The sequence below is a fragment of the Thalassotalea ponticola genome, assembly GCF_041379045.1.
GTDB lineage: Bacteria > Pseudomonadota > Gammaproteobacteria > Enterobacterales > Alteromonadaceae > Thalassotalea_A > Thalassotalea_A ponticola.
Genome location: NZ_CP166871.1, coordinates 634,386 through 692,056 on the forward strand (window position 1 = coordinate 634,386; position 57,671 = coordinate 692,056).

The following is a 57,671-nucleotide window of genomic DNA, read 5'->3' on the forward strand; positions in this document are numbered from 1 at the left end:
ATCGTAACTTGCCAAACCATCGTTATTGAGATCTTGTCCCATAAATAACAAGGCATTGGTAACGTTGTCGCCAACCACGCGTGACGATAACATTTTGCTACCTTCAATAACCTGTGTCATCACCACGTGATTGACGTTCTCAAGTTGCTCTGAACCCGGCTCTACTGGGGTTAGGTCAAATGGGTCACCGCTGGTCTGATCGTAGTATAGGTGGGCGCTTTGAGTTTGCCCCTTCACTAAACCAAAACTGCGGGCGGTAAAGTCATTGACCTCACGCGTATTAAATGGTCCGATTGCCGTTGTGGCCGAAGTTCGGTGTGCTTTAATCATAACGTGCTCAGGCAAGCCTGAGTCGCCATCGTAAGTCCACACGGGTAATTCCAGTACCGGCGAGTCGGGATCTCGTGGTGTTAAGATCACTTGCCCTTGATTACCTGTCATATCGATATAGTTATTGGCACCTGCAGAGTGACGCTGTTTGGCGGTAACAACGATATTTTGTGTTTCACCGGCTTTAATATCGAAAGCCAGAGGCTCGACTTCAATATCGAATTCGCCGAAGAAAATTTCACTGCTAACAGTGTAACTACCGTCTTTGGTTGCCTTGAATGAGCGCACAAACGAGCACTCGTCAACACATTCTGTATCGACCATGTACGCCGTATTTAAGCGCTTTTCATGACCGCCGAGGTTGGGATTTGCAGCTTGCATATTGGCAATCGACTCGTCCATAACCAAACCGGCTTTATCGGCAAGATCAACATTCATACGGCCTGCGCCCATGTCTTGTAGTGCCGAATTCCAGCCCGAATCCGAGTAGTTATTTAAAATGGTGGCATTTTTTAAGGTGTTACTGGCGGTCAACAACAAAGCCGATTGCACTTCCATTGGCGACCAGTCAGGGTGTGATTGGCGCAATAGTGCGGCAGCACCTGCAACATGAGGACTAGCCATCGACGTACCAGACATAGTTTGCCAGTTTGAGGTGCGCGGGTTGTTGGTAAACGGTTGATCGTCCGAGCTAGGTGCGTAAATATCGACACCAGGTGCCGCGATGTCGACAAACAAAGTGTCTAAGCCAAAATACGATGGTCCACGACCGGAAAATCCGGCGATAAACTCATCTTCCACGTCTTGCTCATAGGCTTGTGTGGCGGTAATGGTACCCATATGACCAGCACCAGAAGCTAACCAGTCAACGACCTTTTTGCCGTCGGCATTGGTGATGTGAATGGTCGGCAGAGGGTGAGCAACGGCAGGAATTGGCGATCTGTCTTGCCAACTCGAGTAGTTGTAAATAATCAAGCCCTCAGCACCACCAGCTCCAACATTGGAAGCCTTGAAGTAGAGTGGATTGGAGCTGCGCTTACAAACGACAATAACGTCTTGTTGGCTTTCATCGATATCGAGCGTTGCTGGATCGTCTTCGAGATCGAACGTGCCTTCTGGATAAGGCTTGTCACAGTTGGCCATATTCCACGAATAGTTTTCATTCGGGTTAGGGTAGTCTGCAGCATTGACAATTAAGCCGGTAATTTCATCGAAGGTCACTGATACACCGTTGATTTCAACCGGCGCTGGCGTGTCACCACCCGATAAATTGGTCAGGGTTTTATCGGTAAACTCAACCGTTTTAGCCGGTGTGTGTGCAGCAACCGTGGTTAACCAAGGCGATGAGTGATCGGCCGTAGATAACCGATCACCACTGTTACCAGCGGCGGCAGCGATAAACACGCCACTTTGTGCGGTATTGGCAAACGCTTGTTCAATGGGGTCTTCCCATGGATTTTGCTCTAGGCCACCAATAGAGAAGTTAATGACGTCAACGTTATCGATTGCTGCTTGCTCAATAGCGGCTAACAGTGCGGTTGACGGACAGCCCGCATACGGGTCACCACGACCGCCAGGCCAACACACTTGATACGATACGATGTTCGCATGAGGTGCCATACCCGATACTTGCGGAAAGATTAAATTGGTGTCTTTACCACTGCCTTGTGGCGTACCTTCAATCAACTTGAAGGGCACATCGTAAAGTACGTTACCAGCGGCTGTTCCCGCCACGTGAGAGCCATGGCTGTTATAATCTTCACCAATGGCCGGACGAGATTCTTCAAACACAGGATCTGAATACGCTGCGGTAATTTCAGGGTACGAGTAGACCCCAATAAGCTTGTCATTACACAGGCTGGGTGAATCGACACAATCACCTAAAAAGTTGCCTTCACCAAGAGGATTGGTGTGTGCGTAACCGTCACCACCGATGGCAGCAAACGATGGGTGGTCGGTGTTGATACCCGTATCTATGATACCGACAACGATGCCTTCACCCATGTTTTCGCCGCGGACGGGGTCTTGCCACACGGCATGGGCGCCAGTTTGCTCTATGGTATTGCTGGTTTGCAGGTCATACACTTTTGAGCGGGTAATGCGTTTTACCCCCGGCACTTTAGCCAAACGCATGGCTTGTTGTTGCGTTAAATCGGTGGTAAAGGCATTGAGGGTAACAGAGAACGTTTGTTTTGCCTGAATATGTACGCCTTGTAGCTGACTTGCTTGGTTCATCACTTGCTGGCGCTTATTGGTTAAGTATTGACGATAGCTAGCAATCTCGGGTTGTGCCAAATCAAGCGGTTGATGCTGGTTTTGACGAGCGCGACTAATATGCGAGACGGTCGCAGGCATGCCGTCGATACCACCGTGATAAGTGGCCACAGGCTCGTCAGTTAACTGGACGATGTACGTGTGTACGCCAGAGATATTTTCTTCAGGGGTAAACACCTTGTGTTGGGTTTTTATTTGCTGGTTGGCAATACCTGGATAATCGGCACGCTCAATTGGCTGTGGCGCTTTATAATCGGCAGGCGCTTGATGCCAACCTGATTGAGGCGCATCGGCAGCTATAGCCCCAACAGCGCCTGCGTACAGGGCTGAGGCAATAACCACAGATACTTTTGTTAAGTTGAACATAACATCCCTTTTAACTTTATTGTTTTTTATTAGTTGTATATTTATCATCGCATTAAAAATGCGCTGAAATTGCTTATTTAGCGACCATAGATTCAAGTGCTTGGACGATATAGTCAATGAAATTAATGTAGGTATTTGTAGCAAAATCCGGCGAAATAAGTGGGGTGCTATGAAATTTAGGATCGAGTATTATTTATTCATTAAATACAGTGTATTAAGTGTCTGAGAAAATCATAATATCGTTGGGGGGGGGAAGTGTTAAGCTTTTATATACAATAGCTTGTGTTAGCGACTGATGAGATTTCGATGCGTTTAAGATTTTCCGCTAGTAGTTTTTGCTTTTGGTCATAGACACCTCTCGACTTCAATTTTAGTGTCCATTACATGATAACGATGCAGCAACTTGAAAAACACCCAATAAGAGCGAAGATATCAAACTTTGCTATCTATAGATATCTAACGACAAATGCCATTGCTAACCCGTTTAGTTTTGCAAAGGAAGCACCTTGCTTGAGTAACTGCTATTACAGGTATAAAGCGTTTTTTTACCTGAGTAACCGTGATAAAGGTTTTCGTGAGCTGAACGCGAGAAGCAGTCTTGTCGGTTATTGTAGCGACTGATCCAGTTGATCAACATCTCAAGGTTTGCGTCTTGTGCTTTTTTTGAGACGTATTTACTCGGTTCCCAAGGGCGGTTTTTGGCGTTGTTAATACACTGCTCGATAGGTAAATCAAGGTAAATAATCTCCGTCGCATAGCTGACGGTAAGTTCGAGTAAGTCGGCATAGCATCCTTCGATTACCCAATTTTGATTTTTTGCCATAAATTGCTTTATCTCGTTGGCCGATTCAACTAGCGGTTTGCGCTCAGGTGGTGTGCTAGGCAACCAAGCTAAACTATCTAAATCGAGATGCGACAAAGCGTGTGCTTCTGCTAATTGTGTCGATAGTGTTGTTTTACCTGAACCCGAGTTACCAAATACCAGAATTTTCATGAATACCTCCGTTGTTAAAAGTCAGTCCTGTGTGGTGTTATTAATGTGTGTCGTTAAATGCAGTAAATAAACGTGGGTCGTTTAACATGCGCTAATGTCGTTGTAGGACATAATGTAAAAATCACAAACCAGCCAGTGACCATTACCGCGACAAATAATAGATAGCACATACTTAAGAGTACGTACGGTAAACCGATAACAGTGGAATTAGATACAATGACTAAGTGTTTTTATTAATGTATTCAATATATTAATAGCGAATGTATATTTTTGCCACTTAGTGCTCACAATAAAAACTTCACCTGCTTTCTTGCCGATTTAGTAGTGTTAGCTGTTAACCGCCTTCGAAGCTATCGCCTGCTAATCTTGTTGAACTACCGACTGAATATGCACTAAAGCTTCATCCATAACGTAGTCAAGGATGCCCAACGCCGCCTTGCGCCCTTCATCTATTGCCGTAACCACTAAATCTGAACCGCGCACCATATCACCACCGGCAAAAATATTTTGTTGACTGGTTTGCATGGCAAAGGCTGAGTGCTCACTCGCTATAACGCGACCGCGTTCATCGATATTTACACCAGCATCTTGTAACCACGTTGGTGGGCTGGGTAAAAAGCCAAAGGCGATAACCACCGCATCTGCCGGCATGACAAACTCACTATCGGCTATTGGTTGTGGGCTTCTGCGTCCTTGCTGGTCCGGTTCGCCGAGTTCGGTGCGCACAAACTTGACTCCACAGGCTTTGCCATTTGCGTCTACGGTGATATCCAGAGGCTGCACATTAAACTCAAATTTGACCCCTTCTTCTTTGGCGTTTTGCACTTCCTTTGGTGAACCTGGCATGTTGTCTTGATCTCGTCGGTAAGCACAGGTTACGTGACTCGCCCCTTGGCGAATCGCCGTGCGCACGCAATCCATCGCCGTATCACCACCACCAAGCACAATAACGCGCTTGATTTTAAATGAGGTGTAAGGTTTGACATTGTCGGTTAAGCCCATGGTTTTTTGGGTGTTGGCAATCAAGTAATCCAAGGCATTGTATACGCCGGGGGCATTTTCATGGGCAAAGTCACCAGTCATATCCTTGTAGGTCCCAAGGGCTAAAAATACCGCATCATATTGTTGACTGATATCGGAAAAACTGATGTCTTCACCAACGTTGGTATTCAGAGCAAAGGTAATTCCCATGCCCTCAAAAATTTTGCGCCGACGGATCACCACATCTTTTTCAAGTTTGAATGACGGGATACCAAAGGTGAGCAATCCGCCAATTTCGGCTTGTTTGTCGTAAACGGTCACCTTTACGCCATGGCGCGTTAATACATCGGCACACGCCAAACCCGCGGGGCCAGCACCAATTACTGCCACCGTTTTGCCGGTATCTTGGACGTGACTCAAATCAGGCGTCCAACCTAGCTCAAACGCCGTATCAGTGATGTATTTTTCGATATTACCGATGGTCACCGCACCAAAATCATCGTTTAGCGTACACGCTGATTCACACAGTCTGTCTTGCGGACAAACTCGGCCACACATTTCAGGTAAAGAGTTGGTTTGATGACACAATTCGGCTGCTTCGATAATTTTTCCATCGGTGACTAATTCAAGCCATTGCGGAATATAGTTGTGTACAGGGCATTTCCATTCACAATAAGGGTTGCCACAGTCTAGGCATCGATCGGCTTGGCCGACACTTTGCTCTTTGCTCAGCGGTTGGTAGATCTCAACAAAATTTGTTTTGCGCACATCAATTGGCTTTTTCGGCGGGTCGATACGCTTTACGTCAATAAATTGGTATACGTTGTTACTCATAACTCACTCCTAGCCTCTTACTGTGCTTGCACACGCAATTCAGCGCTACTGCGACTGCGATGACCAAGTAAGGTTTTAACATCGGTTGCTATTGGTTTGATCAACTTGAAGTTGGCAATAAATTGATGGAAGTTTTCCAAAATAAATGCCGCTCTAGCACTTCCCGTATGCTCTAAGTGATGATTGATCATACCGCGCAGGTGTTCTTGATGAATGGTCAGTTGTGTCAGTTCTAGTGCTTCTATGGATTCGGTGTTAAGGCGTTGTGTAAGATCTTGATGTTCATCGACTACATAGGCAAAACCACCGGTCATACCCGCACCAAAATTCAGTCCTACGCCTCCTAAAAAGGTGACGATCCCTCCAGTCATATATTCACATGCGTGATCGCCGGCGCCTTCAATAACAGCGTGGCAGCCGGAGTTTCTCACGGCGAATCGCTCTCCAGCGCGGCCTGCGGCATATAAATTACCGCCAGTCGCGCCGTATAGGCAGGTATTGCCCATAATTGGCGTTAAATGAGTTTGGTAGGTTACGCCCTTGGGCGGGGCAATAACCACGCGTCCACCGGCCATGCCCTTGCCGACATAATCGTTGGCATCGCCGGTTAGAGTGATATTTAAACCACCGGCATTAAAACAGGCAAACGATTGACCAACGGTGCCGGTAAGATTCAATTGAATTGGCGTTGCAGCCATACCTTGATCGCCGTGATGTCGAGCAATAAATCCAGATAACATGGCGCCGATAGAGCGATCGGTATTGCGCACGTTAAAGTACAGTTCGGTCGACTTTTTCTCCAACACATTCTCTGTGGCTTGTTCTAATATGGCATTGTTTAACACCGCTTTATCAAATGGTTGATTGTCACTTGTTTGATACTGTGTGGTGTGTTTACTAGGTTTTACTGGCGCCAAAATAGCCGTTAAGTCGAGTTTTTGCTGTTTGCTGGTAAGGCCGTTTACTTGCTCAAGCAGATCGGTTCGTCCAATTAACTCTCGCAGCGAGTCGACACCGAGTTGGGCCAAAATTTCACGCACCTCGGTAGCGATAAACTTAAAGTAATTCATTACCTGTTCGGGTAAGCCTTTGAAGTATTCGTCTCTGAGTTGTTGATCCTGCGTCGCTACACCGGTTGCGCAGTTGTTGAGGTGACAAATACGCAAAAACTTACAGCCCAGTGCAACCATAGGTGCGGTACCAAAACCAAAACTCTCAGCACCCAAAATAGCCGCTTTAACTATATCTAGACCGGTCTTTAAACCGCCATCGACTTGCAGACGCACTTTGTGACGCAATTCGTTGGCGACTAACGATTGATGGGCTTCTGCTAAGCCAAGCTCCCATGGGCTGCCGGCGTATTTCACACTAGTCAGCGGACTGGCACCAGTGCCACCATCATAGCCCGATATAGTAATAAAATCAGCGTACGCTTTAGCAACGCCAGAAGCGATTGTGCCAACCCCAGGCTCGGATACTAACTTCACCGAGACAATACAACTCGGGTTGACTTGTTTTAGGTCGAAAATAAGTTGCGCTAAGTCTTCAATCGAATAAATGTCGTGATGCGGCGGCGGCGATATTAAGGTCACCCCGGGTACCGAAAAGCGCAATTTGGCGATCAGTGGCGTTACTTTATCACCGGGTAGTTGCCCACCTTCACCTGGCTTGGCACCTTGGGCTATTTTAATTTGTAGCACGTCAGCATTAACCAAGTAGTGCGGGGTTACACCAAAGCGCCCTGAGGCTATTTGTTTGATCCTTGAATTGCGCACAGTGCCAAAGCGGTTGGCATCCTCACCACCTTCACCCGAGTTGGAATAACCACCAAGGCGGTTCATGGCGATAGCCAACGCTTCATGTGCCTCAGGGCTCAATGCGCCAATACTCATGGCGGCACTATCAAAGCACTTAAATAAGGCCTCTGCTGGTTCAACTTGTTCGACGCCAATACTCGCAGTGTCCTGCTTAAGTGTTAATAGATCGCGCAAGGTAGCGACCGGACGATTATTCACCGCATCGGCAAATACCTTGTAGGCTTGGTAGTCACCACTGCGCACTGCGTGTTGTAAACTCGATACCACATCGGGGTTAAAGCAATGGTATTCTTCACCGTGGACGTATTTGAGTAAGCCTCCGTGCTGAACGGTGCGATGTGGCAACCAGGCCCGCTTAGCAAGGGCTATAATGTCTTGTTCAAAATCTTCAAAGCCACAACCTTGAATGCGACTGGCGATACCGTCGAAGCACAGAGACATTACCTCGTCGTTTACACCGATGACTTCAAACAGACCCGAACAGCGATAGCTGGCGATACTGGAAATCCCCATTTTCGATAATATTTTCAGCAGACCTTTGTTGATCGCATGGCGATAATTTTGTAGGGCCTGGCGTGCAGGTAGCTCTATCTGACCTTTTTCAACCATCGTTTCTATCGTTTCGTAGGCTAAAAATGGGTAAATGGCCGTTGCGCCAAGACCGAGTAGCACGGCAAAGTGGTGTGGATCACGTGCTGAGGCCGTTTCAACGACGATATTTGAATCACAGCGCAAGTTTTCATCAACGAGGCGCTTTTGCACGGCGCCAACGGCCATCGCTGCAGGTATGGGGAGTTGCTCTTTACTGATGTCGCGGTCGCTTAATATGATGATAACAGCCCGTTGATCGCGCACTAATTTAACCGCGTCATTAGCCACTCGGCAAATGGCATTTTGCAATCCTTCTGCAGGTGAGTAGTTCAGTGAAATAGTCTCGCAACGATAGTGCTTATCATCGTATTCACGCAGTTGTTTGATACCGGTATACATCATAATCGGAGTGTCAAACAGCACGCGATCAGCAAGCCCCGTAGTTTCGTTAAACACGTTGTGCTCACGACCAATACACGTTGCAAGACTCATCACATAACGCTCGCGCAGTGGGTCGATAGGTGGATTGGTCACTTGTGCAAATTGTTGACGGAAATAGTCATAGAGGTTACGGGACTTAGTTGATAATACTGCCATTGGCGTGTCATCACCCATCGAGCCCGTTGCTTCTTGGGCATTCTCGGCCATGACTTTAATGACTTGATTAATTTCCTCATAAGAATAATTAAACAACTTGTGATACTGCTGCATGCGTTGGTCGTCAAATGCGCGTTTACCAATCAATTCGGCTTCAAGCTGTTCAAAGGGGATGAGACGACGCGTGTTTTTATCGAGCCATTTCCGATATGGATGGCGCGACTTTAAGTCATTGTCGATATCAGTTGAGTTAAATAGTTTCCCTGTGTAGGTATCAATACTCAACATTTCACCTGGCCCGACGCGGCCTTTTTCGATGACTTCATCCTCGCCATAATCCCAAATACCAACTTCCGAAGCTAGGGTGATAAACCCGTTGCGAGTACGTACAAAACGAGCAGGGCGCAAACCATTGCGATCTAGGTTACAGGCTACGTGTCGGCCGTTGGTCATTACGATGCCCGCCGGGCCATCCCAAGGCTCCATGTGCATCGAGTTAAATTCATAAAATGCCCTTAAATCATCGTCCATCGCGGTATTGTTTTGCCATGCCGGCGGAATTAACAAGCGCATGCTGCGAAACAAATCCATACCGCCCGCTAAAAACAATTCAAGCATATTGTCCAACGACGACGAATCCGAACCGGTTTCATTGACAAACGGTGCGGCGTCTTTTAAATCGGGGATCAGCGGAGTTTTAAACTTATAGGTACGGGCTTTAGCCCACTGGCGGTTGCCGCGAATGGTATTGATCTCACCATTGTGAGCTAAGTAACGAAATGGCTGTGCTAGATGCCATTGTGGCGAAGTGTTGGTAGAAAAGCGTTGATGAAATACACAAATCGCCGATTGCATGCGAATATCAGCGAGGTCTAAGTAAAAATTTGGCAAGTCGATAGGCATCACCAAACCTTTGTATACGGTCACTTTGCACGATAAGCTGGCAACGTAAAACGCGTGGTCTTTAACGCGTTTTTCTGCTCGTCGACGAGCCATAAATAAACGTCGCTCAAAATCATGGCTGCGCCAACCCGACGGACAGTTGACAAAAACTTGCTCAATGCCAGGTAAATTACCTTTGGCGATAGGGCCTAGTACATTGGTGTCGATAGGGACCTTACGCCAGCCCACTACTTCAAGCGTTTCATTGGTTAACTCTTCTTCTAACAGTTGCTTGCTAATCGCTGCTTCATCTGGCCGAGTGTTTAAAAATACTAAACCGACCGCATATTTGGCGCTTAAATGCCAACCGTTGTCTTGCGCAATATGACGAAAAAAACTGTCGGGCTTTTGCATAAGCAAACCGCAGCCATCACCGGTTTTTCCATCTGCGGCTATGCCACCGCGGTGCTGCATCCGATCGAGTGCCGCAATAGCTGTTTTGATGAGTTTGTGACTGGGCTCGCCCTGTTGATGGGCTATAAGTCCAAATCCACAATTGTCTTTTTGCAACTGGTGATCATATAACTGCATGCCTTGCTCTCCTGTTAATGGCCCACCGACGACAAGGCTAACCGAGAATAAATGAGGTGAAAATGTGAATAAGTATTGCGATATTCCTGTCGTGGAACATTTTAAGATATAAGGATGTTAATAAAAGGTCAATAAAAAATAGAGTTATTACTCTTTGCGCTATGCGGCCTTTTTGCCGGTTATATCATCGTTTTGTCTTTTTGGTGTTCGTTTAAGCACGGTTTTTTTGGAGAGGTACTGATATTAGCTTGGCAGATGTTGATGCAAGTAAAGTACTGTAAAGTCATTGCATATGACAGGTGATTGAATAAGTATGCTGTTTTTTCGCTTACATCTTACAGCTTATGTCTTACAGCTTACAGCTTACAGCTTACAGCTTACAGCTTACAGCTTACAGCTTATGTCTTACAGCTTATGTCTTACATCATACAGCTTATGTCTTACAGCTTACAGCTTATGTCTTACAGCTTACAGCTTATGTCTTACAGCTTACAGCTTGCTGCACGGGTAAAAGGCAATAGACGGATACCTCTTTGCAAGGGAGATACGCTAAATAGCCAGGTGGTTACTAACCAGCTGCAACAAAAAAGCCGACGCGAGGTCGGCTTTGATTGACTAGGAGTTGTCGAGGTCAATTACGGCTGATAGCCGTTTTTGATGCCTTTGGTGGTTATTGCTACCGCATCGTGGGCGTGCAGTGACTCTAGGTGATTTATCTTCACCCAAAAATCATCGTAGCCGTCAATTAAGTTAAGCGCGTGTTGAACGCGGCGCGCTGCATCTTCACAAAACATTAAGTTTTGCCCATTTAAACGAGCAAACTCTTGCTCGTCCTCGCGTTTAACCGCCGCTTGAACAGGAGTTTGTAGCGCGGCTTCAACGGTATCGACAATGTCAGTGATCGGGAAACTGTCCACTAATGAATTAAGCTTCACTTTCACTTCAGCAATAGAGCGTTGGCTGTGTGGTGTGGCAACAATACCCTCGGTTGTGCCAAGCCACTGATGTACGTCGGCGTGGTTGACAGAATCTTGACCGGCAAACTTTTCGGTAAACGATTTTTGAATTAACTGGCGAGCCAAAGCCGCAGAGCAAGGACACGTTGATGAGTACGCGATATCGACATTGAGTTCAATATCAAACTCACCCTTTTCTAATTTACCGGTAATAGCAACAGGGTATATACGCCAACCTTTTTTACCACTGATTAGCGCTTCGCGACGCATCGGGTAGTCGAAACTGAATTTAACGTAGGCAGTATCACTGAGGTCTTGATGCGACTCGATAAAGCCGTTTAACAATTCCACCAATGCGCTATAGGTTAATACGCTATTGCTCGCTAAATCGTCTAGTGCTAAGTACAGGCGTGACATGTGAATGCCTTTCGCCTTTGGCTGCATCAAATTTACAAAAGCATCGATATGAGCCGATACCATGCGATCTGCTTCATCTTTTGCCGAAACCATGATCGGCATTTCGATATTTCCCATACCGACTCGGTCGAGCGTTCCTTCCGTTTGGGCCGCGGTCTGGTTAGCGATATCTGGCATTGATGTTGGCATTGTCTATTCGTTTCCTGTTACAACTGGACTGCAAGTTATGCCTTAAACACGACAAATGACGATATGATTAAAGGCAATTAAGGGCGCATATTCTAGCGAAATTTTGCGCATTTTTTTACTGTTTTTTTATTAAAAATTCGCGTCAGCTCATCATTTTTAACAAAACCCTAGTAAAATGGTCGGCTATTCTGCAGTAAAAGCCGGCGAAAATCAATTTTCCCAATAAAATATTGGGAAAATTTTGATGCATAACAAACAACGTTGCTTTAAGGGCTAGGACAAGTGCACATTGTTTGCTAGTCTTACTGTGATTTTTTCCGTATTTGATGTTGTTATCAATGACATTAAATCAATAGGATGTAAGTGATGAATATGGATAATTTAAATACCCAGTTAATAAACGAGTACGTGCAGGCATTGGGACAGGATGTGTTTATACAAACGGTTGAGTTGTATGAGCAGCAGGCACAAGCGTACTTGCATCAACTTGGCGAAGTGGCAAAAATAGCCGATCACGTGCAATGGCAACTGCAATGTCACGCGATGAAATCAGCGGCGGGTAATATGGGGTTACAACAGTTACACGCCATGCTCAGTTCTCTTGAACACAGCCAAGAGACAGCGCTTCAGTTGACGCAGCGGGTTGAGCAATTAACGCAGCTCAATCAGCAATCGCTGCAACAGCTAAAACAGTGGCTAGCACAAGGCTAGCCACTGCGACTGCGATACTAAGTATGCGGTTGGTAACTCGCTGTTAGCGACCAATGTTACCAACGAAGCGATACCCTTCACCGTGAATGGTATTAATGAATTCAGGTGCGCTCTCGTCTGATTCAAAGTGCTTGCGCAAACGGCGAATGGTCACGTCGACGGTGCGGTCATTTTCACGTAAGTCGCGGCCAGTCATTTCTTGAATTAGCGCTTGGCGGGTGACGATTTTACCGCGGTTAGCCATCAGTAAGCGCAAGGCGCGATATTCACCACGAGGGATCGGAAACGTAGCCCCATTTGGTGATTTAATTTGACGCGAGTTTGGATCGAGCTGCCAGTTGTCAAAGTAAATGGTTTCGGTATCTTTGATTGGCTCAGCTTTTTTAACCTGGCTAACGCGCTTTAACAAGTTGCGCACGCGAATAGTTAATTCACGAGGGTTAAACGGCTTGGTTATGTAATCGTCAGCACCGATTTCTAAACCGAGAACGCGGTCTACTTCACTGTCGCGACCACTAATAAAAATCAATCCTTTGTCGTCTTGCTCGACGATTTCGCGCGCAAGTAACAATCCGTTTTTACCAGGCAAGTTAATATCCATTAATACAAGATCAACGCTATTGGTTTGCAGTTGTTGTTCCATTTGTTCGCCATCAACAGCGATAAATGTTTGATAGCCTTCAGCTTCAAGTAGGTTCTGCAAGTTTAAACGAGTGATTTCTTCATCTTCAACAATAAGAATTTTAGCTTGTGCTTGGTTGTTCATATTGGCCTCAGTAAGTATACCCGGTGCGCTAAGCGAGCAACGAATTTACGGGGTTATTAGCTCCTGTTAGCAACAGAGAACTTAGAGATTTTTATCAAGGTGCATATGATAGTGAATATTGACCGTTACACAATGGTGAAATTGTTGTAAAAATGTAAGCGTTACAAGCTAAAAAAACAACAGTGAATCTTGTTAAGTGTTTGATAAATATTGTTTTGCTTTATTTTTGTGCAGTCTGGTTAGGGAAAGTAAATATGCAACAATTTGTAATTTGTACGCAGTTGTAGGTAAGTCACCGATTAATTTTGCTACAAAATCATTGCAATTTGGTAAATGCAGTGTGTGCTAAGTTGCTACGTTGACCAAATATTGATGGGCTGTTGACATATGCAGGGATAATGTTAACAGCCATTAGTTAAGTTGGTGCGTTTAAGCGGTTTGCCGTTAGCGTTTATTGACCTGATAAATGGTAAACCCATGGCGATTAGCGCATTTTTGTACGTTGCCAAATTGCTGCTCTAAAATTGGCGCGTATTTTAAAAAGCTATTGGCGACAATGGTTAATACCCCGTTCGAGGTCATTTTTTGGTTGACCGACTGTAAAAATAATTCGGTGGTTTGGTAGTGGGTTTTTATCCCTTGGTGAAACGGTGGATTTGAGACAACCGCTTGATAACCAGTACCCACATCCGATAGACCGTCTGATGGGTAAACCGTTGCGGTTAAATCATTAACCTCAAGCGTGCGTTTAGCACTGGCAATGGCAAGTGCGTTGACATCGATCATCTCGACATCGGCGTTTGGATACAATAATTTAATGTAGCTGCCAATAACACCTGCACCGCAACCAAAATCAAGAACTTTGCCATCAATTGATGATGGTAAGTGCTCGAGTAATAACTGCGTACCTCGGTCGAGTTCTGCTTGTGAAAATACGCCTGGCAGTGCGCAAACAGTCAGGGTTTTATCGTCCAGTACTATCTCGTATTGCTGGTACCAGCTGGCAAGGTCAAATGGTTCACGTTGATTGTTATATACCATCTCAAATAGCAAGCAATGCCTAGCTGAGTCGACTTTGTCACAGCGCAGAGCATAGGGTTTGGTAAGTTTGGGGGCTGATTTGACTCCGCCTTTATTCTCTCCGACAAACAGTACTATGGCATGCTCAGCTAAGCATTGAGATAGCATTGCCATTTGCATGACAAGCTCTTGTTTTGATTTGGGAAAATAAAATATCACCAAGTCGTGTTGTTGGCTTGTTTGGTATTGTTCGGCGAACACAGATTTAACCGTGGCACAGCGCTTTTCAATGGTTAAGTGCTGCGCGTAATTGACTTGGTAACTGGTTATAGTGGCTTGTGGGTAAGTTTGCGTAAACTCAATGACAAATTCGGCGTCTGGGCAGCCTATCAATAACGGTGATTTGCTGTCTAATAAATCCATGTTGCGAAGTAACAGTTGCGAAGGGTTGCTGAGTGCCATAATTATACCAAGTGAGCAAACGAGTTAAAAAAATCCGCGCTATTTTCTCATGTAATCAACGAATAACAAAGTCTCTTTTGAGCTCCTTATGTTTAGGTTAACAATGCCAGTTACGCAAGATTTAACCAAAATACGCGCTATTAGTTGATGCCCATTGTCGCTGAAAAAGGTTGCTCATTAATCACTATCGCCATTTGAATGGCTGAGTAACTAAGCCGATGCACAGGTTTGCATTGGCAAGGGGAAAGTGATTAAATACGCGAGCAATGCCACACCCTTTTTGTGTCGCGTGTAACTTTCGCAAGCTCATTAGCGTTTTTTGACGAGCTTACTGAGCTCAATAAATCCTATTCTTTATCACGGTATTACGCTCGCTTGGTTATACCCCGATTATCGGCACTAAAGTTGGCATATCATGATAATCACAATCGATAAACGAGATACAGATGACCACTTTTCAACTTGATGATTACCCCTTGTGGACCGCTCTAATTACGCCATTTAACCAAGCGGGGGAGATTGATTACGACAGCCTTGCAAAGATAGCTAATGCGCAGGCGGAATCAGGTAATGGTATTTTGCTTTGCGGCAGTACCGGTGAAGGTCTTGCTATTGAGTTTGAGCAACAATTACAGATTGTTGAGTTTGTCTGTCAGCAACAATTACCCGTACCGTTAATGGTGGCTGTTGGTGGCTTAAATCTACCTCAACAGCTGGCCTGGATAGAGCGCTGTAACAGTTTGCCTATTCACAGTTACTTACTCACTTCGCCGTTGTATACAAAACCGGGTGTTGTCGGTCAAACCCAATGGTTTGAACGCTTACTCGATACCGCAGCACATCCGTGTATGTTATACAACGTGCCATCGCGCACCGGCGCTAATATTCCTGCGCAAACGGTTGCTAATTTGGCTAATCATCAAAACTTTTGGGCGATGAAAGAAGCCAGTGGCGACATTAATCAATTTTTGCGTTATGTCGAGGCAGCACCTCAGGTAAAAATGTACAGCGGTGAAGATGGGCTCTTGCCTTATTTAGTCAGCGCAGGTGCTGTGGGATTGGTTTCGGTATGTGCTAATGCGTGGCCAAAAGCGAGTCACTTATATGTGCGACAGTCAGTTGCAGGCAAAGGACAAGCGCTTTTTCCAACCTGGTATAAGGCAGTTGAGTCTTTGTTTGAGGTGGCTAATCCTATTCCGGTCAAATTACTTATGCATCATCAGGGCGTGATATCAAGCCCGGTATTGCGCCCGCCGCTAACCCATCTTGAATTAGCAAACGTTGATAACCTGGTTGCAGCTGACGCAGCGATAACTCAATGGTTAGCACAGCAAAAGTCAGCGTAACGTTATGCGTTTAAAGTGGCAAGGGTATTGCCAGTAGAGTAAAAGGATCGTTGTCAGCGATCCTTTTTTTACCACTGACAGTAATAACTTGATGGAAATTCTGTTTATTATCAGTGGTTTATTGGTTTTAGCTGTGCCGTTAGTTAGCTGTTGTTTGAATGGTCTTGATTATGGCGTAGGCACCGAGTAGTTAAACAATTTTACGAGCTTTGATCGAGTACAACAACGGAACTTGGTTACCTTTGTGTAGCATTTGATAGCCTTTGCCGTTAACTTCGGCTAAATTGTCAAAGCAATTATACGGGCTATAGGGATACTCAACAAAAGACTCTATAACTAAGCCCGCAGCTATCAAGGCGCTGATAACTTCGCTAATAGGATTGTTCCAAGTGACCACCGTAGATTTTGTACCATCACTGTTTTCTGTGTAGGTAGCCTCTTCTTCGATATCGGGCTCATCGTTGGGGAAATATGAGTAACCTGATAAAAGATCATTAATCGGGTGAAATTCAACTAGGTGGAACTCGCCTCCTGTGACTAGCGATGTGGCAATGGTCTGCGCCCATTCATCTAAACTAGCCAGCCAACACAAAACGCCGTACGAAGTAAAAACAATATCGAATTGTCGTTTGTTCACACGCCCAAATTGGAGAACATCACTTTCAATAAATTCAGCCTCTAAATTCAGAGTGCGCTTTAAAAGGTTAGCCTGTTCGATTGCCTTGGGTGATAGATCAACACCGGTAACCCTTGCTCCTAATCGAGCCAAGGACAAGCTATCTTGACCAAAATGACATTGCAGGTGCAACAGTGACTTGCCTTTTATATCGCCGAGCTGTTCCAATTCAATTGGGTTTAGGGAGCTCTTACCGGCTTTAAACGAATTGAGATCGTAAAACTCTGACTCGATATGAGTTTGAACTCTTTTGTCCCAAGTCTGTTTATTAAGCTGTAAATAATCCATATTTTTTTTACTCTTGTTGAAACGGTCGCTGCTTAGCGAGCTTCGCTCACCACCACGTGTTGCGCTTTTGATAGTCTTTTGAAGTAATTGTATTCGTCGCTTTGGCTCGTTGTTTGGCCACCGCAATTCGTTGGTTTTTACCAAAGAGTATGGCGATTTGATAGCACGTTTCCAACCACAGCCAACGTCCATTACCGCGTTGCCAACACGTGTTGTAAAGGCGTTTACTGGCGGCAACGGTATCAGGGGAGCGCTGACAAATTTGTTGTGCCAGTTGCATGGCGGCCTCAACTGGGGTATCGCTTTCTTGACTGATAAGCCCGTGTTGCAAAGCCGTTGATGCATTAATTATCTCTGCGGTCATAACTAACTTTAGCGCGTGATCTTTGTTCATTAACTCAGCTAAAGCCATGTTACCTCCCATATCAGGGATAAGCCCCCATTTAGATTCCATAATGGAGAAACTGGCATCGGGATGAGCAATGCGAAAATCAGCACCAAGGGCAATTTGCAGTCCACCGCCCCAGCACCGACCAGAAATTGCGGCAATAACCGGGACCGGTATCTGTCGCCAGCCAACGCTGACGTATTGTGCCAAGTTAGCGCGCCACGGTAACCACTTGAATAACAGAGCCAGAATATCAGCTCTATTTTTAGTAACCGAGCTGATATCTAATCCGCTGCAAAAGTTTTCGCCTTGAGCAGTGATGACGATTGCGCGCACCTGATGATCTTTTTTAAGCGTTTTGATCGCCTGTTTAAGTTGCTTAAACATCGCCAAGTTGAGCGCATTCATCTTTTCAGGCCGAGCTAAGGTGACAATCGCGATATTATTGGCAATATCGATAGTGATCATGGCTATAACCCCTAAACTATGATTACCAATAGAGTAAATCAACAGGCACATGAGAACAAGCCAGTTAGGCTTTGATAACTCGAACCATACACTACTGTTGCTAACATATCGCTGTGGTGATTTATTGGCTTTATCAGCGTATCGCTCGTTAATGCCGGCTGCACTAACGCTGTTAGCGAGCTTGCCGGCGAAAGCGACATTGAGGGTCTTTGCTTGTGAGCTTCAATCAACAGTGTTGACTAAGCGGTTGACTAGGCGGTTTTCTCAGAGCTCTAACGCAGCAACGTGAACCTGGCAAGCCGTAAGACCTAGTCAAGGTCGGTATTACTTTTTGCTTGCGCGATTGTTGTTCAACGCGCCCTTGTCAGCGCTATCTGAGCCACCAGTTTGGCGCTGAGATTGAGGGCTTCGCGAGCGCTTTTTAGCAGCTGTCGCTTTGGCTTTTTTGTTTGCTTTGGCGTGTTCGTCTAGCAAGCGCACGCCATCTCCTTCAATGCGCACTTGGCCGTTTTTGAGGAAGGTGCCAATGGTGCTCTTCAACGTTTTCTTGCTCACTCCAAAGGTTTGCTGAATCAGTTCGGGACTGCTTTTATCGTGAATTGATGAAAAGCCGTCATTGGCTTTTAAATAGGCTAAGAACTGAGGTTGGAAATCGTTAATCTTTCCCATACCCGAGCGCGTTAAGGTTAAATCGATACGACCGTCTTGACGGATGTTTTTTATATAGCCGTCTACCGTCATTCCAGGACGCAACGATTGAAAAATATCACTGCTGAAAATCAACCCCCAGTGACGTTGATTAATAATCGCTTTTACCCCCAAGTCGGTTCGATTAGCAATAATCAGAGATACTTTTTCTCCGAGTTGATAATTTGCTGGCCAAACGTCGAGGTATTTATCGATTTTAGCGGTAGCAGCGATGCGGTCAGTATAGTGGTCTCGGTAAATTCGCACCAAGTAGTATTTACCAACCTGCATTTTCGGCTTTTGCTGATTGTACGGAACGAGCAGATCTTTACTTAAACCCCAGTCTAAGAAAGCGCCCATTTTGTTTACTTGAATACATTTTAAGCTGACAAAATCATCAACTTCACCTTTTGGGGTTTCGGTGGTCGCAACTAACCTGTCATTCGAATCAAAGTATATAAACACTTTGACTGGGTCGGTTTCTGCTATGCCTTCAGGAACGTAGCGTTTGGGGAGTAATACTTCCCCCAGCTCCGAGGCGTCTAAATAGGCACCAAAATCCGTAAGCTTGACCACATTTAGGGTATTGTATTTTCCGATCTCTGCCATGGGGCTCCACTGTCAACTGTTATAACCAAACACGTGCGCTATTGTAACGCAGTTCACGATTCAATACCTTGCTGATTTTGTACCTTGAGCTTACATTCGATAAACTCACCGTGGCGAAGGTGCAATAAATCAGCAATTCTTCTGATCACGTGCTCTTCAATTACATCCAGTTGCCCATCGCTATAGGCGAGGTGCCACAGTGATTCAACGATTTGGATCCGTTGGCTCAAGCTAAACTGACTATTGATTAACGATGTATACTTGTACAAATCATGAGCATGAGCGACTTCATCTTCCGCTAATGCCAATACTTCCAGTACTTCTTGCTTGTCTAAACTAAATGTTTGTTGTAGCAAAGCGACTACTTTAGCTTGTTCTTTGTCGCAAATGGTTTGGTCAGCACGCATTACCTCAAATAACAACACCGCGGTTGCTATTTCGAGAGATAGTGTGTTTCCCACCATAGAATCTGTTTGTAAAGCTTTAAAAAACACTCGAATTCTGTTGATCATAGGTTAATTTCTTATCAAATTTTTATTGCGTTTGTTAACTTGGGGTTGTTTAATACGGTGCGCTCAATGTTGCTGCTCATAACAGAGTATAGAATAAATATTACTAGGGTCTGTTGCCGATCAGCAGACTGCGCAGATTCATTGAGCCCAACACACTATTGGTAACACGGATGTGAACTGTTTATAGTTCAACCGCGTAAAGTATTGCAGCCTGAAATAAATCGTAACATATTGACACACCAAGATTGTAAATCGTCTGTTAATCTACATCGTATAAGAATTTCCTGGGGGAAGCCACGTGGCAACTAAAAAACAAATCTTAATTCCTATCATCATTTTGGCAGCAGGTATTGCCGGCTATGGTGCATTGAGCGCAATGAAAAAACCACCAGCAGAGAAAAAACAGGCGGACGTGACACCTCTTGTTGCGGTGCAACCGGTTGAATTACAAACGCTCAGCCTTGATGTTCATTCATACGGCTTGGTTGAACCTAAGTACGAAACCGAACTGGTGGCGCAAGTAACAGGGCAAATCGTCAACTTGTCTGAAACTTTTGTTCGTGGTGGCTTTGTCAAAGAAGGCCAGTTACTGGCGCAAATCGATCCAAGTGACTACGAAGCAGCGTTGCTTGAAGCTCAAGCAAACTTAGCATCAGCGATTGCCTCGTTAGAGTTAGAAAAAGCACAGGCGAAAGTGGCTGAACGCGAATGGCAACGCATTGAAAACTCTAAGCCTACTGAATTGAGTTTGAGAAAACCGCAACTGGCGCAAGAAACGGCTCGAGTTGACGCGGCAAAAGCCGCGGTTAAGCGCGCAGAGCGAAATCTACAACGAACTAAAATTACCGCCCCGTATGATGCGATGGTCAATGCAAGAGACATCGGTTTAGGCTCTGTGGTCAACATGGGCACGCGTTTAGGCCACTTGTTAGCGACTGATGTTGCTGAAGTACGCCTTCCTGTTGCGGATAATCAATTGCAATTTTTACAACGCGGTGGTGTTGATGCCGAGGTGGTGTTAACCACCGAATTTGCCGGTAAAACCATGCGCTGGCAGGCTCGCATTGCTCGCACTGAAGGGGTCGTAGATAACGTCTCTCGAATGAACTATTTAGTGGCTGAAGTGAAAGATCCTTATGCGCTTAATGTCGATCAGGCGGCGATTCGTTTTGGCACATATGTCAATGCCAACATCAAAGGCATTGAAGTGAACAACGCCGCGTTGATACCACGCCATTTAGTCATTGATGAGCAGGTTGCCGTCATTAGCGACGACAATACCCTGCGTTATCGCAACATCGACGTGTTGCGTCAACAGGGTGATAAAGTGGTGGTAACCGCTGGACTGAATCAGGGTGAGCAACTGATCACCTCAGCGCTTGACTTTGCCCTTGAAGGCATGTCGCTATCGGTACTTGATCAAGAAAGCGAGCAACCAAAGCGCGATGAGCAGACTGACGATACGCAAGTTGCGCTTAAGGAAGGTGAGTAATGATTGATACCAACAAAGGCATTATAGCGTGGTTTGCTCGCAACCCCGTTGCTGCCAACCTATTGATGGCGGTCATTATTATTGGCGGCTTATTAACCATGGGCACGATACGCAAGCAATTCTTTCCGCAAGTAGAAATTAACTGGATTGAATATCGGGCGATTTACCCGGGCGCAGCCCCACAAGAGGTCGAAGAAGGCATCACCATTAAAGTCGAAGAAGCACTGGAATCGGTGCAAGGCTTAGAGAGAGTGATCACTTACTCTGCGCGTAATTCGTCCTACGGTTGGTTGCGCGTTGACGATGCCTATGACGCACAAGTCGTACTGGAAGAAATCAAATCGCAAATCGACTCCATCTCATCGTTTCCTGCCGGTATGGAAAGACCAACGGTAGAGCGCATTAAAATGCGTCAAGAGGTGATGTACATCAGCCTTTATGGCGATATGGACCAAAAGAAATTAAAAGAATTTGGCCGCAGTATTCACGATGAAATTCAGCAGTTACCTCTGGTTAATGTATCGGAGTATTACAGTGGCTTAAACTACGAAATTTCGATAGAGGTCAGCAAAGACAAATTACGCGAGTACAATTTATCATTTACCGATGTAGCCAATGCTGTACGCAGTTGGTCACGCAATATGTCGGCTGGACAAATCCGCGCAGAAAATGGCTACATCAGCTTGCGCGTTGAAAACCAAGCCTATATTGGCGATGAGTTCGCGAATCTGCCGCTAATTAATCGCGCTGATGGCTCAAAGGTACTTCTCGGGGATGTGGCGACCATTAACGATGGTTTCGAAGAGGGCATTCAGTACTCTAAATTCAACGGTCAAAACTCGGTTACCTTTTTTGTCGGCGCTGCTAACGATCAGTCAATTACCGACGTTGCAGAAGTAATCAAAAAGTACGTGGAGAAGAAACAAGCGTCACTACCTGACGGGGTAAAGTTAGAAACTTGGGTTGATATGACAGGGTACTTGCAAGAGCGCCTTGATATGATGCTGTCAAACTTGCTCAGTGGGGCAATATTAGTGTTTCTCATGTTAGCCACATTTTTGCGTGTACGCTTGGCGTTTTGGGTAATGATGGGCTTGCCCGTGTGTTTCTTGGGTACCCTATTGCTGATGCCGGCAAGCATGATTGATGTGACCATTAATATCACCTCTTTATTTGCCTTTATTTTGGTTCTCGGTATTGTCGTTGATGATGCCATTGTAATGGGTGAGAGCGCCTACACAGAAATAGAAAAGAAAGGTCACAGCGTCGATAACGTCATTCGCGGGGTAAAACGCGTTGCGATGCCGGCAACGTTTGGTGTATTAACTACCATCGCCGCGTTTATGCCGTTGGTTATCAGCGATGGACCAGCATCGGCATGGAACCAGTCGATTGGCTTTGTGGTTATTCTTTGTTTGCTGTTTTCCCTGGTTGAATCGAAACTGATTCTGCCTGCGCATTTGGCAAAAATGAAGGTGACAAAGCCAAATCCGAATAACCCCTTTGCGCGTTTTCGCATGGCCATTGATGGCGGCTTAAAGCGCTTTGTTGAAAACACCTATCGACCGATGTTGAAAAAAGCGGTTGTCTATCGCTATGGGGTAACGTGTTTATTTGTTGCCTTGGTATTGATTTGTGTCGGCTTGTTTGAAAGCGGTGTGGTGCGTTTTATCGGCCAACCTAAAGTACCTCACGACTTCCCTAGAATCAGTTTAGAAATGAACTTAGACAGCTCAGAGCGCGCTACTTTAGATGCCGCACGAGCCATTGAACGCTCGTTGTTTGACGTTGACGATACGATAGAGCAACAACACGGTGTGCGGATGATCTCTGATATTCAGGTAGACTTGCGCAGCCGCACTGAAGCGCAAATAATGGTCAAGTTAATTGATCCTGTTCTTCGTCCGATGAACACGTTTGAATTGGCTGATTTATGGCGTGACAATATGCCTCAAATTGCCGGTGTAAAACGCCTTGATACCCAAGATAATTTATTTGGTAATGACCGCGATGATGGCGATATCAGCTTCCGTCTCGAAGGTACTGATGAGCAGCAACTGTTAGCCGCCGCCCGTGAATTGAAAGACAAACTGAGCACCTTGGTCGGTGTAAGTGATGTCACAGACTCTCGTATGAACAGTGCCCGAGAAGTACAGTTTGAGCTTAAACCTTTGGCCTATACGTTAGGTTTGACCTTGGCCGATGTGGCGTCGCAAGTTGGTTATAGCTTTTATGGATTAGAAGCACAGCGCATTTTGCGCAATGGCGAAGAAATCAAAGTCATGGTGCGTTACCCGCTATCGGATCGTCGCTCACTTGGTAATGTTGATGATGTAATGGTGCAACTGCCTAATGGTGGTGAAGTACCGTTATCAGAAATTGCAACGATCACTGAAACCGATGGGGTAAGCCAAATCCGTCGTGAAAATGGCAATCGCACCATTAACGTCTGGGCTAAAGTGGATGCGATGCAGGCCGAACCATTTAAAATTGCCGCCGATATCCGCGATAACTACATGCCTGGCTTGTTACAAAAATATCCATTAGTGAAAAGTCAGTTATCAGGTCGCATCCAAGAAGAGATGGACAGTGCTAATACACAAATGCGCGATTTCATTATTTCGATGTTGATTATCTTCAGCTTACTTGCGATTCCATTGAAATCGTATTCACAGCCGTTGATCATTATGTCGGTTATCCCATTTGGTATTATCGGTGCGGTTGCTGGACATATGATGCTTGGTATGGATTTGTCGGTACTGTCGATGTTTGGCTTAATCGCAGCAGCAGGGGTTGTTGTTAATGATTCATTGGTGATGATCGATTACATTAACCGAGCTCGAGAAGCTGGTGTGCGAGTCAAAGATGCGGTAGTTGAGGCCGGGTGTTATCGCTTCAGAGCCATTTTATTAACCTCGCTAACTACCTTTATTGGTCTTGCGCCGATTATGTTCTTCGAAACCAGTATGCAAGCCAAGCTCGTAGTACCAATGGCGGTATCACTTGGTTTTGGCGTATTGTTCGCCACGGTAGTGACCTTAGTCCTGATTCCGTGTTTGTATGTGTTTGTCGAAGACATTAAAGGTCTGTTCAGTGGTTGGTTTGGCGCTAATCGCAAGCGTCAGAGCATCGACGATGAGCGCGTAGTTGGCGCTGGCGAAAGTCGCTAGTCGTTGACCATAAGTAAGTAAAACAAAAGGGCTCGCGATTAACCGCGGGCCCTTTTTCTATGTGTTAGTTTGACCTTGTTGGTAGCGTTGTGTTTGTCGTCAGCACGCGGCCAACGAACGCGCTATTATTTAGCGGGTTGGCGCTCGTACACCTTAAAGCTATAGGGATGAGGATTTTCGTTGTCGGGGGCGTGAGTTACGCTACTGATACAGTGAAATTCATTGTTGGCGTTATAATCAGGAAAAAACGTATCGCCATCGGTATCTAAGTCGATCTCAGTAATGTACAAGCGATCGGCTTTTGCCAAACAGTGTTGATATATACTACCACCACCAATAACCATGATTTCTTCAACACCACTGACTAATGCCAACGCGTCGTCAATATTGACAACGGTTTCTATACCATCGGCTTGATAGTTTGCGTCTCTGCTGATAACAATATTTCGGCGACCAGGTAAGGCAAACCCGATCGACTCGTAGGTTTTTCTACCCATGATCACCGGCTTTTTTAAGGTTGTTTGCTTAAAGTATTTTAAGTCGGCAGGCATGTGCCAGGGCATATCATTATCTTTGCCGATGACGCGATTATTCGCGTGCGCGACAATCATAGACAACACAGTCATATTGTTCTCTTTATTATCTAAAATGTCAGGGGGTAATCGCTAACGTCAATGTTATTTACACCAGCGACTACGTTGTATTTTGCCAATTCTAAAGAGCTTTTAATTGTTTTGCTAGCAAAGTTATAGCTCGAGGTAAACAATCGCCTCAACCGGCGGATAAGGCGGTTTGATGACAGTTAACGCGGCTTAATAAAGACAAGCTATTATTGTTCAATTACTCGGCGTCGGTAAGAATGTGGTTAACGGTCTGATTGCACACCGCTAACACAGGGAGGTAACCGCCGTTGTAGAGTGTTGACAACAAAATAGCTCGGTAATCTACGTCGATTAACCGAGCTTTTTTTCGAGTTTATTGACGGTATTCAACTTCTACATCGTAGTCATCATCGTCCCAATCTTCGTCGTCGAGATCGTCATCGTAATCATAATTTTCAATGGCGTCTTTGTGGTAGTCGTCCCACTTGAACTCAACCGACTCATCTTCTTGCTCTTCAACTTCGACTTCGTCTGGAAGGGATTCGATAAAACTCATAATGTCTTGAGTTAATTCTTTTGTACCTTCGTGGTTAAAAGCCGAAATGGTGCGCACTTCACCTTGCCAATCAAGCGCCTCAGTCACCCGGTCCATAACTTCTTGCGCTTCGTCTTCGAGCAATAAATCAAGCTTGTTAAACACTAACCAACGCGGCTTATTAGCAAGCTTTTCAGAGTATTGTTCGAGCTCTTTGACGATGGTCACAGCGTTTTCAGCGGGATCGCTTTGATCTGCAGGCAACACGTCGACCAAATGCAAGAGAATGCGACAACGCTCTAAGTGCTTTAAGAAGCGAATGCCCAAACCAGTTCCTTCAGAGGCACCTTCAATTAAACCAGGAATGTCGGCAATAACAAAGCTGCGCTGCTGATTTAGTCGAACGACACCTAAGTTTGGCACTAGGGTGGTAAACGGGTAGTCGGCAACTTTTGGTTTAGCCGCGGAAACGCTGCGAATTAGAGTCGATTTACCCGCGTTAGGTAAGCCGAGCAAACCGACATCAGCAAGCAACATCAATTCAAGCTGCAAGTTGCGAATTTCACCTGGAGTGCCTAAGGTTTTTTGTCTCGGTGCGCGGTTAGTTGAGCTTTTAAATCGGGTGTTACCCAAGCCGTGCCAACCACCTTTAGCGACCATTAATTTTTGTTGGTGCTTGGTGAGGTCGCCAATTTGTTCACCGGTATCGACATCGATAACGCGAGTACCAACGGGAACTTTTAAGGTGCAATCTTTGCCGCGCTTACCGGTCATGTTGCGGCCTTTACCATTCTCACCGCGCTGCGCACTGTGGAAGCGCTCAAATCGGTAATCAATTAGGGTATTAAGGTTTTCGTCGGCAACAAGGTATACATCGCCACCGTCGCCACCATCGCCGCCATCTGGGCCACCGTACTCAACGTATTTTTCTCTGCGAAAGCTTACGCAGCCACTGCCGCCATCGCCTGCTTCGACGCGAATTTCTACTTCATCAACAAATTTCATTAGCTTAAATCAAGCTCCAATTTTGGAAACGCTGTATGTGCAATAAGGATCTAATTATAAACGCAAACTCAATGATTACATAAATGTTTGCGAGTCAATTAAAGGGACGAGATAATGCTAAACGCCACCCTTATTTTATTAGCAAAAAAAAACCTCGCTTAAAGCGAGGCTTTTCGAACTGTGTCGTTTATCGCGATTACTCAGCGATAATTGATACAAACTTGCGGTTTTGAGGACCTTTTACTTCAAACTGAACTTTACCGTCAGTTAAAGCAAATAGAGTGTGGTCTTTACCAATACCCATGTTTGTACCAGCGTGGAATTTAGTACCACGTTGACGAACGATGATGTTACCCGCTAAAACAGACTCACCACCGAAACGCTTAACACCTAAGCGTTTTGATTCTGAATCACGACCGTTACGAGTACTACCTGCTGCCTTCTTATGTGCCATCGTTAATTACTCCTATTAACCGTTGATGCCAGTAATTTTCACTTCAGTGTACCACTGACGGTGGCCTTGCTGCTTGCGTGAATGCTTACGACGTTTAAACTTAACGATTTTAACTTTGTCACCACGACCTTGAGCTACAACTTCAGCTGTAACTTTACCACCATCAACGTAAGGCGCGCCTACTTTGATGTCGTCGCCATCAGCAACCATTAAAACATTTTCAAATTCTACAGAAGAGCCGATTTCTTGCTCTAATTTTTCTAAGCGAACAACTTGACCTTCGCTTACACGGTGTTGCTTACCACCGCTTTGGAATACCGCGTACATTTGCTACTCCGAACGCGTCATCATCACGTGACGCACAAATTAAAATAATAGGTCGCGGATTCTACGCTAAGATGATTTTATTGGCAAGTCTTTAGCACGATTTTACTGTAATTTTTTTTAATGGTGCTACATCGCCTGAACTTAATCAGAATTTAGCCGTTAAATTGTGATTAAGGTGGTTACTAATCAGGAACTAAATTAGATCGCTGTCGCCGCTGCGATTATAGCACCGAGGTAACGCGGAGTTAAAAAGTCTGCTTTTAGATCCGTGGGCGACAAGCTAATACACAGAGGAAAACTTACAGAATTTTGCGCAAATGCCGTTTAGTGGCTTTGCTCTGCTGTAAAATAGTGTAAAATCAATGACAAATATTCAGCAATAAGCCTACCCCAAGCACAGGCTTGAACAAGGATCAAAAGCGATCCTATTGATATACATATGAACATTACTGAGATCCAAGCGCTGGCCGACAAGGACATGGCCGATGTTAACCGCTATATATATAAGCAATTAGAGTCTGATGTTGTACTCATTAACCAATTGGGCATGTACATTGTCAATGCCGGTGGTAAGCGCATTAGACCGTTGATTACTGTACTTGCAGCGCGCGCGTTAGGTTATGATGGCGACAAGCACACTTGCTTGGCTGCCATTATTGAGTTTATTCACACGGCAACATTATTACACGATGACGTGGTCGATGAATCAACAATGCGCCGTGGCAGAGAAACTGCAAATGCAATGTTTGGCAATAGCGCGAGCGTTTTGGTTGGCGACTTCTTATACACGCGCTCGTTTCAAATGATGGTGACTCTTGACGATATGACGGTTATGAAAGTATTGTCAGATGCCACCAACGTTATTGCCGAGGGCGAAGTATTGCAGTTAATGAATTGTAATGACCCTGACACGAGTGTAGATAGCTACATGCAGGTTATTTATTCCAAAACGGCGAAGTTGTTTGAAGCGGCAACGCGTTTAGCTGCAGTTGTTGCGGGACAAAGCGAGCAGCGCATCGCCGCGATGCAGGCATATGGCATGCATTTGGGAACCGCCTTTCAATTAATTGACGATCTGATGGATTACACTGCTAATGCGGATGAAATGGGCAAAAACGTAGGGGACGACCTAGCCGAAGGCAAGCCGACCTTACCGTTATTACACGCCATGCACCATGGCAGTGAACAGCAAGCACAACTCATTCGTCAAGCGATCGAGAACGGACAAGGGATCGAACATTTAGATGCGGTTTTAACGGCGATGGAACAAACCGGCGCATTACAATTTACCCAACAAATGGCGGAGTTAGAGGCTGAAAAGGCAATTGACGCACTGGCGGTACTGCCAGACAGTGAATATAAACAAGCATTGATTAGCCTTGCTAATATTGCCGCTAACCGCTCGGTATAATCTACCGCGGGATCGAGACTCACCATCGATCCCTACTAACGCCAATAATAATCCATTATCTAATTCACCGAGGGGCTGTTTTGATTGACATCAACTAGTTCAGTAGGTGCTTTAGCAACAAAGAGAATGACATCATGTCGAATCTAGACTGTGTGGTTATTGAGCCACAAAACAAAGCAAATGCGAGCGTTATTTGGTTGCACGGCCTTGGTGCTAACGGCCATGATTTTGAACCCGTTGTCCCGATGATGTCATTTGCCGATGATACGCAAGTGCGCTTTGTGTTTCCTCACGCACCGCAACAACCGGTAACCATAAATGGAGCAATGGTTATGCCGGCGTGGTATGACATTCTCGATATGAGTGTCGAGCGCAAAGTCGATGTGACACAACTTCGCCAATCGGCAGATGCCATTGAAGCGTTAATCGAAGCAGAACTCGACAAGGGCGTTGACAGTTCGAGAATTATTCTTGCCGGTTTTTCTCAAGGCGGTGCTGTTGCTTATGAAACGGCATTGCGCTTTGACAAACCTCTTGGCGGCTTGATCGCAATGTCAACTTACTTCGCCACACATGATTCGATCGCGTTGTCGGATGCCAATCGAGGGTTAGACATATTGGTTATGCACGGCAGTCAAGATCCGGTAGTAGTGCCTGAGCTGGGCGATAAGGCCTGTCAGTACCTCAAAGCGTTTGGCTTTTCTCCAACCTTCAAATCTTATCCCATGCCGCATGCCGTTTGCGCCGAGCAAATCGCTGATATAAATGCTTGGTTAGTGGCGCGTTTGCGTACTGTAGGAGAGTAAATTATGGCTCGCTATGTGGAATACACGTATCAGGGAAAAACCAAGAAAATACCTTTCTCTTATTCAAAACACCGCGATATCTACGAAGCGGCAGCCGCCGCAGAAGGGGTTGATATTACGTCGGTGTTGGCCATGGAGCAGCAGTTGGAGTTGGTTAGCCGTGGTCAGGGAATCATGAAAAACTTCCGCCAAAAGGAGTTTGCTCGTCTTGGTTTTAGCAAAGTTTGGATGATTAAAGACGAGTAATGCCAGTTCACCGCAAACTGCTGGCGTTGTTAGGTGGGGTTAGGTAAGTACTAATTCACTAAGCCAGATAACTCCCTGAGGATGAGCGCCTCAGCATACTTTGCTTGTGATCATTGCCCCTTATTGGAATATTATCTCAACGTCGCGATAATCGACGTTGTCAACGCGTTGATCGTGTCGTGCGAATAAATCACCAAACAAGCTCCCCACCGGTGGTGTTAGATTAAGTATTGGCAAGTACTGCATCGAATCATGTCTATGCGCTTGATAGGCGCTGAAGAAGAACGTAATCTACACCTGTTAAAGTCAACATTGTTTGCCGCCAGTGCAAATGGGTTAAAGCATAGTTTGATTACTAATAAAACAATAAAACAATAAAACAATAAAACGAGAACAATGATGTTACGGAACATAGTCACCCTTCTACTCACGACAGCGTTAATCGCTTGTAGCTCTACTCAAATTCAATCGACTCGTATTGCCACCAATAAACCGTTAGAACCTGGTACAGGGGTGGTGGCAGTCCAAGTGATCAACAATGCCGAGCGACTCGCTCAATGGCATAAAGGCTGGACCGAGGTGATTGTTTTTCGAACAGATAATATGGAGCAGTTAAAGCAGGCAGCAATTGATAAAGCAAAAGCGAAGCACAAAGGCAGTAAACCTTTTGATCCTGAGAAAGTAGATTGGAACCCTGAGGTTTATACGTTAACCCCTCACGATCAAGGCGTTTTAGATAGTCAAATATTCGTCGGCACCATTCCCCAAGGCGAGTATATGATTTCTAGTTTATATGCTTATTATAATGGTGGAGACTTCTCGTCTTGGCTAAGCATGCCGGTGATGTTTTCGGCGGGTAAATTTAAAGTTGAAGAAAAGAAACTAACCAGCCTAGGCAGTGTTGTGTTCCAGCCATTACTAAATATTAAAGAAAAAGGCTTTTGGAGTAATACATCTTCTCAAAAAGCCTATGTTACCCGTGTTGAAAAACAACAAGACCTCAAAAGCTTTATCTTAAGACATTACCCTAATCTCGCTGACCAGCTGCAACTAGAGCAAACCTTAGATTGGAGTAGTGATGAGTTAGATGAATTTAGAGGTAAGTTAAGCGATTTATCTCGTAACAATGCATATGGTAACCAAACCATGACGCTATCAAAACTTGGTAAAAATGTTATTGCATCAAAATTTGGTCTATTAAAATGGCAAGATACGCAAGGCAAGTGGCAAAAGACCAATCTAGACACCAATTCGCAGTTGGCTGCGGCAATAGAAATAGGCAATAAAGTGGTTGTTGGTGGTGAATTAGGTCAAGTGTTTATCAGTGACAATCTAAGTGCTAACTGGCAACGCTATCAACCTGTAAGTCCCAAAGAAGCGATTAGCTGGTTTGGTCAAAGTAACGACACGTATTATGCGTTGACGCAATCAGCAAGAGAATTTGTTGTTTATCAGATTGAAGATATCGAAACTAGATGGGAAAAACTGGTGTCTTTTGAGCGAAAACCAAAAGGGATTTGGGTGCAAAATGGCGGCTTGTTTCCATTTATCAATGGTGAAAACCAAATCAGTATCATCAACGATAATAAACTTTATACCTATAGTAACAGCACTAAAAAGTGGGTTGAGACGAAGACGACTAGCCTAGTAGATATGACTCAACTGGCAAATGGCATGTTAGTTGGTGTTGAAGTGAGTCAGTGGGACGGCGTTGGTGACCAAGTTGTAAGCTTAGATTACGGCAAAACCTGGCTCGATGTAAATCGCCACTTAAACCTTTGGGGCGATTTTAAACTAGATAGAAGCTTACCTATTGTGCTAAACGACAACACCGTTGTTTCTATAGGTCGTAAAAAGACGGCAAAAAATGGTAACAGTAAAACCACATTAAAGATTATCTCAACCGATGCGAAACAGGTATCTGATAAAAAATCGTGGAGCTTTCATTACGCCCCAAAAGATAATTGTCATACAATGCTACCCAATATTTCGCAGCAATCAACGATCTACATGCTGTGCGACCAAGGTCAAATAGTGGCGTCTGACAACTTTGGTGAAACTTGGCAAGAAGTGGTGTCTATTGACGTTAAAACAATGCAACAAACGTACGACGATATGATTGAGCAACTGAGAAAACAGAATCAAGAAAAGGAAGAGCAAGAGCAAAAACAGCAAGCGGAGAAAAAGGATAAAACGGTCAAACAAGAGTCCGCATCGGCGAGCTAAATCAGTCGAGTAATCGTGCTGAGTTAAAAAAGAACAGGGTTGTTAGTTAATTTCAGGCTGACAATCCTCTGACCTTATGTTTTTCATACTGCGAAAAACGCGATTGGATCATGCACTGCAACGGCGCAGTTGTTACTCATCAACCACGAGAAACACAGTGCCCCATCCTCAACGGTGCAACAAGTTAGTTCTGCAGCGCTATCAACCTAGAGCAAAGATTATTAACCAATAATACTGATAAAGACTTGCAATATTAACAGGTTAACGATATCGATGAAGAAGGCGCCAACAATCGGAACCACCATGAAGGCCTGTGGCGACGGGCCGTTGCGCGATACCAAAGCGCCCATATTCATTACCGCTGTGGGCGTGGCACCGAGACCAAAACCACAGTGTCCGCCAGCGATCACCGCAGCATCGTAGTTTTTGCCCATGACTCGAAACGTCACCAGATAAGCAAATACCGCTAGAGTAATTGTTTGGCACAGTAAAATGGCCAACAAAGGCAGTGCTAAATCAAAAATCTGCCATAGCTTTAAACTCATTAACGCCATTGATAAAAACAGCGCCAAAGACACGGTACCGAGGATATCCACGGTTTCGGTATTGAGTTTGTAGCGCTTGGATAATTCACACAGGTTGGTAATGATCACGCCGATAAACAGGGCGTAAACAAAGTCGGGGATCTGCAAATAGCTGATCTGAAATCCGTCGACCCAGGCTTTGCTATATTTAGCTCCAGCCACACAAATCAATAAAACAAACAGGGTCTCGCAGACTTTTTTGGCGGTAACACGCTCCTCTTCAAGCTGGTTATAGGTGACGATGTCATCGGCTTGATGATGGTGAATACCAGCGCCATAAGTTGATTTTAACTGGTGCTTATTGATCAGCCGTTGTGCCACAGGGCCACCGATAATCCCGCCCATAACTAAGCCAAAGGTGGCCGCCGCCATCGCCAATTCCAGGGTTTCAATATCGTAAACTTGGGAAAACGTATTCGCCCATGCAGCTCCAGTACCATGGCCTCCACTAAGGGTTATGGAACCGGCAACTAAGCCGAGTAATGGTTCTAACCCTAACAAGGTCGCCAAGCTGACACCGAGCATATTTTGTACCACCACATACAGTGCGGCAATTGCCAAAAACAAAAATACCTTGCTGCCACCTTTGAGTAACAATTTAAAGCTCGCGGATAAGCCGACGGTCGAGAAAAACAGCAACATAAAAGTACTCTGCAATGGCAGGTTAAACTCAATATGAATACCTTGGTTGTGTAAGATGGTGATGCCAATGGCCACCACTAAGCCACCTAAGATCGGTTCGGGTAAGTTGAACGTTTGCAAGGGGACGATGAGATGATTTATCAAACGGCCGATAAACAACACCAAGATGGCGATGATAAGTGATTCAATTGCCCCTATTTCGATAGGATTAGTTGTCATCGCCAGCGAGCCTTAGGTGTTATTTATGCATATTATCGATACGTGTGTAATAACTATAGAGTACTAAGCGACACCTTGCTGAGGCTAAAATCGTTTTACTCTGCGTTAACACTGATGAATGTAGATGACTAAACAACATAATGTTTGCCTTGATTAAAACGATTTTATCGCTCAGGAGAATTAGTAAACAAAGATAAGCACGCCCCAGCAAGGAGTTTAAACTGAAGGTTTTGATCAAAATTGCGTTAGCGCGTTAATTTAAAGGTGTATTTGTGGTTAAATTGCTCTATAATTCGCGCCAAAATTTTTACATAACAATTTATTGAGGGCTTATCATGGCTATCGAACGTACTTTCTCTATCGTTAAACCAGATGCCGTTGCTAAAAACGTAATTGGTGCAATCTACAATCGTTTTGAATCAGCAGGTCTAAAAATCATCGCGGCAAAAATGGTTCACTTATCACGTGAGCAAGCTGAAGGCTTTTACGCAGAACACAAAGAGCGCCCTTTCTTCGGTGCATTGGTTGACTTTATGACTTCTGGCCCAGTTATGGTTCAGGTTCTTGAAGGCGAAAATGCGGTACTTAAAAACCGTGAAATCATGGGTGCTACTAACCCAGCAGAAGCGTTAGCCGGTACTCTTCGTAGCGATTACGCTGCGTCAATCGATGAGAACGCAGTTCACGGTTCTGACGCTCTTGAATCAGCGGCTCGTGAAATTGCATACTTCTTCTCTGACGAAGAAATCTGCCCGCGCACTCGCTAATATCGTTGTGTAGGCTAGGTGTTTAGGCACCGCAAATACAAAAAGGATTTTGCTGCTGTCAGTAAAATCCTTTTTTGCATAATTCCGCCTTCAATTCGGTTGCCTATTTGTTAGCAAATCGAGGCAATATAGCAATGCCCCAGTCTGTTAACAAATAAACAACAATATATGATTTGTCTGTGTTGTGCGAAAAATGTACAATTCGCGCCATTAGATTCATCTCCCCTGTAATTTTAAGTGAGCCACATTAATGACAGATAACGACGTAAAAAAGGTCAATTTACTGGACTTTGATCATCAAATGATGCGTGACTATTTTGCCTCGATAGGCGAAAAGCCATTTCGCGCCGATCAAGTAATGAAGTGGATTTACCATTTTGGTTATGACGATTTTGAAAAAATGACCAATCTCAATAAGGCGTTGCGTCAAAAGTTAGCTCGTTTATGTGAAGTGAAAGCACCAGAAATATCAGCCAAGCAAGTCTCAGCTGATGGTACGATAAAATACGCGATTAAACTCGCCGGAGGGCAAGAGGTTGAAACCGTATGGATTCCAGAGAACAATCGCGCCACGTTGTGCGTGTCATCACAGGTCGGCTGTGCACTAGAGTGTACCTTTTGTTCAACCGCCCAACAGGGGTTTAACCGAAATTTAGCGGTCTCAGAAATTATCGGTCAGGTATGGCGTGTGGCCAATGATATTGGCGCTACCCGCATTGCTGGCACTCGCCCGATCACTAACATAGTGATGATGGGCATGGGTGAGCCGTTATTGAACATGAAAAACTTGATCCCTGCACTAAAAACCTTTTTAGATGACTTGGGCTACGGTTTGTCAAAGCGTCGAGTTACGGTATCAACATCTGGCGTTGTACCGGCATTAGACATGCTCAAAAAAGAAGTCGATTGTGCGCTAGCGATTTCTGTACACGCACCAAACAATGCGTTGCGCGATGAACTGGTGCCGATTAATAAAAAGTACCCACTTGAAGAGTTCTTAGCCGCGAGTCGTCGCTATATCGACGGTTCGAAGGCAAACAAGCAAGTGACCATAGAATACGTCATGTTGGATCACATAAATGACTCAACCGACCATGCACATGAGCTTGCTAAAGCGTTACAAGAAACACCGAGTAAAATAAACCTGATCCCATTTAATCCGTATCCGGGATCACCGTACGGTCGTTCGAGCAATTCGCGCATCGATCGCTTTGACAAAGTGTTGCAAAGTTATGGTTTTACCGTAATAACGCGCCGTACCCGTGGTGACGATATTGACGCTGCGTGTGGTCAATTGGCCGGTGATATTAAAGATAGAACTAAGCGGGCAATTAAAAAGCAGCTGAAAGATAGCGAAGAAATTTCAGTTAAAGTGATGTAATTTGTTGCTGAGCAAGGTAATCTAACGGTTAGATTACCTTTTGGCAATAACAACAAATCATTGAGCTGAGAATATGAAAAAACGCCTGCATTCGGTTGGAACATTGGCCCTTACCGTGATATCGCTATCCATAGTTGGTGGGCTAAGCGGTTGTGTCACCCAGAACTACGCTGACAACGCACCGGTTGTTGATCAAGACTTTAGTGATGAGCAACTCGCGAAAACGCGTATTTCACTCGCCCTCGGTTATCTCGACAAAGGTAATACCACACAGGCCAAATACAACTTAGAAAAGGCGCGCCAATTCGCTCCTGATTTGGTTGATGTACACACCGCGTTTGCACATTATTACGAATCGGTCGGCGAATATGAGCAAGCGGAAACGTCTTACATCGACGCCTTAGAAATCAACGATGAAGATGCAGATACGCTGAATAACTTTGGGGTCTTTCTGTGTCGACAAGACCGGATCGAAGAAGCCGAAAAGTACTTTAATAAAGCGATAAAAGTCCCTTCGTATATTCGCATATCAGAAACCTATGAAAACATAGCTCTGTGTTATTTAAAACGCCCTGACTTTGAGAAAACAGAGGCAGCACTGTCACGCAGTATTCGTCACAGCCCCAATAGAGCCTCTAGTTTAATGCAAATGGCGCAGTTGCAATACGCGAAAGGTTCTTACGATCAGGCAGCCAATTTCCTCAGCCGCTTTGAATTGGCAACCAGACGTTTTACTGCGCAAGCAATCGCTTTGAGTTACAAGGTGCAAAAGAAACTAGGCAACGATGAAGTGGCCGATAATTACGCGGCCATGCTGTTGAATATGTTTCCCGAATCCGCAGTGGCAAAAGAGTATATTGATAATGGTTTAGCGTACATAGGTGCGGATGAGTTGGCTGCCCAATACAAACAATATCGCTTGCGCCAAATGGGGGTTAGGGTTGATAACAAGCCGCTATTGTCGTCGGCTAGCAGCGCCAAAAAATCGATTAACGTTAGCCGCAATGAGAATTCTCGTGTGCGAGTGAAGAAAAAGGTTACTGACAACGACCGCGCTAAGCCGGTGCAAACGGCGCAATCGGCTAGTGATAAGCGAACTACCGATGTGCGTAATACCAATACGAGCGAGCCAGTAAAACCAACTAAAACTGAGACTGCGGCAACGTCTAGCGCTAACGCGACGGCGGTCAACGCTCCTATCGCGCCGGATACCGCGACCGAGCAAGGTGGTCAGCAAAATACTGCGGTTCAACCAGCGCAAATGAAAAAAGTTGTTAACGGCGATAGGCAAAATCGCGTACATGTGGTAAAAAAAGGGGAAAATTTATATCGAATTTCGATCAGGTATAATATAACCATTGCCACCCTGCGCCGTTGGAACAATTTACCGAGTAATGAAATTAGCGTAGGGCAAGTGCTTAGACTAACCAAGCCAAAGTAACATTATGAGTGAACAACCAGATAACGCTAGCGAACAAATAGTACCGTTAAGTCCGGGTACCATCTTGCGTCAAGCCAGAGAGCTGATGCAATTATCGCAGCAGGAAGTGGCTGACAAATTAAACCTGAGACTGTCGTTGATCGAAGAGATTGAGGCCGACGACTTCTCCGGTAAAACGCCGAAAACCTTTGTCCGCGGCTATTTGCGCAATTACGCTAAGTTAGTCAATGTTGATCAGCAAAGCTTACTAGAAGCCTTTGAACAATACGCCACTAACGCATCGACTAGCGCATCCATGACCAGTTTTTCGCAAGGTACGCAAAAGCAGGCAGAACACAATCGTTTAATGATCGTCATTTACATCTTGATCATAGCCTTGATCGCCTCAACGATTATTTGGTGGTCGCAACAGGCGAGCAATGTCAGTACTCAGCCGATTGATAACCAGTTATCACCAGCAGATAATCTTGACAGTCAACCGTCAGCACCACCCGTGACCGTTGAAGAGTCGTCTGTGGACAGCACATCGCTAACAGACACCGAGGATACGCAAGACACTACAGTTGCTAATGACCTCGACTCTGGAGCGATGGACGATCCGGTTCCACAAGATGAGGTGTTTGAGCAGCACATGCAACAAACGGCAGCAGCGGCACTTGCCAATGAACGAGACAACGCAGTCAACGCAACCGGTCAAGTGGTGGTTAACGAGGGCAGCGACAGCGCTGTAGCCGAGCAAGATACATTGCAATTTCGCTTTGCTGGAGACTGTTGGGTAAATATTTTCGATGCTTCGGGTGAGCGTTTGGCTTGGGGTATTAAGAAAGCTGGTTATGTCATGACATTGTCTGGCCAAGCGCCATTTCAAATAACCTTGGGTAAGCCAGACTTGGTCGCGTTAACGTATAATAACGAGACTATCGATCTCAGTGGCTACCAACCGGGGCAAATTGCCAAGTTTCGTTGGCCGGTGGCACCCGAGGTACAACAATAGGCTAAAACGCCTCTATCGGAATAAATCAAAGCTGGCGTGCACCATTGAGCCGGCTTTTCAATTAATGCTGGATTAAGCAAGAAATAATTATGTTTAGCGAATCTCCTATAAAACGACGTAAATCGAAGCAAATTATGGTGGGTAATGTTGCCGTAGGCGGTGATGCGCCGATCTCGGTGCAATCCATGACCAACACCAAAACTACTGACGTTGAGGCGACTGTTGCCCAAATTCGCGCACTTGAAAATGTCGGTGCGGATATCGTTCGCGTGAGTGTACCAACGATGGACGCAGCACACGCTTTCAAACAGATCAAACAACAGGTCAAGGTGCCACTAGTCGCCGATATCCACTTTGATTACCGCATTGCTTTACAAGTTGCAGAATACGGCGTTGATTGTTTGCGAATCAACCCAGGCAATATCGGTCGAGAAGATCGCATTCGCCAAGTAGTCGAAGCGGCCCGCTATCACAATATTCCTATTCGCATTGGGGTCAATGGCGGCTCGTTAGAGCGCGATATCCAAGAAAAATACACCGAGCCAACACCTGAGGCCTTGGTTGAATCAGCGATGCGTCACGTAGACATCTTAGACAAGCTCAATTTTGATCAATTTAAGGTGAGTGTGAAAGCCTCCGATGTGTTTTTAGCGGTAGGCGCGTATCGCTTATTAGCGAAACAAATTGATAATCCACTGCACTTGGGGATTACTGAAGCTGGCGGTTTTCGCTCGGGAGCGGTCAAGTCGTCTGTTGGCTTAGGCATGCTGCTCGCCGAGGGCATCGGCGATACCTTACGCGTATCGCTAGCGGCCGACCCGGTTGAAGAGATCAAAGTTGGCTTTGATATTTTAAAATCTCTGCGCTTGCGCAGTCGCGGTATCAACTTTATTGCCTGTCCGAGTTGCTCGCGCCAAGAGTTTGACGTGATTTCAACCGTCAATGCATTAGAAGAGCGATTAGAAGATGTGCTAACACCGATGGATGTCTCGATTATAGGCTGTGTAGTCAATGGCCCAGGAGAGGCGACTATTTCGGATTTAGGACTGACCGGCGGCGCGAAAAAGTCGGGTTTTTACGAAGACGGCACGCGTCAGCGCGAGCGCATTGACAACGCTGATATTGTCGATCAATTAGAGCGCAAAATTCGCGCCAAAGCGCAAATGATGGATGAGCGCAATCGAATTGAGATCAAACAATCCTAATCCCGTGTTTAAAGGGGATTTTGTTGTAAGATGAGGCAAAAATCCCCTATAATGCCAAGCCCTAATTCAGATACATTGAAGAGACTATTTTTGTGAGCAAAGCGATCCAAGCAATTCGTGGCATGAATGATTGTTTGCCGGGTGATACCAATAAATGGCAAATGGTTGAAGATGTGTTGCGTCGAGTAGCAGCAAACTATGGCTACGCAGAAATTCGTATGCCAGTGGTAGAGTCTACCAACCTATTTAAACGCGGCATCGGCGAAGTCACGGATATCGTTGAAAAGGAAATGTATACGTTTGACGATCGCAATGGTGACAGCCTGACCCTCCGTCCAGAAGGAACCGCAAGCTGTGTACGTGCCGGTAATCAACACGGTTTGCTTTACAACCAAGAGCAACGCTTGTGGTACATGGGACCGATGTTTCGTCACGAACGTCCACAAAAAGGCCGCTATCGTCAATTTCACCAGTTTGGTATTGAAAGCTTTGGCATTGCCTCGCCAGATATTGATGCGGAAGTTATTTTACTGAGTGCGCGGTTGTGGCGGGAACTCGGTATCAGCGAACATGTCACACTAGAGTTGAACTCATTGGGCTCTAACCAAGCGCGCGCTGAATATCGCGACGCGCTGGTCGCATTTTTAGAGCAGCACCAAGAGCAACTAGACGAAGACAGTAAGCGTCGCATGTATTCAAATCCGTTGCGCGTACTGGATTCAAAAAACGCGCAAGTACAAGCGTTACTTGCCAATGCGCCGCGCCTGTCTGAGCACCTAGACGCCGACTCAGCGCGACACTTTGAGCAACTGTGCCAACGCCTCGATGCGGCTGGAGTTCAATATCGAGTCAACGAGCGTTTGGTGCGCGGTTTGGATTATTACAATCGCACTGTGTTTGAATGGGTCACCGATAGCTTAGGCGCTCAGGGTACAGTCTGTGCCGGTGGTCGTTACGACGGTTTAGTGGAACAGTTAGGTGGTAAAGCCACCCCGGCCGTGGGGTTTGCACTGGGCATTGAGCGTTTGGTATTGATGCTTACAGAACTTGACCGACTGAACAATATCAGAGCCACTGTTGATGCGTACATAGTGATGTCGGGCGAACAAGCAGAAATTACCGGTGTTGCGCTAGCCGAGCAATGGCGCGATAAAGTCAAAGATATTCGCATTCAGTGTCATTGTGGTGGTGGAAAATTTAATAAACAGTTAAAGCGCGCCGATAAATCGGGCGCCCGTGTCGCGATTATATTAGGTGACAATGAAGTTGAACAACAGCAAGTCACGATCAAATACTTACGCGAAAACAAAGAACAGCAGACCGTCGCATTTAACGATGTTGCGGCGTTATTAGAAGAATTAGTATAAAAAAGGGTATAGAAGTGGAAGCATATCAAACTGAAGAACAGCAAGTTGAAGCGATTAAGTCGTTTTGGCGCGAAAATGGAAACTCGTTAATTGCCGGTTTAGTCATTGGCTTAGGTGGTTTTGTCGGTTGGAATTATTACCAAGACAACCAATTACAGGAGCAATATCAAGCGGCTTATGACTATCAGCAAACCATGGACGCGTTCGCTTCGAAACAACAAGATTTTCGAACACAGACCCAGGCGTTTATCGATAACAACTCTGACAAGGTCTACGCAACGTTCGCGGCATTTGCACTAGCACAAGATGCAGTTGAGCACCAAGACTACGCTGAAGCGGCCAAGCAATTGCAAGTGGCAATTAACGCCACAGAAAGTGACAATTTAAAAGCCATTGGCAATCTTCGTTTAGCCAGAGTACAAGTTCAACAAGGTGAATACCAAGCGGCGTTGACGACGCTAAATGCGATTACCTTGGCGTCGTTTGTCGCCAGTGTCGAAGAAGTCAAAGGTGACGCGTATTTACTGCAAGGCGATAAGGCGCAAGCACGAGCGGCCTATCAAGCGGCAGCAGACGCTGGTGGCCTGCAGGCAAGCCCTGCGTTGCAAATGAAGTTAGACGATTTAGCGGTTAGCGTTGCTCAATAATTGGAGCCCTTGTGATATTTATTAAAAAACACCTATTAAGTGTCGTTTTGTTGTCAGGCGCTCTAACAGCCTGTTCATCGAACGACCAAGAAGAACAAGACAAGGTGGCAGAGCTTGTTGACATAAACGCGCAATTTACCCCACAAGTGGTTTGGGATAAACGCGTAGGCGATGGCGTTGAGCATTATTTTTCTCGCTTAAGCCCCGCGGTCGCATATGACAAAGTGTTTGTTGCTAGCCGCTTTGGTGAAGCCTACGCACTTGACCAGGCGACAGGAGAAACAATCTGGTCGACCGCTTTGTATAACCTAGATGGCGAATTGGGCTTTTGGGACAACAAACCATCAGCGCGTATCGCCGGTGGCGCGGCCGTAGGCTACGACAAAGTGGTTTGGGGCAGTGAAAATGGCGATGTATTTGCTCTAGATGCGAACTCAGGTGAGTTGGTGTGGCGCACTCAGGTTGCTGGCGAAGTTATTTCAAAGCCACTGTTTAGTGCCAACAAGCTATTTATTAACACCTCATCTGGGGTGTTGGTGGCGCTGGATGCCAACACCGGTGAGCAGCTGTGGCAAGCACAACAACCTGTGCCGCCACTTACCTTACGTGGTGTCAGCGGTTTGTCGGCGAGTTCAGGTGGCATATTTTTGGGCTCGGCATCAGGTGAAGTAGCGGTTTACATAGAAGAGTCGGGACAACAAGGTTGGACAGCTCAAATTGGTGAACCAAGTGGTGCAACTGAGCTACAGCGCATGGTTGATGTTGATGTCACCCCTGTGGTGGTTACCGATAAAATTTACGCGATTTCGAGCAATGGTCATCTTGCCGCTTTAGATATTCGCGGTGGCCGCGAAGTGTGGAAGCGCAGCTATTCATCATATCGAGAGTTGTTAGTCAGTGGTAATCAAATATTTGCCACCGATGTTCAAGGTCATATTTACGCTGTCGATCGCCATTCTGGTATGGAGCAATGGAGCAATTTGAGTTTGACCAATCGCGGTACCACGGGCGCCGTCGATGTTGGTGATTACATTGTAGTAGGCGACGTTGAAGGCTACCTGCATTGGCTAGATAAGGCGGAAGGTCGTGTTGTCGCTCGTCACCGTGTTGATTCGAGCGCCATCTATGTAACGCCAGTGGTTGTTGATCAGCTGCTCTATGTCATGAGCCGCGACGGCGATTTACAAGTTGTTAAAACGCCCGATATCGATAACGCAAATTAAGGCGTTGTGAAACTCGGCAAAATCTTGTCTGAGTTGCTAAAGTTATTAACGGTCCCACTGTGTTTTGGGGCCGTTATTTATTTCATTTTCCTCGTTTTTTAACGATGTTTACTTAGAGGTGGCCATGCTTCCTGTTGTTGCCCTGGTCGGGCGCCCTAATGTGGGTAAATCAACATTATTTAACCGATTAACACGCACCCGAGATGCGCTTGTTGCCGACTTTCCTGGATTAACTCGTGATCGACAATACGGTCAGGCCGAGGTTGATGGCGAGAATTTTATCGTTATTGATACCGGCGGTATCGAGGGCAATGAACAGGGGATTGATGCCAAAATGGCGGAACAATCGCTAATGGCCATCGAAGAAGCTGATGCGGTGTTGTTCTTGGTTGATGCGCGTGCGGGGTTGACGTCTGCCGATGAAGCAATTGCCGCGCATTTGCGCAAGCAAAGTAAAAAGGTATTTTTGGTCGCCAATAAAATTGATGGTATTGATGCTGATTCGGCGATTGGTGAGTTTTACTCGTTAGGCCTTGGCGAAACGGTGCATCAAATTGCCGCCGCACATAACCGTGGCGTGACGCAGTTAATGTATGTGGCACTTGCGCCTCACATTGAAGCATTTGCTCGTAATCAAGACGAGATCGAGGCGGATGACTCGCTGTATGAACACGATGATGACATTGCTGATTTAGCCGAAGGCGAGGAGTTTGACGACTCTGAAGAAATAGCCCAAGACGACAATATCAAGTTAGCTATCATTGGCAAACCCAATGTCGGTAAGTCAACGCTAACTAACCGCATATTGGGTGAAGAACGCGTTGTAGTATACGACATGCCAGGGACAACGCGGGACAGTGTGTATATTCCCATGGAGCGCAATGATCGCAATTACACCCTAATTGACACTGCGGGAATTCGCCGTCGCAAAAATATGCACGAAGCCGTTGAAAAGTTTTCGGTGATCAAGACGTTAAAAGCAATTGAAGATTCGAACGTCGTGTTGCTGGTGATGGACGCCCGCGAGGGAATCACCGATCAGGACTTGAGCTTGCTCGGCTTTGTCTTGAACTCAGGGCGCTCATTGGTATTAGTGGTCAATAAGTGGGATGGCTTAGACAACGAAGTTAAAGAGCGTATTAAATCTGAAATAGATCGCCGCCTCGGTTTTATTGATTTTGCTCGCTTACACTTTATTTCCGCCCTGCACGGAACTGGTGTTGGCCACTTGTTCGAGTCGGTTGACGAAGCCTTTGACTCAGCGACCAAGCGAACATCAACGGCGATGTTAACAAAAATTTTGGATATGGCAGTATTTGATCATCAGCCACCGCTTGTTAACGGTCGACGAATAAAATTGAAGTACGCTCACGCGGGTGGCTACAACCCACCACTTATTGTTATTCACGGCAATCAGGTGAACCAATTACCGGATTCTTATAAGCGTTATTTAATTAACTACTTTAGAAAATCGTTAAAGGTAATGGGGACGCCAATAAAGGTTGAGTTCAGAGGGACGCTAAACCCGTTCGCCAACAAGCGCAAGCTCAGTTATACCGAGCAGAAAAAGCGCGCGCGTGCCACTCAAGGTTGGAATATCAATAAAGATAAATAACATCGCAGCTTGGCTAACAGCGACATTTGCATCGCATTACCGTATTGATGTTTTTAGAAAGAGAAAAGGCGACCAGAGGTCGCCTTTTTGTTACTTTAAGCGGTTAACCACATTAGCCGCCAACGCTGGTTAAGCCTTGGTTAATGGCGATGATGTCGCTTTCAGAGACTGTGCCTGCCGCTTCTTTTAAACGCAGCATATTGACGATGTACGAATATCGCGTGGTTGATAATAAGCGTTTGGCATTGTACAAATTGCGGGTGCTTTGCAATACATCGACAATAGTACGCGTACCAACTTCAAAGCCCGCTTCTGTCGCTTTTAATGCACTTTCAGCCGAAACAACGGACTGTTCGAGTGCTTTGACTCCCGAAATTGTTGCATTAATGGTGTTAAATGCATTGCGCGATTCGCGAATGATCGACCGATAAACCAATTCCATGTCTTGACTTGCGGCAACGTAATTTTGTTGTGCTTCACGTACTTGCGAACTGGTGTTACCACCAGAGTAGATTGGCACATTTAATTGGACACCGATTGATTGACTGTCTTCTTCACGCCCGCTAAAGCCAAGTACATCATCGTCGATATCGGCGGTTGAAAGACTGCCAAATAGGCTCAAGGTCGGTAAGTGCCCAGCTTTGGCAAGATCGATACTTTGCTTAGCGATATCCAATTCGACTTTTTGTCCCAATAATCTAAGGTTTTTCGCTTCGGCGATCTGTTGCCATTCGTTGGCATTGGTCGGCGTTGGCAAGTAAGGGCTAAAGCGCTCGGTATTTAACACACTCAGATCTTGCGGGTAGACACCAGTAATTTCGCGCAACAGTTCCTCTGCGGTGTAGACTTGATTTTCAGCGGCAATTTCATCGGCAACAGCGGTATCGTATTGCGCTTGTGCTTCATGCACATCGGTGATCGCGGTAAGACCGACAGAGAAGCGTTGCTTGGTTTGTTCTAATTGGCGTTCGATAGCTGCTTTTTCCGCTTTGGCAAACTCAAGGCCATCGTACGCGGCTAAGACATTGAAGTAAGCTTCAGTAACGCGAGTGATCAGTTGTTGCTTCACAAACTGATAATTGATATCAAAGCGGTGGGCGTTTTTTTCGGCAATGCCCAAATTGACCCAACTGTTGTGGTGGTATAGTTGCATATTTAGCGCCAGCGCCAGTTCGGTACTTTGCGGCTCGCTAAATGGCTGGCCGTTAATTTCGCGCTCGGAATCAGAGATTGTCGCCGTTCCGTTTAACTGCGGCAACAGCACAGAGCGAGCTTGCTTAATCGATTCTTGTGACGACTTAAATTGGGCTTCAGCACGCAATACGGTTGGATCATTATCTAATGCTAATTGATAAACTTGTTGTAAATCTTGTGCATGGGCAATAGCACTGACACCTGCTAACACCAAACCGGCAACCACAGAGTTTAATTTTTGTATCATAGTTTCGTTTTCCCTAAAAGTATCGATGCTGATATTGTATTAAGTGTATCGATTTTTGTTGCTATGCTGAATAAAATAACTTTATGTTTACTTCGAAAAGTGTAACAAAAGATTTATAACATACTGTATTTATATAAAAAGAACGCCTCATTATGACCGATTTTAAAAAAATTAAACAGTTTGGATTAAATGATTTTAACGTCCACCAACGGCAACTGAAATATCAAGGCTTCTTTCGCATCGAAGAGTACGCGTTTAGCCATCGTTTATTTCGAGGTGGAAACTCCTCTGTGGTCAAGCGCGAGATCTTTGAGCGGGGCGATGCGGTGGCGCTGATGATCGTCGATAAACAACAACAACAGCTATTGATGATCGAACAGTTTCGCGCGGGTGCTTTGCGCAGTAACGAAAATCCGTGGTGTGTTGAGTTTGTCGCAGGCATGTTTGACGACGATGAATCTGCAATAGATGTCGCTGTTCGTGAAGCCAAGGAAGAGGCCAATATAGATATTGAACAGGCTGCTTGTCACCCTGTGTATCAGTTTTTACCAAGCCCAGGAGGCTGTTCCGAAAAGATTCACCTTTACGTGGCCTATGTTGATTTGTCGTCCTATCAGACCGGACAACACGCAGGTTTAGCCACTGAGAATGAAGATATAATGGTACACAAATTGAGTATAGCGGATGCGGTTAGCTTAATGGAGCAAGGAAAAGTAAATAACGCGACAACCATAATTGGGTTACAATGGTTAGCGTTACAGTTTCTTCCCAAACCCTAATCGCGTTGTTGATTGCTAAAATATAGGTTGTTTATGGCTCGCTATCGCCCAAGATTAAAAAATCTACTAAACCTGGCTGAAAGCAGCTATATGATGCTGACGCGGTTGTTAGCTGGGGTGGATCAAGCAAACAACAAACTTGAGTTTCACATTAGTGACCGCTTGTCGTATCGACTCAGTATTTTGGAGCAAACCGCCTACACCCAATTGGTGAAATTTGAACAATTGGTTAATGAACAAGAGTCACTGGCGAGCAAGGTCTACGTTCACAAACCATCGATGGTGATTCGGCTTTACGATGATGCTCGCATTGTCGAAGTGATTGAAAGCCAGTATATACGTCAAATAAAGCCGCGTTACGACTACCCAAATCAGCAAATGCACTTGCCTGATGAAAAACGTCAAACCCTGACGTTTTTAGCCGAATGGCTACAATTGTGTTTGCGACAAGGGCGTGCCAACGCCTACATAACTACCAACAATTAACAAATCAAATTGTATTGGATACCTCAATGAGCCTGCTAAATATTGTCCAATTCTCTGATTGTCATTTATACGCCGATCAACAAGCGCAACACTTTGGCGCCAACGTATACCGCAATTTAGAGCGCATCTTGCAACGCATTCGCCAGCTGGGTGACTTAGATGCGGTTATTTTTACTGGCGATCTCAGTCAAGATCACAGTGCGTTGTCTTATCAGCTGTTTGATCAATTGGTTGGTGAGGCTGCGCTACCTTGTCCCGTCTACGTCGTTGCTGGCAACCACGATGATCCAAGGTTACTCAAGCAGATGTTGAGCAGTGAAAGCATCAATCACGACAAGGTGATTAACTTGAACTCCTGGCAAATTCGCTTAATCGACAGCAAAAGTGAAACCCCCAGCGGATTGGTAAGTGAGCGCGGTTTAACAGCCATTGCCAGTCGTCCGGATAAGGGCAGTCACAGCTTGTTATTTATGCATCATCATCCACTTGATGTGGGCTATTTTATCGATCGCCACGGCCTTATTAACAAGCACGCTTTTTGGTCAGCAGTGCAACAGAATAGCAGCATCAGAGGCATCGCATGTGGCCATGTTCATCGCGGACAGACCTATTACTCAGCCGCGGGGCTTCCGATATTTGCCTGCCCAGCGACATCGATTCAATTTGACCCTCACTTTGACGGTGTTAAAGCGCTTAATATCGGTCCCGGGTTTCGTCAGTTCTATCTACACCCAACAGGTAAAATAGATAGCCAGTTATATTACTTAAGGCAATAGAAAGGCTTGCGAATAATGATCAACGTATTAATCATTCACGGCTTTAATAGCTCGCCAAAATCGTTGAAGGCACAGTTAACTAAGCGTTATATCGAGCAAAACTTTTGCGATATTCGAGTGTACGCCCCGCAGCTTGCCAACGAACCAGAGCAAGCAATACAACAGTTACGCGAGATCATCGACAGCGAGCCAAAGGCAACGTGGTGGGTTACGGGCTCATCCTTGGGTGGCTATTTCGCTACCTATTTGAGTGAAACCTACGATTTACCCGCAGTACTGATAAACCCCGCAGTGCGTCCTTTTGAGTTGTTAGAGCAAGTCATCGGCCGACAAACCAATCCATATACTGGGCAAAGCTATCAGGTGACCAAGGAACATATGCAACAACTCGCCGCCTTGTACCAGCCACTGGTTCGCCCGGAAAATTACTTAGTGTTAGTGCAAACCGGTGATGAAGTATTGGACTATCGTCAAGCAGTTGAGAAGTACCAAAACTGTCAAATGATTGTACAGCAAGGGGGAGATCACAGTTTTATCGATTTTGAAAAAATGTTACCTGATGTTGTCAAATTCTTTCAATTAGCGAATAATGAAGCTAATTCGAGTGTGTAGCAAACGCTTGTTACAGGAAACGGTAATTGGCCGTTGTCGAGCAATAACAATAATAATTTAACTTCGTTAACCAAAAGACGTTTATGACTGATCAATATAATTCTGAAGCCATTGAAGTATTAAGTGGTCTCGATCCCGTTCGCCGCAGACCGGGCATGTACACTGACACCAACCGCCCTAACCACTTGGGACAAGAGGTTATTGATAACTCGGTTGATGAAGCGCTTGCGGGGTTTGCAAGCAATATCCAGGTAATCTTACACGAAGATCAGTCCTTAGAAGTTATCGACGATGGTCGTGGCATGCCAACCGACGTCCACCCTGAAGAAGGAGTACCTGGTGTTGAACTGATCTTTTGTCGTTTGCACGCCGGTGGTAAGTTCTCAAATAAGAACTATCAATTCTCTGGTGGTCTACACGGGGTTGGTATTTCGGTGGTTAATGCCTTATCAAGCCGAGTCGAAGTTACCGTGCGCCGCAATCAACAAGTCTTTGAAATGGCGTTCGAACACGGCGAAAAAGTATCGGATTTAACGGTGACCGGAACCGTAGGTAAGCGCAACACGGGCTCTCGTGTGCGTTTTTGGCCTGATGCAAGTTACTTCGACTCTGCCAAGTTTTCCGTATCAAAGCTCGTTCATATTTTAAAAGCCAAAGCGGTCTTGTGTCCCGGTCTATCGATTAAGTTTAACAATAAGGTCGCCGGCGAAAAGCACCATTGGTGTTATGAAAATGGCTTACAAGATTATCTAAAAGAAGCAGTAAACAAGTGGCCGAATCTTCCCGAAGAGCCATTTGTCGGCAGCTTCTCTTCACAACACGAAGCGGTTGATTGGGCCCTAACCTGGTTACCTGAAGGCGGTGATAGCATCGGTGAAAGTTACGTTAACTTGATTCCCACCATTCAAGGGGGAACGCACGTTAACGGCCTGCGCCAAGGGTTACTTGATTCGATGCGCGAATTTTGCGAGTTTCGCAACCTTATTCCACGCGGTTTAAAGCTAACACCGGACGACGTGTGGGATAAATGTTCATTTATTTTATCCGTTAAAATTCAAGACCCGCAATTTGCAGGGCAAACCAAAGAGCGCTTATCATCGCGCCAATGTTCAGCATTTGTCTCCGGAGTGGTCAAGGATGCGTTTAGCTTGTGGCTAAATGAGCACACTGAAATAGCAGAAGCGCTGGCTGAATTTTGCATTTCTAATGCGCAACGTCGCTTGCGAGCCAGCAAAAAAGTTGTGCGCAAGAAAGTGACTCAAGGGCCAGCGTTACCGGGAAAACTAACCGATTGCGGCTCGCAAGAGCCAGAGCGAACCGAATTGTTTTTGGTGGAAGGGGACTCAGCTGGTGGCAGTGCCAAACAAGCTCGTGATAGAGATTTTCAGGCGATTATGCCCTTGCGCGGTAAGATTCTTAATTCTTGGGAAGTTGATTCTGGTCAGATTCTCGCATCACAAGAAATACACGATATATCTGTTGCGCTCGGCATTGACCCTGACTCGGAAGATCTGTCGGGATTGCGCTATGGCAAAATTTGTATCCTCGCCGATGCCGACTCTGATGGATTACATATAGCTACCTTATTGTGTGCGCTGTTTACTCAACACTTTCTCGCTCTGGTACAAGCGGGGCACGTCTATGTCGCCATGCCACCGTTATACCGAATTGATGTCGGTAAGGAAGTCTTTTACGCACTTGATGAGCAGGAAAAAGAGGGCATTTTAGATCGTATTGAAGCCGAGAAAATGCGTGGTAAAGTCAATGTTCAGCGCTTTAAAGGGCTGGGGGAAATGAATCCATTGCAGTTGCGCGAAACAACCATGGACCCCAATACGCGTCGTTTGGTTCAACTCACTGTCGATGAATACGACACCACCATGGAGTTGATGGACATGTTGTTGTCGAAAAAACGCGCGGGAGATCGCAAAGATTGGTTGCAGAAAAAAGGTAACTTGGTTACCTTAAACTAATATCCTCAAACGGTCTATTTTATCTAAGCACGCATTTAGCGTGCTTTTTTATTTTCAAAAAGATCAATGTGTTAAGGTTTTTAGCAAATATTTTCTAATAATCTATAATTGAGAGGAGTTTGTTATTAACACAGAGAAGAAATGTCCTATGAAAAAATTACTGTTTACCCTGTTTGCAATAACATTAGCGGCGTGTTCTGCCCAAGGCGATACGCCAGCTGATCAACGTGCGGCTATTGATAAAATGAATAATGAGATCTTAGCCAAAATCGACAAAGAAAGCCCAGGTGCACGAGCTATGGCATTGGGCGCAAATGGCGGCTATGCCACATTTACCAATGGTCAAGTCAATATCATCTTTGTGGCTGCCGGCAATGGCTACGGTGTGGCGACCAGTAAATCAGGCAGAAAAACATACATGGATATGTATGAAGCCGGTGTCGGTTTAGGTATGGGCGCAAAAGACTACGATGTGTTATTTGTCTTCCACACCGCAGAAGCGTTTAATGACTTTGTCAACAAAGGTTGGGTATTTGGCGCTGAGGCAGATGCTGCGGCGAAAACCGGCGATAAGGGCCTTGGTGTGAGCGGCGGCATGACCATTGGTGATATTACCGTATTCCAGCTAACCGAATCAGGTTTAGCTCTGCAAGCGACCTTGAAAGGCACTAAGTACGTCAAAAACGACCGCTTGAACTAATTAATTGAATCGCTTAATCACAACTTATTCGTAGAGCAAATACCAAAAGCGCCTTTGTTAATAACAAAGGCGTTTATTTTTTTGGGAACGTTGCTACCGAGGTGATCGATAGTTATGCTTTGTACAACGCATCCTCGTCGCCATAACCATACTAATTTGATGGTCATGGCCATCCACATTGTTTTGTTGAGGGCAATGTGTCGACAGGCGTTTGACTAGCTCACTTTGTATTATTTATAGATTATCTTTGTTATGAACATCAGTGAACAACAACAAAAAGCAAAAACTCTATGTCACATCTCGCTCGGTACGAACCAACTTCAGCGTGCCAGTAAGTTTTATGATGTGGTATTGGCTACCCTAGATATTTACCGCGTTACTGAGCATGAGCAGTCGGTGGCGTACGGCAAAGGCTACCCGACATTCTGGTTACAAATTCCCTATGATCAAGGGCCTGCAACGGTCGGCAATGGCTCTCATATTGGCTTTATGGCAACCAGTAAAGAACAAGTCAATGAGTTTTATCGCGTAGCGATTGACGCTGGGGCTCAGTGCAATGGCCGGCCAGGCCCGCGCCCCGAGTATGGCGACGCGTATTACGGCTGTTTTGTCATCGACTTAGACGGTCATCGCATAGAAGCCAGCTTTTGGGACGTCAACTATTCCAAATAATAACTAATATACTGTAAATTGGGAAAAAACAGTTTTTTACTGAACTGTTTTTCGCTATTCTAAACAACATAATAATAATGATATTTTTACAGATTATTTGACCTTTCAACGTCAAAATTTGGGACCCCGTTTATTATGTCTGATGCAATTGAAATGAGCTTAGATGGTGTTGAACAGTTACCTCTAAGGCGTTTTACCGAAGATGCTTACCTAAATTACTCGATGTACGTGATCATGGATCGCGCACTGCCTCACATTGGCGATGGCTTAAAGCCGGTGCAAAGACGCATCGTCTATGCGATGAGCGAGTTGGGCTTAAATGCCGCTGCCAAATATAAAAAATCCGCACGTACGGTCGGTGATGTATTGGGTAAGTTCCACCCGCATGGCGATTCGGCGTGTTACGAAGCGATGGTGTTGATGGCACAACCGTTCTCCTATCGTTATCCACTGGTCGACGGGCAGGGTAACTGGGGTGCCCCTGACGATCCCAAATCTTTTGCGGCGATGCGTTATACCGAAGCAAAATTATCAAAATTTGCTGAAGTTCTGCTGTCAGAGCTAGGCCAAGGAACCGTTGATTGGTTACCCAACTTTGACGGCACGATGAAAGAGCCGAAAACCTTACCGGCTAGGTTGCCACATATTCTGTTAAATGGCATCACCGGTATTGCGGTTGGTATGGCAACTGATATTCCTCCGCATAACGTGCGTGAGTTGGCAAACGCTTGCGTTCATTTAATAGAACAGCCCAAAGCTGACGTTGATGACCTGCTCGAGCATGTGCAAGCCCCAGACTACCCCACCGATGCTGAGATTATTACCCCGCGTGAAGATATCGCCAAAATTTATCGCACCGGACGCGGCAGCATTAAAATGCGTGCAGTGTATGATATGGAGCAAGGTGACATCGTTATCACTGCGTTACCACATCAAGCGTCTGGCGCAAAAATTTTAGAGCAAATAGCACAGCAGATGCAGGCTAAAAAGCTGCCTATGGTGGTTGATTTACGCGATGAGTCAGATCACGAAAATCCAACTCGCTTAGTGGTGGTGCCGCGTTCTAATCGCGTTGATGTAGAACAATTGATGCAGCATTTGTTTGCTACGACGGACCTTGAGAAAAACTATCGCGTTAACTTAAACATGCTTGGTTTAGACAACCGTCCGGCGGTTAAGAACCTGCAACAAATTCTAACCGAATGGCTTGAGTTTAGACGTGAGACAATCCGTCGTCGCTTGCAATATCGCTTAGACAAAGTGTTAGCGCGATTACACATCCTTGAAGGCTTATTAATCGCCTATCTCAATATTGATGAAGTGATTGCCATTATTCGAGAATACGATGATGCCAAAGGCGAGTTAATGAGTCGTTTTGGTTTGAGTAAAACTCAAGCTGAAGCGATTCTAGAAATTAAACTACGTCAACTAGCCAAACTCGAAGAAATTAAAATTCGCGCAGAGCAAGATGAGTTATCAAAAGAACGCGATCACATTGAGAAGATCCTAGGTTCGAAAGCGCGCCTTAATACGCTGATGAAAAAAGAGATTTTAAAGGCAGCTGAAGATTATGGTGATGATCGTCGCTGTCAGCTTGTCGAGCGTCACGAAGCTAAAGCACTCGATGAAAAAGACTTGATGCCGTCTGAACCGGTTACTGTTGTCGTGTCGGAAAAAGGCTGGGCTAGAGCGGCGAAAGGCCATGATATCGATGCGTCCGGCTTGAGCTACAAGGCCGGTGATAGCTATTTGTGTAGTGCCAAGGGACGAAGTAATAACCCAGCCGTGTTTATCGACTCATCGGGGCGCGCTTTCGCGACGGATGCGCACTCGTTGCCGTCAGCTCGCTCGCAAGGTGAGCCATTAACAGGGCGTTTCAACTTGGCATCTGGTGCCAATTTCTGTCAGGTTGTTATGGGTAACGAAGGTCAAAAGTACTTACTTGCCTCAGATAGCGGTTATGGCTTTATCGGTACGTTTGACGATATGGTGTCACGCAATAAAAACGGTAAAGCGTTATTGACGGTTCCCCAAGGGGCACAGGTACTCAGCCCAGTTGAAATCGACTCAGTTGAACAACAATTGTGTTTATCGATTAGCACCGAAGGGCGGATGCTTTTATTTCCATTGAAAGATTTACCGCAATTGAGTAAAGGTAAAGGTAATAAAATTATCAACATCCCGTCAGCGAGAGCGAAAGCAAGAGAAGAGTTTGTTACTGTATTAACTGTCGTTGGTACTGAGCAACCGGTTACCCTTTATGCGGGTAAACGCAAGCTGACTTTGAAGCCGAGCGATTTAGAACACTATCGCGGCGAGCGCGGCCGACGAGGTAACAAATTGCCACGAGGTTTACAGCGAGTTGACCGCATCGAAGTGGGTGAATAATACTCAGATCACAGGCCGTCAGTGACTTGTTAACACCGGGCAGCAAAGCTGCCCTTTTTTTTTGCTTATTTTACCCTCTGTAAACATAGCATTTCGCAACGTGGATTATTTATGTGTATAATTCGCGTCCTAAAATTGAGTTTTTGAGGTTTATTTTGTGCTAGCAGTACTGCGCGTTTTATTAATATGTATCGCCTTAGTGGTAATTTTCACCTTTTCTATGCTGTTGTGTATCGTCAGGCCGTTTCACCGAAATAACGTTCGCGATACCGCATCGCTGGTGGGCAAGATGGCGTTTATTCTCGGCGTTAAGGTAGAAATACGTGGGCCTAAGCACGATCCCAGCATTGGTCCCGTTGTCTATGTGGCGAATCACCAAAACTCATATGATATCTTTACCGTGAGTGCATCACTGCCCCAAGAAACGGTTAGTGTTGGCAAAAAAAGCTTAAAGTGGATCCCGTTGTTTGGCCAGATGTACTGGTTTACTGGAAACATATTAATTGATCGCGCCAATCGCGCTAAAGCACATGGCACCATTGCCTCTGCAGCTGAAAAAATTAAGCAGCGCAATATATCGGTGTGGTTGTTTCCAGAAGGTACTCGCAGTTACGGCCGAGGTTTACTACCCTTTAAGACAGGTGCCTTTCATACTGCGGCAATGGCTGGTGTACCGATTGTCCCTGTGTGCGTGAGCAACTCCCATAACTTGGTGAACTTAAATCGTTGGAATAACGGAAAAATGATCATTGAGTTTTTAGAACCTATTGCGGTTGAAAACAGCCAGCGCGATTACATTCGCCATTTTGCCAACGATACTCATGCGCTGATGTTGGAAAAAATTATCGAACTGAGTGAAGAAGTAAACAATCCCTTTGAAACAATCCATACTAGCGAGCAAAAAGCAGGATAAGTTAATGAGTACAAAAACGATTGAGTTGAGCGCCGATCAGCAAGCCGAATTACAAGAGTGGTTTGCTCATACAGATGCGCTTGTCAATGAGTTATTAGAAGATGGCTCAAACGATGAAGCGCTACACACCATTGAGCATCACTTTTCATGCAGTAACTTTGAGGTACTAGAAGCCGCCGCTATTGCCGCATTTAAGCAAGGTCTAGAGGTTGAAGAGCCTGAAGAAGCAGAGTTGGAAAACGGTGCCCGCGTATTTGCTTTTGATATTGTCACTGAGCAATACCTTGAGGAAGATGTGATTAAGCAAGAAGCACAGCAAATGTTTGAATTCGCCCTTGCTAATAATATTGACTATGACGGTTGGGGCACTTACTTCGAAGAGTGATCGGGTAATAGCTAAAAATCATATTAAAAACGGCTGTCTAAATGATGGCCTTTTTTATATCTGCTCTTCGTCTGTTTTTGTACAGGCAATGCTCACTCGTGCTAGATGAGCCTCTTTGGCACGATATACATAACCAACCGCTGGCTTGTGCGAGGCCGTCTATAGCGGTTAAAAATCGTAGCTCAAAGCGACGATAAATAACATGTCAGTGCGTTCAGGTGTTATACCTTGTTCGTTATCAATTGGCTCTGCAACGTGATCGACAATCGCTTTCAGGTCTATATCAAGATCACTGATTAAGTCGATTGCTAGCCCAGTTTCTAAGTGATGTATGGTTTTTCCTGATGATGACGAGACCAATTTAACGTCATAAGTTAAATGAAATTCAATATCATCACTCAGATCACGCTCGTAAATGGTACCCAGTAATAAGGCTGGAGAAGTGTTACTTTGCTGATTAGATGAGTCCACTCGCTCAAACTTGGTATATTGCAAACTGGGGCCGACATAAACGTCCCACCTAAAGTCTGGCTGGTCAAACACCGTGTAACCGGCGGCAACACCGCCAGTTACACGCATGGCGATATTTTTAAACTTATCGGTATAGTATTCAAATGATGGAAGGCGAAAAAACAGTTGGCGTGAATAGTACCAATCATATGAGCCATTAAAGCGGTGGTTTTCTTCCGTTTTTACTGATTGCAAGGTGTTGGGATCTTGTACTTGTGAAAATAATCCGGTGTAGCTGAGTAGTGTCCTCGTTTCTGAGGTCAACCGCCTCGCATTGAATTGGGCAGTATAGTCAAATCGCTCTGAATTACCTTTGCGAAAATTTAAACCGATACCTAAATGGCCGTCCCATAAACTGTCTCCGCTATTTTCTGAAGGCGCAATAGAGAGTAAGCTAGAGCGTTCAACACAAAACTCGGATTGCTCACGCAACAGTAATCTGTGTCTACTGACAAATAGTTGACCGTGATATATTTGCCCATTATCAAGGCGAAAACTCATGACGCTATTGGTTTGTAGTTTGGCAATGTTTTTCATTTTGATGGTAAATGTGCCCACCTCATCACTGTTAAAATCGACTTTGTCGTGATACATGGAAATCAATTCACCAGCAAAAAGTTCGCCTTCTTTGGTGAGCAACCAATCTTTACTTGTGTCGTTGTTAATTAATTCGAGGGAGCAGGAATTGACTTCGTCAACAGGCTGAGTATGCAGTTGCGCACTACGGCTAACGGGTGTGTCGTGCGAGCTCGGTACCGTTTGCCCACTTTGGGCAGCAAACGACATTAGCCAATACAGAAAACTTGCCATGAGACATTGAAGTATGAAGTGCATAAATTATTCGCGAGTTATTAATTGTTATTACTTCTTTTACTGTAGCAATGATTGGCCTAAAAAAAAGCCAGTAACAAAGTTACTGGCTTTTTTTTATTTTATTACAATGTGTATTACATTGCGGCAATAGCCTGTTTTTGCTCTTCAAGTTTTGCTAACGTCGCTTCGGCATCGGCCAGTTTGCTGCGCTCTTTATCAATAACGGCAGCAGGTGCTTTGCTGACAAAGTTATCGTTGCTCAACTTGCCTCGAGTGCGCTGTACGTCTTTCTCAATTTTTTCAATCGCTTTATTAAGGCGAGCGAGTTCCGCTTCGACATCAATCAGACCGGCCATAGGGATCAGTAAGCTCATGTCGCCAATAACCGCAGTTGCTGATGCTGGACCTTGTTCTGAGTCAGCGAGAACATCAATACTCTCTAACTTGGCTAAGGCGCTTAAAAATTGACTGTTTTGATCAATGCGACGCTGATTTTCAGCATTCACATTTTTCAACAGTACCGGCAACGGCTTACTTGGCGGAATATCCATTTCACCGCGGATGTTACGGATACCAATGATCACTTGTTTCAACCATTCAACATCACTGATCGCCTGCTCGTCGACGCGCTCTGGGTGATATTGTGGATACGACTGAACCATAATACTACCTTCCTTAAAGTCAGGCTGGGTAAGAGGCACAACGCGCTGCCAGATGGTTTCAGTGATGTACGGCATAATCGGGTGCATCAAACGCAACAAAGCTTCAAGCACATTAATCATGGTATGACGGGTACCGCGTTGCTGAGCTTCGCTGCCTTTAAAGATCACCGGTTTGGTTAACTCCAAGTACCAGTCACAGAATTGGTTCCATGTAAATTCATAGAGTGCCTGCGCTGCAAGGTCAAAGCGGAACGTATCAAATGCTTGATGAACCGTCTGCACCGTTTTTTCAAATTGACCAATAATCCAACGATCAGCAAGTGACAACTCGATATCACCGTTACCAATACCACAATCGTGCTCTTCAGTATTCATCAGCACATAGCGGCTGGCATTCCACAACTTGTTAGTAAAGTTGCGATAGCCTTCCAAGCGCTTCATATCCCAGTT

The 57,671-nt window shown here is 45.4% G+C and carries 46 protein-coding genes (2 of these 46 cut by a window edge); 27 read left to right on the plus strand and 19 right to left on the minus strand.

The features are described from left to right. The 5 genes from ACAY30_RS02805 to folE2 all read right to left on the minus strand — a co-directional run. Positions 1-2,970, minus strand: the 5' portion of a protein-coding gene (locus ACAY30_RS02805; RefSeq protein ID WP_290252208.1) for a S8 family serine peptidase. Its footprint begins 1,962 nt before the window's first position; 2,970 of the gene's 4,932 nt are visible here — the first part of the coding sequence; its start codon is at positions 2,968-2,970; the stop codon falls past the left edge of the window. Positions 2,971-3,454: 484 nt separating this feature from the next. Next, a complete protein-coding gene (locus tag ACAY30_RS02810) occupies positions 3,455-3,964 on the minus strand; it encodes an AAA family ATPase (RefSeq protein WP_290252209.1) in 510 nt (169 codons plus the stop codon). 360 nt (positions 3,965-4,324) lie between these two features. Beyond that, a complete protein-coding gene (locus ACAY30_RS02815) occupies positions 4,325-5,779 on the minus strand; it encodes an FAD-dependent oxidoreductase (RefSeq protein ID WP_290252210.1) in 1,455 nt (484 codons plus the stop codon). A 17-nt stretch (positions 5,780-5,796) separates the two neighbouring features. Continuing rightward, positions 5,797-10,257 (minus strand): glutamate synthase large subunit, encoded by a 4,461-nt coding sequence (gene gltB, locus ACAY30_RS02820; protein WP_290252211.1) that lies wholly within the window; start codon positions 10,255-10,257, stop codon positions 5,797-5,799. Between the two features lie 635 nt (positions 10,258-10,892). Further along, positions 10,893-11,819 carry a GTP cyclohydrolase FolE2 gene (gene folE2 / locus ACAY30_RS02825; protein ID WP_290252212.1) on the minus strand — a complete coding sequence of 309 codons (927 nt, stop codon included), beginning with the start codon at positions 11,817-11,819 and terminating at the stop codon, positions 10,893-10,895. Between the two features lie 372 nt (positions 11,820-12,191). Between folE2 and ACAY30_RS02830 the strand changes: the two genes are divergently transcribed. Next, positions 12,192-12,530: a hypothetical protein gene (locus ACAY30_RS02830; protein WP_290252213.1), complete on the plus strand. Its 339-nt coding sequence runs from the start codon at positions 12,192-12,194 to the stop codon at positions 12,528-12,530. Positions 12,531-12,573: 43 nt separating this feature from the next. Here ACAY30_RS02830 and arcA read toward each other — a convergent pair whose 3' ends face one another. Together arcA and ACAY30_RS02840 are read right to left on the minus strand one after the other, a co-directional pair. Beyond that, a complete protein-coding gene (gene arcA / locus ACAY30_RS02835; RefSeq protein ID WP_290252214.1) occupies positions 12,574-13,296 on the minus strand; it encodes a two-component system response regulator ArcA in 723 nt (240 codons plus the stop codon). Between the two features lie 444 nt (positions 13,297-13,740). Continuing rightward, positions 13,741-14,778: a methyltransferase gene (locus tag ACAY30_RS02840; protein ID WP_290252215.1), complete on the minus strand. Its 1,038-nt coding sequence runs from the start codon at positions 14,776-14,778 to the stop codon at positions 13,741-13,743. Between the two features lie 446 nt (positions 14,779-15,224). Here ACAY30_RS02840 and dapA point away from each other — a divergent pair, with 446 nt between their 5' ends. Continuing rightward, positions 15,225-16,124: a 4-hydroxy-tetrahydrodipicolinate synthase gene (gene dapA / locus ACAY30_RS02845; protein WP_290252216.1), complete on the plus strand. Its 900-nt coding sequence runs from the start codon at positions 15,225-15,227 to the stop codon at positions 16,122-16,124. Positions 16,125-16,314: 190 nt separating this feature from the next. On the opposite strand, the gene ACAY30_RS02850 is transcribed toward dapA, so the two are convergent. The 4 genes from ACAY30_RS02850 to ACAY30_RS02865 all read right to left on the minus strand — a co-directional run bounded on the left by ACAY30_RS02850 (position 16,315) and on the right by ACAY30_RS02865 (position 19,752). After that, positions 16,315-17,088, minus strand: a complete 774-nt coding sequence (locus ACAY30_RS02850; RefSeq protein ID WP_290252217.1) for a bifunctional 2-polyprenyl-6-hydroxyphenol methylase/3-demethylubiquinol 3-O-methyltransferase UbiG — start codon at positions 17,086-17,088, stop codon at positions 16,315-16,317. A gap of 46 nt (positions 17,089-17,134) precedes the next feature. Further along, entirely contained in the window at positions 17,135-17,944 is an 810-nt protein-coding gene (locus ACAY30_RS02855) for a crotonase/enoyl-CoA hydratase family protein (protein WP_290252218.1), read from the minus strand. A gap of 324 nt (positions 17,945-18,268) precedes the next feature. Beyond that, complete coding sequence (locus ACAY30_RS02860; protein WP_290252219.1) at positions 18,269-19,240, minus strand: S1 RNA-binding domain-containing protein; 972 nt, start codon at positions 19,238-19,240, stop codon at positions 18,269-18,271. A gap of 53 nt (positions 19,241-19,293) precedes the next feature. Continuing rightward, positions 19,294-19,752, minus strand: coding sequence for a TerB family tellurite resistance protein (locus tag ACAY30_RS02865; protein ID WP_290252220.1), 459 nt, complete (start codon positions 19,750-19,752; stop codon positions 19,294-19,296). 298 nt (positions 19,753-20,050) lie between these two features. On the opposite strand from ACAY30_RS02865, the gene ACAY30_RS02870 reads away from it, so the two are divergent. Next, positions 20,051-21,244 (plus strand): efflux RND transporter periplasmic adaptor subunit, encoded by a 1,194-nt coding sequence (locus ACAY30_RS02870; protein WP_290252221.1) that lies wholly within the window; start codon positions 20,051-20,053, stop codon positions 21,242-21,244. After that, positions 21,244-24,414: an efflux RND transporter permease subunit gene (locus ACAY30_RS02875; protein ID WP_290252222.1), complete on the plus strand. Its 3,171-nt coding sequence runs from the start codon at positions 21,244-21,246 to the stop codon at positions 24,412-24,414. Before ACAY30_RS02870 ends, ACAY30_RS02875 begins: the two co-directional genes overlap by 1 nt. Positions 24,415-24,539: 125 nt before the next feature. Here ACAY30_RS02875 and folA read toward each other — a convergent pair whose 3' ends face one another. From folA to rplU, 4 genes are all read right to left on the minus strand, one after another. Next, complete coding sequence (gene folA, locus ACAY30_RS02880; RefSeq protein WP_290252223.1) at positions 24,540-25,040, minus strand: type 3 dihydrofolate reductase; 501 nt, start codon at positions 25,038-25,040, stop codon at positions 24,540-24,542. A gap of 349 nt (positions 25,041-25,389) precedes the next feature. Continuing rightward, positions 25,390-26,556: an Obg family GTPase CgtA gene (cgtA, locus tag ACAY30_RS02885; RefSeq protein ID WP_290252224.1), complete on the minus strand. Its 1,167-nt coding sequence runs from the start codon at positions 26,554-26,556 to the stop codon at positions 25,390-25,392. 196 nt (positions 26,557-26,752) lie between these two features. Beyond that, the gene (gene rpmA / locus ACAY30_RS02890) at positions 26,753-27,010 is read right to left on the minus strand and encodes a 50S ribosomal protein L27 (RefSeq protein WP_290252225.1); all 258 of its coding nucleotides are present in this window, start codon (positions 27,008-27,010) and stop codon (positions 26,753-26,755) included. Positions 27,011-27,025: 15 nt separating this feature from the next. Then, a complete protein-coding gene (rplU, locus tag ACAY30_RS02895; protein WP_290252226.1) occupies positions 27,026-27,337 on the minus strand; it encodes a 50S ribosomal protein L21 in 312 nt (103 codons plus the stop codon). A gap of 439 nt (positions 27,338-27,776) precedes the next feature. Here rplU and ispB point away from each other — a divergent pair, with 439 nt between their 5' ends. The 4 genes from ispB to ACAY30_RS02915 all read left to right on the plus strand — a co-directional run bounded on the left by ispB (position 27,777) and on the right by ACAY30_RS02915 (position 32,026). Beyond that, a complete protein-coding gene (ispB, locus tag ACAY30_RS02900; protein WP_290252227.1) occupies positions 27,777-28,748 on the plus strand; it encodes an octaprenyl diphosphate synthase in 972 nt (323 codons plus the stop codon). 134 nt (positions 28,749-28,882) lie between these two features. Further along, positions 28,883-29,554, plus strand: coding sequence for an alpha/beta hydrolase (locus tag ACAY30_RS02905; RefSeq protein WP_290252228.1), 672 nt, complete (start codon positions 28,883-28,885; stop codon positions 29,552-29,554). 3 nt (positions 29,555-29,557) lie between these two features. Next, on the plus strand, positions 29,558-29,800 hold the full coding sequence (locus tag ACAY30_RS02910) for a DUF2960 domain-containing protein (RefSeq protein ID WP_290252229.1): 243 nt from the start codon (positions 29,558-29,560) through the stop codon (positions 29,798-29,800). 396 nt (positions 29,801-30,196) lie between these two features. Then, complete coding sequence (locus tag ACAY30_RS02915) at positions 30,197-32,026, plus strand: hypothetical protein (protein WP_290252230.1); 1,830 nt, start codon at positions 30,197-30,199, stop codon at positions 32,024-32,026. Positions 32,027-32,247: 221 nt separating this feature from the next. Here the strand turns inward: ACAY30_RS02915 and gltS are convergent, their stop codons facing one another. Next, a complete protein-coding gene (gene gltS / locus ACAY30_RS02920) occupies positions 32,248-33,471 on the minus strand; it encodes a sodium/glutamate symporter (protein WP_290252231.1) in 1,224 nt (407 codons plus the stop codon). Between the two features lie 335 nt (positions 33,472-33,806). Here gltS and ndk point away from each other — a divergent pair, with 335 nt between their 5' ends. The 9 genes from ndk to der all read left to right on the plus strand — a co-directional run bounded on the left by ndk (position 33,807) and on the right by der (position 44,111). Continuing rightward, the gene (gene ndk / locus ACAY30_RS02925) at positions 33,807-34,238 is read left to right on the plus strand and encodes a nucleoside-diphosphate kinase (RefSeq protein ID WP_290252232.1); all 432 of its coding nucleotides are present in this window, start codon (positions 33,807-33,809) and stop codon (positions 34,236-34,238) included. A gap of 250 nt (positions 34,239-34,488) precedes the next feature. Continuing rightward, positions 34,489-35,619: a bifunctional tRNA (adenosine(37)-C2)-methyltransferase TrmG/ribosomal RNA large subunit methyltransferase RlmN gene (locus ACAY30_RS02930; RefSeq protein WP_290252233.1), complete on the plus strand. Its 1,131-nt coding sequence runs from the start codon at positions 34,489-34,491 to the stop codon at positions 35,617-35,619. A 73-nt stretch (positions 35,620-35,692) separates the two neighbouring features. Continuing rightward, a complete protein-coding gene (gene pilW / locus ACAY30_RS02935) occupies positions 35,693-37,060 on the plus strand; it encodes a type IV pilus biogenesis/stability protein PilW (RefSeq protein ID WP_290252234.1) in 1,368 nt (455 codons plus the stop codon). Between the two features lie 4 nt (positions 37,061-37,064). Beyond that, positions 37,065-38,054, plus strand: a complete 990-nt coding sequence (locus ACAY30_RS02940; RefSeq protein WP_290252235.1) for a RodZ domain-containing protein — start codon at positions 37,065-37,067, stop codon at positions 38,052-38,054. Between the two features lie 89 nt (positions 38,055-38,143). Next, positions 38,144-39,259: a flavodoxin-dependent (E)-4-hydroxy-3-methylbut-2-enyl-diphosphate synthase gene (ispG, locus tag ACAY30_RS02945; protein WP_290252236.1), complete on the plus strand. Its 1,116-nt coding sequence runs from the start codon at positions 38,144-38,146 to the stop codon at positions 39,257-39,259. A gap of 92 nt (positions 39,260-39,351) precedes the next feature. Next, the gene (gene hisS, locus ACAY30_RS02950) at positions 39,352-40,626 is read left to right on the plus strand and encodes a histidine--tRNA ligase (protein WP_290252237.1); all 1,275 of its coding nucleotides are present in this window, start codon (positions 39,352-39,354) and stop codon (positions 40,624-40,626) included. Between the two features lie 14 nt (positions 40,627-40,640). Beyond that, complete coding sequence (locus ACAY30_RS02955; RefSeq protein WP_290252238.1) at positions 40,641-41,273, plus strand: tetratricopeptide repeat protein; 633 nt, start codon at positions 40,641-40,643, stop codon at positions 41,271-41,273. Positions 41,274-41,284: 11 nt separating this feature from the next. After that, positions 41,285-42,496: an outer membrane protein assembly factor BamB gene (bamB, locus tag ACAY30_RS02960; protein WP_290252239.1), complete on the plus strand. Its 1,212-nt coding sequence runs from the start codon at positions 41,285-41,287 to the stop codon at positions 42,494-42,496. A 124-nt stretch (positions 42,497-42,620) separates the two neighbouring features. Further along, positions 42,621-44,111, plus strand: coding sequence for a ribosome biogenesis GTPase Der (gene der / locus ACAY30_RS02965; RefSeq protein WP_290252240.1), 1,491 nt, complete (start codon positions 42,621-42,623; stop codon positions 44,109-44,111). Between the two features lie 112 nt (positions 44,112-44,223). Here der and tolC read toward each other — a convergent pair whose 3' ends face one another. After that, positions 44,224-45,552: an outer membrane channel protein TolC gene (gene tolC / locus ACAY30_RS02970; RefSeq protein ID WP_290252241.1), complete on the minus strand. Its 1,329-nt coding sequence runs from the start codon at positions 45,550-45,552 to the stop codon at positions 44,224-44,226. Between the two features lie 152 nt (positions 45,553-45,704). Between tolC and ACAY30_RS02975 the strand changes: the two genes are divergently transcribed. From ACAY30_RS02975 to rraB, 10 genes are all read left to right on the plus strand, one after another. After that, positions 45,705-46,331, plus strand: coding sequence for an NUDIX domain-containing protein (locus ACAY30_RS02975; protein ID WP_290252242.1), 627 nt, complete (start codon positions 45,705-45,707; stop codon positions 46,329-46,331). A gap of 33 nt (positions 46,332-46,364) precedes the next feature. After that, the gene (locus ACAY30_RS02980; RefSeq protein WP_290252243.1) at positions 46,365-46,817 is read left to right on the plus strand and encodes a DUF1249 domain-containing protein; all 453 of its coding nucleotides are present in this window, start codon (positions 46,365-46,367) and stop codon (positions 46,815-46,817) included. A gap of 26 nt (positions 46,818-46,843) precedes the next feature. Further along, positions 46,844-47,593 carry a metallophosphoesterase gene (locus tag ACAY30_RS02985; RefSeq protein WP_290252244.1) on the plus strand — a complete coding sequence of 250 codons (750 nt, stop codon included), beginning with the start codon at positions 46,844-46,846 and terminating at the stop codon, positions 47,591-47,593. Between the two features lie 15 nt (positions 47,594-47,608). Beyond that, the gene (locus tag ACAY30_RS02990) at positions 47,609-48,205 is read left to right on the plus strand and encodes a YqiA/YcfP family alpha/beta fold hydrolase (RefSeq protein ID WP_290252245.1); all 597 of its coding nucleotides are present in this window, start codon (positions 47,609-47,611) and stop codon (positions 48,203-48,205) included. A gap of 83 nt (positions 48,206-48,288) precedes the next feature. Further along, positions 48,289-50,178: a DNA topoisomerase IV subunit B gene (parE, locus tag ACAY30_RS02995; protein WP_290252246.1), complete on the plus strand. Its 1,890-nt coding sequence runs from the start codon at positions 48,289-48,291 to the stop codon at positions 50,176-50,178. A gap of 148 nt (positions 50,179-50,326) precedes the next feature. Beyond that, a complete protein-coding gene (locus ACAY30_RS03000) occupies positions 50,327-50,878 on the plus strand; it encodes a YSC84-related protein (RefSeq protein WP_290252247.1) in 552 nt (183 codons plus the stop codon). A gap of 252 nt (positions 50,879-51,130) precedes the next feature. Beyond that, on the plus strand, positions 51,131-51,550 hold the full coding sequence (locus ACAY30_RS03005; protein WP_290252248.1) for a VOC family protein: 420 nt from the start codon (positions 51,131-51,133) through the stop codon (positions 51,548-51,550). Between the two features lie 135 nt (positions 51,551-51,685). Next, positions 51,686-53,938, plus strand: coding sequence for a DNA topoisomerase IV subunit A (parC, locus tag ACAY30_RS03010; RefSeq protein WP_290252249.1), 2,253 nt, complete (start codon positions 51,686-51,688; stop codon positions 53,936-53,938). Between the two features lie 157 nt (positions 53,939-54,095). After that, positions 54,096-54,851 carry a 1-acylglycerol-3-phosphate O-acyltransferase gene (locus ACAY30_RS03015; protein WP_290252250.1) on the plus strand — a complete coding sequence of 252 codons (756 nt, stop codon included), beginning with the start codon at positions 54,096-54,098 and terminating at the stop codon, positions 54,849-54,851. A gap of 4 nt (positions 54,852-54,855) precedes the next feature. Beyond that, positions 54,856-55,236, plus strand: a complete 381-nt coding sequence (gene rraB, locus ACAY30_RS03020) for a ribonuclease E inhibitor RraB (protein ID WP_290252251.1) — start codon at positions 54,856-54,858, stop codon at positions 55,234-55,236. 168 nt (positions 55,237-55,404) lie between these two features. Here the strand turns inward: rraB and ACAY30_RS03025 are convergent, their stop codons facing one another. Beyond that, positions 55,405-56,580, minus strand: a complete 1,176-nt coding sequence (locus tag ACAY30_RS03025; protein WP_290252252.1) for a YdiY family protein — start codon at positions 56,578-56,580, stop codon at positions 55,405-55,407. A gap of 113 nt (positions 56,581-56,693) precedes the next feature. Next, positions 56,694-57,671, minus strand: partial view of a valine--tRNA ligase gene (locus tag ACAY30_RS03030; RefSeq protein ID WP_290252253.1) — the end only. The gene runs 1,878 nt beyond the window's last position; the window shows 978 of its 2,856 coding nt (coding positions 1,879-2,856); its start codon lies beyond the right edge, outside the window; the stop codon is at positions 56,694-56,696.

Bases quoted from the DNA above. Each gene is read 5' to 3' on its own strand.
- ACAY30_RS02810 (WP_290252209.1), bottom strand. From the start codon at position 3,964: ATGAAAATTCTGGTATTTGGTAACTCGGGTTCAGGTAAAACAACACTA.
- ACAY30_RS02815 (WP_290252210.1), bottom strand. From the start codon at position 5,779: ATGAGTAACAACGTATACCAATTTATTGACGTAAAGCGTATCGACCCG.
- gltB (WP_290252211.1), bottom strand. From the start codon at position 10,257: ATGCAGTTATATGATCACCAGTTGCAAAAAGACAATTGTGGATTTGGA.
- folE2 (WP_290252212.1), bottom strand. From the start codon at position 11,819: ATGCCAACATCAATGCCAGATATCGCTAACCAGACCGCGGCCCAAACG.
- ACAY30_RS02830 (WP_290252213.1), top strand. From the start codon at position 12,192: ATGGATAATTTAAATACCCAGTTAATAAACGAGTACGTGCAGGCATTG.
- arcA (WP_290252214.1), bottom strand. From the start codon at position 13,296: ATGAACAACCAAGCACAAGCTAAAATTCTTATTGTTGAAGATGAAGAA.
- ACAY30_RS02840 (WP_290252215.1), bottom strand. From the start codon at position 14,778: ATGGCACTCAGCAACCCTTCGCAACTGTTACTTCGCAACATGGATTTA.
- dapA (WP_290252216.1), top strand. From the start codon at position 15,225: ATGACCACTTTTCAACTTGATGATTACCCCTTGTGGACCGCTCTAATT.
- ACAY30_RS02850 (WP_290252217.1), bottom strand. From the start codon at position 17,088: ATGGATTATTTACAGCTTAATAAACAGACTTGGGACAAAAGAGTTCAA.
- ACAY30_RS02855 (WP_290252218.1), bottom strand. From the start codon at position 17,944: ATGATCACTATCGATATTGCCAATAATATCGCGATTGTCACCTTAGCT.
- ACAY30_RS02860 (WP_290252219.1), bottom strand. From the start codon at position 19,240: ATGGCAGAGATCGGAAAATACAATACCCTAAATGTGGTCAAGCTTACG.
- ACAY30_RS02865 (WP_290252220.1), bottom strand. From the start codon at position 19,752: ATGATCAACAGAATTCGAGTGTTTTTTAAAGCTTTACAAACAGATTCT.
- ACAY30_RS02875 (WP_290252222.1), top strand. From the start codon at position 21,244: ATGATTGATACCAACAAAGGCATTATAGCGTGGTTTGCTCGCAACCCC.
- folA (WP_290252223.1), bottom strand. From the start codon at position 25,040: ATGACTGTGTTGTCTATGATTGTCGCGCACGCGAATAATCGCGTCATC.
- cgtA (WP_290252224.1), bottom strand. From the start codon at position 26,556: ATGAAATTTGTTGATGAAGTAGAAATTCGCGTCGAAGCAGGCGATGGC.
- rpmA (WP_290252225.1), bottom strand. From the start codon at position 27,010: ATGGCACATAAGAAGGCAGCAGGTAGTACTCGTAACGGTCGTGATTCA.
- rplU (WP_290252226.1), bottom strand. From the start codon at position 27,337: ATGTACGCGGTATTCCAAAGCGGTGGTAAGCAACACCGTGTAAGCGAA.
- ispB (WP_290252227.1), top strand. From the start codon at position 27,777: ATGAACATTACTGAGATCCAAGCGCTGGCCGACAAGGACATGGCCGAT.
- ACAY30_RS02905 (WP_290252228.1), top strand. From the start codon at position 28,883: ATGTCGAATCTAGACTGTGTGGTTATTGAGCCACAAAACAAAGCAAAT.
- ACAY30_RS02910 (WP_290252229.1), top strand. From the start codon at position 29,558: ATGGCTCGCTATGTGGAATACACGTATCAGGGAAAAACCAAGAAAATA.
- ACAY30_RS02915 (WP_290252230.1), top strand. From the start codon at position 30,197: ATGATGTTACGGAACATAGTCACCCTTCTACTCACGACAGCGTTAATC.
- gltS (WP_290252231.1), bottom strand. From the start codon at position 33,471: ATGACAACTAATCCTATCGAAATAGGGGCAATTGAATCACTTATCATC.
- ndk (WP_290252232.1), top strand. From the start codon at position 33,807: ATGGCTATCGAACGTACTTTCTCTATCGTTAAACCAGATGCCGTTGCT.
- ACAY30_RS02930 (WP_290252233.1), top strand. From the start codon at position 34,489: ATGACAGATAACGACGTAAAAAAGGTCAATTTACTGGACTTTGATCAT.
- pilW (WP_290252234.1), top strand. From the start codon at position 35,693: ATGAAAAAACGCCTGCATTCGGTTGGAACATTGGCCCTTACCGTGATA.
- ACAY30_RS02940 (WP_290252235.1), top strand. From the start codon at position 37,065: ATGAGTGAACAACCAGATAACGCTAGCGAACAAATAGTACCGTTAAGT.
- ispG (WP_290252236.1), top strand. From the start codon at position 38,144: ATGTTTAGCGAATCTCCTATAAAACGACGTAAATCGAAGCAAATTATG.
- der (WP_290252240.1), top strand. From the start codon at position 42,621: ATGCTTCCTGTTGTTGCCCTGGTCGGGCGCCCTAATGTGGGTAAATCA.
- tolC (WP_290252241.1), bottom strand. From the start codon at position 45,552: ATGATACAAAAATTAAACTCTGTGGTTGCCGGTTTGGTGTTAGCAGGT.
- ACAY30_RS02975 (WP_290252242.1), top strand. From the start codon at position 45,705: ATGACCGATTTTAAAAAAATTAAACAGTTTGGATTAAATGATTTTAAC.
- ACAY30_RS02980 (WP_290252243.1), top strand. From the start codon at position 46,365: ATGGCTCGCTATCGCCCAAGATTAAAAAATCTACTAAACCTGGCTGAA.
- ACAY30_RS02985 (WP_290252244.1), top strand. From the start codon at position 46,844: ATGAGCCTGCTAAATATTGTCCAATTCTCTGATTGTCATTTATACGCC.
- ACAY30_RS02990 (WP_290252245.1), top strand. From the start codon at position 47,609: ATGATCAACGTATTAATCATTCACGGCTTTAATAGCTCGCCAAAATCG.
- parE (WP_290252246.1), top strand. From the start codon at position 48,289: ATGACTGATCAATATAATTCTGAAGCCATTGAAGTATTAAGTGGTCTC.
- ACAY30_RS03000 (WP_290252247.1), top strand. From the start codon at position 50,327: ATGAAAAAATTACTGTTTACCCTGTTTGCAATAACATTAGCGGCGTGT.
- ACAY30_RS03005 (WP_290252248.1), top strand. From the start codon at position 51,131: ATGAACATCAGTGAACAACAACAAAAAGCAAAAACTCTATGTCACATC.
- parC (WP_290252249.1), top strand. From the start codon at position 51,686: ATGTCTGATGCAATTGAAATGAGCTTAGATGGTGTTGAACAGTTACCT.
- rraB (WP_290252251.1), top strand. From the start codon at position 54,856: ATGAGTACAAAAACGATTGAGTTGAGCGCCGATCAGCAAGCCGAATTA.
- ACAY30_RS03025 (WP_290252252.1), bottom strand. From the start codon at position 56,580: ATGCACTTCATACTTCAATGTCTCATGGCAAGTTTTCTGTATTGGCTA.